At 33.8% G+C, this 57,671-nt stretch carries 51 protein-coding genes and 1 tRNA gene (1 of these 52 running past the window's edge); 41 read left to right on the forward strand and 11 right to left on the reverse strand.

Annotated elements, in window-relative coordinates; translation table 11 throughout:
• Positions 1-228 precede the first annotated feature (228 nt).
• Positions 229-612 carry an HU family DNA-binding protein gene (locus PSU83_RS00455; protein WP_300585502.1) on the reverse strand — a complete coding sequence of 128 codons (384 nt, stop codon included), beginning with the start codon at positions 610-612 and terminating at the stop codon, positions 229-231.
• Positions 613-923: 311 nt separating this feature from the next.
• Between PSU83_RS00455 and PSU83_RS00460 the strand changes: the two genes are divergently transcribed.
• From PSU83_RS00460 to PSU83_RS00510, 11 genes are all read left to right on the forward strand, one after another.
• The gene (locus PSU83_RS00460; RefSeq protein WP_300585504.1) at positions 924-2,009 is read left to right on the forward strand and encodes a hypothetical protein; all 1,086 of its coding nucleotides are present in this window, start codon (positions 924-926) and stop codon (positions 2,007-2,009) included.
• Between the two features lie 90 nt (positions 2,010-2,099).
• Positions 2,100-3,146 (forward strand): hypothetical protein, encoded by a 1,047-nt coding sequence (locus tag PSU83_RS00465; RefSeq protein WP_300585506.1) that lies wholly within the window; start codon positions 2,100-2,102, stop codon positions 3,144-3,146.
• Between the two features lie 82 nt (positions 3,147-3,228).
• On the forward strand, positions 3,229-3,627 hold the full coding sequence (locus PSU83_RS00470; protein ID WP_300585508.1) for a hypothetical protein: 399 nt from the start codon (positions 3,229-3,231) through the stop codon (positions 3,625-3,627).
• A 63-nt stretch (positions 3,628-3,690) separates the two neighbouring features.
• Positions 3,691-3,960, forward strand: coding sequence for a hypothetical protein (locus tag PSU83_RS00475; protein WP_300585510.1), 270 nt, complete (start codon positions 3,691-3,693; stop codon positions 3,958-3,960).
• A 7-nt stretch (positions 3,961-3,967) separates the two neighbouring features.
• Entirely contained in the window at positions 3,968-4,597 is a 630-nt protein-coding gene (locus PSU83_RS00480) for a hypothetical protein (RefSeq protein ID WP_300585512.1), read from the forward strand.
• Positions 4,598-4,651: 54 nt separating this feature from the next.
• Positions 4,652-6,421: a P-loop NTPase fold protein gene (locus PSU83_RS00485; protein WP_300585514.1), complete on the forward strand. Its 1,770-nt coding sequence runs from the start codon at positions 4,652-4,654 to the stop codon at positions 6,419-6,421.
• A gap of 2 nt (positions 6,422-6,423) precedes the next feature.
• Entirely contained in the window at positions 6,424-6,591 is a 168-nt protein-coding gene (locus PSU83_RS00490; protein ID WP_300585516.1) for a hypothetical protein, read from the forward strand.
• Between the two features lie 20 nt (positions 6,592-6,611).
• Positions 6,612-7,370: a DUF481 domain-containing protein gene (locus tag PSU83_RS00495; RefSeq protein ID WP_300585519.1), complete on the forward strand. Its 759-nt coding sequence runs from the start codon at positions 6,612-6,614 to the stop codon at positions 7,368-7,370.
• A gap of 337 nt (positions 7,371-7,707) precedes the next feature.
• Positions 7,708-7,902, forward strand: a complete 195-nt coding sequence (locus PSU83_RS00500; protein ID WP_300585522.1) for a hypothetical protein — start codon at positions 7,708-7,710, stop codon at positions 7,900-7,902.
• Between the two features lie 4 nt (positions 7,903-7,906).
• The gene (locus PSU83_RS00505) at positions 7,907-8,725 is read left to right on the forward strand and encodes a uracil-DNA glycosylase family protein (protein ID WP_300585524.1); all 819 of its coding nucleotides are present in this window, start codon (positions 7,907-7,909) and stop codon (positions 8,723-8,725) included.
• 309 nt (positions 8,726-9,034) lie between these two features.
• Positions 9,035-9,481, forward strand: coding sequence for a hypothetical protein (locus tag PSU83_RS00510; protein WP_300585526.1), 447 nt, complete (start codon positions 9,035-9,037; stop codon positions 9,479-9,481).
• A gap of 56 nt (positions 9,482-9,537) precedes the next feature.
• On the opposite strand, the gene PSU83_RS00515 is transcribed toward PSU83_RS00510, so the two are convergent.
• Positions 9,538-10,494: a GSCFA domain-containing protein gene (locus tag PSU83_RS00515; protein WP_300585528.1), complete on the reverse strand. Its 957-nt coding sequence runs from the start codon at positions 10,492-10,494 to the stop codon at positions 9,538-9,540.
• A 138-nt stretch (positions 10,495-10,632) separates the two neighbouring features.
• Between PSU83_RS00515 and PSU83_RS00520 the strand changes: the two genes are divergently transcribed.
• On the forward strand, positions 10,633-12,384 hold the full coding sequence (locus PSU83_RS00520; RefSeq protein WP_300585530.1) for an ABC transporter ATP-binding protein: 1,752 nt from the start codon (positions 10,633-10,635) through the stop codon (positions 12,382-12,384).
• Positions 12,385-12,446: 62 nt separating this feature from the next.
• On the opposite strand, the gene PSU83_RS00525 is transcribed toward PSU83_RS00520, so the two are convergent.
• Complete coding sequence (locus PSU83_RS00525; RefSeq protein ID WP_300585532.1) at positions 12,447-13,205, reverse strand: hypothetical protein; 759 nt, start codon at positions 13,203-13,205, stop codon at positions 12,447-12,449.
• Between the two features lie 58 nt (positions 13,206-13,263).
• The gene (gene alaS / locus PSU83_RS00530) at positions 13,264-15,900 is read right to left on the reverse strand and encodes an alanine--tRNA ligase (RefSeq protein ID WP_300585534.1); all 2,637 of its coding nucleotides are present in this window, start codon (positions 15,898-15,900) and stop codon (positions 13,264-13,266) included.
• Positions 15,901-16,171: 271 nt separating this feature from the next.
• Between alaS and PSU83_RS00535 the strand changes: the two genes are divergently transcribed.
• The 5 genes from PSU83_RS00535 to PSU83_RS00555 all read left to right on the forward strand — a co-directional run bounded on the left by PSU83_RS00535 (position 16,172) and on the right by PSU83_RS00555 (position 19,590).
• Positions 16,172-17,152 (forward strand): M23 family metallopeptidase, encoded by a 981-nt coding sequence (locus PSU83_RS00535; RefSeq protein ID WP_300585536.1) that lies wholly within the window; start codon positions 16,172-16,174, stop codon positions 17,150-17,152.
• An 80-nt stretch (positions 17,153-17,232) separates the two neighbouring features.
• The gene (locus tag PSU83_RS00540) at positions 17,233-17,565 is read left to right on the forward strand and encodes a MerR family transcriptional regulator (protein ID WP_300585538.1); all 333 of its coding nucleotides are present in this window, start codon (positions 17,233-17,235) and stop codon (positions 17,563-17,565) included.
• Between the two features lie 93 nt (positions 17,566-17,658).
• Positions 17,659-18,243 (forward strand): LemA family protein, encoded by a 585-nt coding sequence (locus PSU83_RS00545; RefSeq protein ID WP_300585540.1) that lies wholly within the window; start codon positions 17,659-17,661, stop codon positions 18,241-18,243.
• 37 nt (positions 18,244-18,280) lie between these two features.
• The gene (locus tag PSU83_RS00550) at positions 18,281-18,718 is read left to right on the forward strand and encodes a TPM domain-containing protein (protein WP_300585542.1); all 438 of its coding nucleotides are present in this window, start codon (positions 18,281-18,283) and stop codon (positions 18,716-18,718) included.
• A 2-nt stretch (positions 18,719-18,720) separates the two neighbouring features.
• Complete coding sequence (locus PSU83_RS00555; protein ID WP_300585545.1) at positions 18,721-19,590, forward strand: TPM domain-containing protein; 870 nt, start codon at positions 18,721-18,723, stop codon at positions 19,588-19,590.
• Positions 19,591-19,836: 246 nt separating this feature from the next.
• Here the strand turns inward: PSU83_RS00555 and PSU83_RS00560 are convergent, their stop codons facing one another.
• On the reverse strand, positions 19,837-22,620 hold the full coding sequence (locus PSU83_RS00560) for an outer membrane beta-barrel protein (protein ID WP_300585547.1): 2,784 nt from the start codon (positions 22,618-22,620) through the stop codon (positions 19,837-19,839).
• Between the two features lie 313 nt (positions 22,621-22,933).
• Here PSU83_RS00560 and PSU83_RS00565 point away from each other — a divergent pair, with 313 nt between their 5' ends.
• Genes PSU83_RS00565 through PSU83_RS00575 form a run of 3 tightly spaced genes read left to right on the forward strand, consistent with a single transcriptional unit; the run spans position 22,934 to position 25,711 of the window.
• Positions 22,934-24,403, forward strand: coding sequence for a hypothetical protein (locus PSU83_RS00565; RefSeq protein ID WP_300585549.1), 1,470 nt, complete (start codon positions 22,934-22,936; stop codon positions 24,401-24,403).
• 11 nt (positions 24,404-24,414) lie between these two features.
• The gene (locus PSU83_RS00570; RefSeq protein WP_300585551.1) at positions 24,415-25,011 is read left to right on the forward strand and encodes a DUF6705 family protein; all 597 of its coding nucleotides are present in this window, start codon (positions 24,415-24,417) and stop codon (positions 25,009-25,011) included.
• 46 nt (positions 25,012-25,057) lie between these two features.
• Positions 25,058-25,711, forward strand: coding sequence for a DUF6705 family protein (locus PSU83_RS00575; RefSeq protein ID WP_300585553.1), 654 nt, complete (start codon positions 25,058-25,060; stop codon positions 25,709-25,711).
• 40 nt (positions 25,712-25,751) lie between these two features.
• Here the strand turns inward: PSU83_RS00575 and der are convergent, their stop codons facing one another.
• On the reverse strand, positions 25,752-27,062 hold the full coding sequence (der, locus tag PSU83_RS00580; RefSeq protein WP_300585555.1) for a ribosome biogenesis GTPase Der: 1,311 nt from the start codon (positions 27,060-27,062) through the stop codon (positions 25,752-25,754).
• 93 nt (positions 27,063-27,155) lie between these two features.
• Between der and PSU83_RS00585 the strand changes: the two genes are divergently transcribed.
• Complete coding sequence (locus tag PSU83_RS00585) at positions 27,156-27,659, forward strand: hypothetical protein (RefSeq protein WP_300585557.1); 504 nt, start codon at positions 27,156-27,158, stop codon at positions 27,657-27,659.
• Here PSU83_RS00585 and era read toward each other — a convergent pair whose 3' ends face one another.
• Positions 27,660-28,544 carry a GTPase Era gene (era, locus tag PSU83_RS00590; RefSeq protein ID WP_300585559.1) on the reverse strand — a complete coding sequence of 295 codons (885 nt, stop codon included), beginning with the start codon at positions 28,542-28,544 and terminating at the stop codon, positions 27,660-27,662.
• Positions 28,545-28,902: 358 nt separating this feature from the next.
• Complete coding sequence (locus PSU83_RS00595) at positions 28,903-29,778, reverse strand: hypothetical protein (protein ID WP_300585561.1); 876 nt, start codon at positions 29,776-29,778, stop codon at positions 28,903-28,905.
• A gap of 332 nt (positions 29,779-30,110) precedes the next feature.
• Between PSU83_RS00595 and PSU83_RS00600 the strand changes: the two genes are divergently transcribed.
• The 16 genes from PSU83_RS00600 (at position 30,111) to PSU83_RS00675 (ending at position 52,553) form a co-directional block, all read left to right on the forward strand.
• Positions 30,111-30,296 carry a hypothetical protein gene (locus PSU83_RS00600; protein WP_300585564.1) on the forward strand — a complete coding sequence of 62 codons (186 nt, stop codon included), beginning with the start codon at positions 30,111-30,113 and terminating at the stop codon, positions 30,294-30,296.
• 291 nt (positions 30,297-30,587) lie between these two features.
• A complete protein-coding gene (locus PSU83_RS00605; protein WP_300585566.1) occupies positions 30,588-32,003 on the forward strand; it encodes a tetratricopeptide repeat-containing sensor histidine kinase in 1,416 nt (471 codons plus the stop codon).
• Between the two features lie 7 nt (positions 32,004-32,010).
• A complete protein-coding gene (locus PSU83_RS00610) occupies positions 32,011-32,679 on the forward strand; it encodes a response regulator (RefSeq protein ID WP_300585569.1) in 669 nt (222 codons plus the stop codon).
• A 158-nt stretch (positions 32,680-32,837) separates the two neighbouring features.
• A complete protein-coding gene (locus tag PSU83_RS00615) occupies positions 32,838-33,044 on the forward strand; it encodes a hypothetical protein (protein ID WP_300585572.1) in 207 nt (68 codons plus the stop codon).
• A gap of 184 nt (positions 33,045-33,228) precedes the next feature.
• A complete protein-coding gene (locus PSU83_RS00620; protein ID WP_300585574.1) occupies positions 33,229-33,420 on the forward strand; it encodes an HTH domain-containing protein in 192 nt (63 codons plus the stop codon).
• A 96-nt stretch (positions 33,421-33,516) separates the two neighbouring features.
• Complete coding sequence (locus PSU83_RS00625; RefSeq protein WP_300585576.1) at positions 33,517-34,824, forward strand: hypothetical protein; 1,308 nt, start codon at positions 33,517-33,519, stop codon at positions 34,822-34,824.
• 57 nt (positions 34,825-34,881) lie between these two features.
• The gene (locus PSU83_RS00630) at positions 34,882-35,406 is read left to right on the forward strand and encodes a hypothetical protein (RefSeq protein ID WP_300585578.1); all 525 of its coding nucleotides are present in this window, start codon (positions 34,882-34,884) and stop codon (positions 35,404-35,406) included.
• 496 nt (positions 35,407-35,902) lie between these two features.
• Positions 35,903-36,871 (forward strand): DUF6175 family protein, encoded by a 969-nt coding sequence (locus PSU83_RS00635; protein ID WP_300585580.1) that lies wholly within the window; start codon positions 35,903-35,905, stop codon positions 36,869-36,871.
• Between the two features lie 20 nt (positions 36,872-36,891).
• Positions 36,892-37,848: a hypothetical protein gene (locus tag PSU83_RS00640; RefSeq protein WP_300585582.1), complete on the forward strand. Its 957-nt coding sequence runs from the start codon at positions 36,892-36,894 to the stop codon at positions 37,846-37,848.
• A gap of 252 nt (positions 37,849-38,100) precedes the next feature.
• Positions 38,101-46,689 (forward strand): PKD domain-containing protein, encoded by an 8,589-nt coding sequence (locus PSU83_RS00645; protein WP_300585584.1) that lies wholly within the window; start codon positions 38,101-38,103, stop codon positions 46,687-46,689.
• A 13-nt stretch (positions 46,690-46,702) separates the two neighbouring features.
• Complete coding sequence (locus PSU83_RS00650; RefSeq protein WP_300585586.1) at positions 46,703-47,731, forward strand: PorP/SprF family type IX secretion system membrane protein; 1,029 nt, start codon at positions 46,703-46,705, stop codon at positions 47,729-47,731.
• Positions 47,721-48,107, forward strand: coding sequence for a hypothetical protein (locus PSU83_RS00655; protein WP_300585588.1), 387 nt, complete (start codon positions 47,721-47,723; stop codon positions 48,105-48,107). The genes PSU83_RS00650 and PSU83_RS00655 overlap by 11 nt, the downstream gene beginning before the upstream one ends.
• Positions 48,108-48,344: 237 nt before the next feature.
• Complete coding sequence (locus PSU83_RS00660; RefSeq protein ID WP_300585590.1) at positions 48,345-48,983, forward strand: heavy metal-binding domain-containing protein; 639 nt, start codon at positions 48,345-48,347, stop codon at positions 48,981-48,983.
• A 33-nt stretch (positions 48,984-49,016) separates the two neighbouring features.
• Positions 49,017-49,742: a hypothetical protein gene (locus PSU83_RS00665; protein WP_300585592.1), complete on the forward strand. Its 726-nt coding sequence runs from the start codon at positions 49,017-49,019 to the stop codon at positions 49,740-49,742.
• 419 nt (positions 49,743-50,161) lie between these two features.
• Positions 50,162-51,649, forward strand: coding sequence for a reverse transcriptase domain-containing protein (locus PSU83_RS00670; RefSeq protein ID WP_300585594.1), 1,488 nt, complete (start codon positions 50,162-50,164; stop codon positions 51,647-51,649).
• 100 nt (positions 51,650-51,749) lie between these two features.
• Positions 51,750-52,553, forward strand: a complete 804-nt coding sequence (locus PSU83_RS00675) for an endonuclease/exonuclease/phosphatase family protein (RefSeq protein WP_300585596.1) — start codon at positions 51,750-51,752, stop codon at positions 52,551-52,553.
• 138 nt (positions 52,554-52,691) lie between these two features.
• On the opposite strand, the gene PSU83_RS00680 is transcribed toward PSU83_RS00675, so the two are convergent.
• Positions 52,692-52,764, reverse strand: a tRNA-Met gene (locus PSU83_RS00680).
• A 150-nt stretch (positions 52,765-52,914) separates the two neighbouring features.
• On the opposite strand from PSU83_RS00680, the gene PSU83_RS00685 reads away from it, so the two are divergent.
• The gene (locus PSU83_RS00685; RefSeq protein WP_300585598.1) at positions 52,915-53,367 is read left to right on the forward strand and encodes a KTSC domain-containing protein; all 453 of its coding nucleotides are present in this window, start codon (positions 52,915-52,917) and stop codon (positions 53,365-53,367) included.
• A 97-nt stretch (positions 53,368-53,464) separates the two neighbouring features.
• Here PSU83_RS00685 and PSU83_RS00690 read toward each other — a convergent pair whose 3' ends face one another.
• Positions 53,465-54,319 (reverse strand): Two component regulator three Y domain protein, encoded by an 855-nt coding sequence (locus PSU83_RS00690; RefSeq protein WP_300585600.1) that lies wholly within the window; start codon positions 54,317-54,319, stop codon positions 53,465-53,467.
• A gap of 195 nt (positions 54,320-54,514) precedes the next feature.
• On the opposite strand from PSU83_RS00690, the gene PSU83_RS00695 reads away from it, so the two are divergent.
• The gene (locus tag PSU83_RS00695; protein ID WP_363319833.1) at positions 54,515-55,006 is read left to right on the forward strand and encodes a DUF1761 domain-containing protein; all 492 of its coding nucleotides are present in this window, start codon (positions 54,515-54,517) and stop codon (positions 55,004-55,006) included.
• 59 nt (positions 55,007-55,065) lie between these two features.
• Positions 55,066-56,211 carry a peptidogalycan biosysnthesis protein gene (locus PSU83_RS00700; RefSeq protein WP_300585602.1) on the forward strand — a complete coding sequence of 382 codons (1,146 nt, stop codon included), beginning with the start codon at positions 55,066-55,068 and terminating at the stop codon, positions 56,209-56,211.
• A 4-nt stretch (positions 56,212-56,215) separates the two neighbouring features.
• Here PSU83_RS00700 and PSU83_RS00705 read toward each other — a convergent pair whose 3' ends face one another.
• The gene (locus tag PSU83_RS00705) at positions 56,216-57,091 is read right to left on the reverse strand and encodes a YegS/Rv2252/BmrU family lipid kinase (RefSeq protein WP_300585604.1); all 876 of its coding nucleotides are present in this window, start codon (positions 57,089-57,091) and stop codon (positions 56,216-56,218) included.
• A 59-nt stretch (positions 57,092-57,150) separates the two neighbouring features.
• On the opposite strand from PSU83_RS00705, the gene PSU83_RS00710 reads away from it, so the two are divergent.
• Positions 57,151-57,671 carry the 5' portion of an App1 family protein gene (locus PSU83_RS00710; RefSeq protein ID WP_300585606.1) on the forward strand. 445 nt of this gene lie beyond the right edge of the window, so the window shows 521 of its 966 coding nt (coding positions 1-521); its start codon is at positions 57,151-57,153; its stop codon lies off the right edge, out of view.

Raw genomic sequence — 57,671 nt, forward strand, 5'->3', positions numbered from 1 at the left:
TTCATTTAAAGAAGCCATCTTTTTGGCTTCTTTTTTATCGGACAACAATGAATTTTTTTATAGTTGATAAAGAGCTTGGCTGCCATAGTCAAGCTTTTTTTTGTTCGACAAAATAAATTTTTATCGGCTAGTACTATAAAAAACTAGGTAAATAATAAAATGTATTATTTGACTAAAACAACTTATAAGTGAATAGTTGGTATAATTTAAAAGTGATAATTTCAAAACCTAACGCATTCTTTTATAAGTGATTTTATTCACTTTACTTTTCAAATCTTTGGATGGCTTATAATTTATTTTAGCACCTTTGATATTCGATTTTCCTATAGCGTCTGCAGTTGCTGCAGGTGTACCTAATAAATTGAGCTGAAAAGTACCTAAACTTTCTAATCTAACAATTTTTCCATCAGATAATGCTTCACCAATAACCTGGCTCAATGCCATAATTACACCATAGCAATCGGGACGGCTAATAGTACATCTACTAGAAATAATCTTGGCCAAATTATCAAGGTTTACTTCGCCTTTACTAACAGCGCAGGGGTAATAATTAACTTCTGGAGGAGACACCAAACTGTTCTTCTTGGGAATCATTTTAAATTGTACAGACATATAAATAAGGTTGTAAGCGTTATATTTTTTAATAGTCATTACAAATATATAAAAAGATATACATCTTTTAAGTAAAAGAAGTACATGTTTATGTTAAAAGTCCTATATCTTTTTATAATAAGCAGTACATCTTTTATTAAAAAGTTCATTACAAATGTAAAAAAATATCAAGATGAATAAAAATTATTAAACTGATAAGTTGATTTTATGACACATACCTTTATTTTTTTTTACAAATTAAGATAAGCATCTAAAGAAAAGAATAGGATGTAAACTAAATTAATTAAATTTGAAAATTCAATCATAAGTTTATGTTCAATTCAAGGAATACTTTAAATGCTTTTACACTATCTGAATTAAAAAGTCAGATAGCTATAAAATTATGTTTTCCAATAAGAAGTAAATCTGATTGTGGAAAGTTAAGCGAAATCCTTGTAAAAGATGGCTATGGGAGTATATCTGTAACAACAATATATAGATTATTCGTAAATTTTAACGGTATTATTCCTTACCAAAACACATTAGACACATTAGCAAAATTCATTGGATTTCCTTGCTGGTCAGATTTTGTTGAAAACATAGAAATCAATAACCCTAAATATTCTATTAGTCCTCAAATTGAAATTTCTAATAGTTTGTTGTTTCATTGCATTGAAAACGAAGCAAATAAACCATTAAATGCATTTTTTGAAAGTATTGAAGATAGCGAATACAAATTCAAATCTAAAGTAGCTTTAGAAGTATATGATAGTTTATTGAAAGTTAAAAAACCTGAAGTATTCTTCTCAAATTTCCATACTAATAAATTTGTAAAACAATTTGTTTTAGAAGATGCTTTTGATCCTGGATTTAGAATTAAAAACTATGATTATGCCTATAAACTCTATTGTAAAAACACTACTGTTGACAATTCAATGGAGTATATTCAAGACTATGTATTTTCGCAATCCGTTTTGTTTAGACATTATTTTTTAAATGGAAATCACGAAGAAGCATTTACTATTGGAACTAAAATATACTCCCAAACTACAATAACTGACTCCGATTTAGATGCTATTTATATATTTCCAAATATTCGTTTTAGAGCTTACAAAATTTGGTATTATCAATTAATAGGAAAATCAAAAAAAAGTATTGAAAATTATGTGATAGAACTAATAGATTATTGTAATTATAGTTACAATTCTCTTGACAGTTATGAAAAAAAAATACTTTTTCACTGCATAGCAGAAGTATTTTGTTTTTCAAATATTAACAACAAGTATCATTTAATTCTTAAAACTATTTTTAATGAAGAATTTTCAACCCTTCCCAATTATCTTTTTGAAAAACCACTCAAAAAATCACTTACCTACTTTGAACCAAACGGCCTAGTTCATTACCGTCCTTTATATTAAAGTTGAACCAAGTTGAACCTTAATTGTACTATTAAATTTTGGATTTTTACTAAAATTTTTAATTAGTAATTTATTCAATCTTTCAAAATCATGAAAAGCACACCTGTTTTAGCACTTCTTCTATTTGTTATATTCCTTTCAAGCTGCGGGAAGGTTACTAATAATGACGAATTAAACTATGTTGCAAATATTAAATCAGAAGAAATTTCAGTATTAAATAAAATTATTATTAATGAAAAAATAACTGAATTTATACCTACAAACTTAAAAGATGATCAAGCGCTTTGTAATTATTTAATCAGTTCAGACGTATCCTTTGGCGAATTAAATTTAAAAATGTTTAAGTTATTAGATGATGTTGCCGCCTTTAAAAAAGAAGAAGATGAGGTTCATAAAACAGACAACTCTAATCCTTTATCTGTAGGTAAAGGTGCTCTAAATTTAGGGAAAATGCTTGCTAAAGGGGTATGGTCAGGCGGGAGGACATTGATGTCATCTGGTTTTCTGTTCGATTATAAAGAAGATTACAATAAATTTAAAGAAACATATAATAAATCTAAATTAGATAGTTTGAAATATGTAATGCATTATATATCAATTAAAAATATGTTTGAAGACGAATTTAACTTGAAGCAAACCGAATTGATAAAGACGGGCAATAGTGTATGGAGTATAAATCTTCTTCCAGAAAATATTACAGCTAAGGTTAATTTTGAAGAAAGCTTAGCACTTTATAAAAAACTAAAAACAGAAAGTAATCGAATAATTAAAGTGCTGCTTTTTAACAAAATGATTAAAAATGATTACACAGAACAACTTGATATTCAAGTAAAAGATTTAAAATATTTTTGGAATTCAGATCAAGAGATTTATGAAAACAACTTTACCTTATTTGAGCATTATTTTAAATTACTATCAGATTTAAAATCAAAAATTTTACAGTTAAAAAAAGATATTGAAAAATCTAAAAATCATTTTAATGATGAAATTTTATCAAATTTAAATAGGCAATTGGAAATTTATAATAAAGAGGTGATTCAAAACATTAATGATCTAAATATTAATGAAAGAATCCCATCCACTGAAAGAGAAATTAACAAAAAGATAAAAGAAAATAGCGTTATTTATTTTGAATAAAACATAAAAAAGTTGAACCAAGTTGAACCAAAATCCGAATATCCAAATTTATATTTTTTTTACAAATTAAATTTATAAAAGTATGTCAGATATCAAAATTAGCGGTAAAATTAAATTAAAAACCTTTCAATCAGAATTTTGCGAAAAATTCCCTTATTTAGTTCCTACTCTAGTAAATAAAGAAGGTACTAGACTAAACAATGACTATACCATTGCAAAATGTAATACTTTAGTTAATGGTGAATATTCTCCAATTAAAGTGGATGATTTATCTATTAATGGTAATTTACAAGTTGGCACTTTAGAAAAACGTTTTATGGAATGTTTTGGAATACCTTGTCAAGTTATTTACAGAAAAAATGGGAAAAATCTTCAAACGGGTGCAAAATATGATGGAATGACTATTACTGAAGCGAATAGAGTTTTAGAATCAGAAGACGCTGAAAAAGTAGTTTTATCAGAAATAACTTTTTATCTGTAAATCTTGAAATAATTCATTATCAGCATTTGCCTAAAGCAAATGCTTTTTTTATACACTATTATTATGGCATTAACTCAAAATGAAAAAGATCAAATAACTCGTTATAAAATTCAAATAGAAAGTTACAGAAAAGAGTTAGATAATTTAAAAAAAGTAAAAAAACAAAAATCAGAATATTGGTCAAATTTGGTTAAAAACACAAAAGACGCTAATGCTAAAAGGAGTCACAGACAATCAAAATTGAGCTGGATGAATTCTATGGATAAAAGCATTGAATCCAAAAAACAACAAATTGATAGAATCAAGGAAAATATTACGAAAATAAAAAAGTAATTTACCAATGAAATACAGCTCTTTTTTAAAACGCAATAAACAAGAAGTTCAAAAAGGAATTATATTAGTTACAGGAAAACACATGAACAGGACTGCTCTTGGAATTGTAGATGCACTCTTAACCTTATATCCTCAAGTGTCTTTTGAAGAACTTAAGGAAATGTTGCCAGATACAATAAATCCATCGGCGCCTAAAAATTACAAGTCATTATTTGCTCCTTACAATCCTAATAGAAAATATGGTGTTGTACAACCAGGAACTATCAAAGAAGAATGTATTCAGAATGGTTTAGATTGTAATGCCTCTCATTTTACAGCTGAAAATGAAACTTTTAAAACTAAAGATGGCATTGAAGTTTTAGTTAGCAAAAGCTGGGAAAGTAATGATACGTTGACTGGAGAAAACGACTTGCAAAATTTAATAAATCATGTAAAACAATACGGAATAGTGGTTAATTCTTTCGAACCAAAAACGGAACCGTTTAAAAAAGGAAGTTACCAAATACACATATTAAACAATGAATTATTTAATAAGATTACTGCACAAAAGTCAAAAAATAATAGTTGGTTAATTGTAGGTGCTGTTTTCATTATCTTAGTTTTAGGAGTTGTAATTTTTAAATTCTTAAATTCCTAATAAACATCAAATTTTTCAATAAGAATTAATTAAATCCTATTACATTTAAGTACAATGAATCTAAATAAAAAATCAAACATTATAGACAAACCACGTAAAGCCGGAGCAGACGATTTATTGGGTGTAGATGACTACATGAAAGCCTTAATACAGTTTATAGAAACTTGCAATATGCCCACAACTATAGCTGTTCAAGGAGAATGGGGAAGCGGAAAAACATCTATGCTCAATCAAATAAGATATCAACTATGTGAAACTGGTGTTACTAAAGAATTAGATAATGAATTGCCTTACTATGGGGTTTGGATCAATACTTGGCAGTATTCTATAATGAAAACTCGCGAAGAAACCTTACTATCTATTATTGGCGGTTTAACTAATGAAATTTCTAAAATTATAAAACGAAAACACGAAACCCAGTCTCAAGCAGTTTTGAGTAAAGTTTCTAGTCTTTTTGGTAAAATAGCCAAAGCTGGAGCTAAAGCAGCTGTATCACAAATAGGATTAGAAGGCGATTTTGTAGATTCAGTATTAAATGGTACCGATGAAACTGTTGATTTGTTAAGTTTTAAAAATTCATTGCAAGAGGCGATAAATAATTGTTTAGAATTAGACAGAGCGCAAGGCAATAATAATAGGGGTTTTATATTTTTTATTGATGATTTAGATAGAATTGACCCTCCAGTTGCAGTAGAAATACTAGAATTGATAAAAAACATTTTTGAAGTTGACAACTGTATTTTTGTATTAGCTATTGACTACGAGGTTGTAGTAAAAGGATTGATTCCAAAATTTGGTCCTTTAACAGATAAAAACGAAAGAGAATTTCGTTCGTTTTTTGATAAAATCATCCAATTGCCTTTCTCAATGCCTGTAGCAATGTATGATGTAAACCATTTTTTAATTCAGTCATTGGAAGATGTTGGTTATATCAATGATGCGTTTAAGGAAAATGAATCCATGCAAGATCGACTGGTTGACTTTGCAATGTTGTCTGTTGGCAACAATCCAAGATCGTTAAAAAGACTTATCAATACGCTCTCTTTGCTCAATATTATTGGTAATCAAAAAAACAGTGGCCACAAAGAAACGCATGAATTGGTCGTTAATTTTGGATTGGTTTGTATTCAAATTGCTTATCCTAAAATTTATCAAGCACTTCTTGAAGAACCCGACTATAAGTCGTGGAATGAAAAAACTGGTAAAAAAATGAATTTGAGTGAATTGTCTGAATCGCAATCACTAGCGCTTAAAGACACTTCTGAATTTGATGAAGAATGGGAAATAGTATTGTATAGAATTTGTCAAAAAGACCTTTACCTATCGATGCGCGCGTTCCAAGTATCGTTGTTATTGAATTATATGAGTGAGCTAATTCCCGAAAATTTAGACTTTGGAGATGAAATTGCTAAAATATTAGGTACTAGTTCGGTAACAAGTGTAAGTTTAGATTATATTCCTAAACAAACTAAAAAAGGCGAAAAAGTACGATTTGAAGGATGGCAAGGTTTTGAGCAAATTTTAAAAGACAACAATAACATAAAAGCATTTATTCCCGAATTAAAATCAATTCATGATTATTTTGAATCGGAATATAAAGACTTAGTTCAATTTAATTATACGCCAAATTTTTTAACAATAGCTTGTAAAAATCCTAAATCGAGATCAAGAACATTTGTTTTTATTCGATTAAAAAAAGACTCTGTTTTATTTGAATATTCTGGAAAATCAGAAAAAATAAGTTCGTTATTAGATTTCAGTTCTATTGTAAAAGATGAATTAAAAAACAGATTCAACGAATTATCAATTAAACAACTCAATTAATCATGTACGGATTCAAAGGAAAGTATGGCGTTTCATTTTCGTTAAATCGACTACTCGGTATTAGCGGTATTAAAAATAGTATTGCAAGAAAAACAGGGATACCTACTACAAGAGGAGGAATTGAGAGAAAAATTGGTAGAAAAATAATAGATACTATTTTTGGTAAATGAAAAGGAATCGAGTTTGGTTATTGGCTAGTTTATTTTTGTTATCGTTAACTTACTGTCCAATTATTAATGCTCAATTAGTTAATATTGAAAGTCAAAGAATACAAAAAGACAGTTTAAGATTTGTATTAATTGCAGATCTTACATATAATTCGCAAAAAAATAATGACGAAAGTTTAACTTTTTTTAGTATTGCTGCAACTACTCAATTGAAATCAAAGTCTTTAAAAAAATTATATCTCTTGTTAGTTAGTTCTGACTATGCAATTGCAAATGGTCAAAAACTAAGTAATTCTGGCTTGTTTCACTTTAGATATAACCACAGAATAAATAAATATTTAAAATTAGAAGCATTCACTCAAATGCAATATAACCAAATACAAGATTTAAAATCAAGAACTTTAATAGGTGCAGGACCGCGATTAAAAATTTTAGGGGAAAAGTCAGCAAAGCTATATTTTGGTTCATTATACATGTTCGAATACGAAAAAACATTAGACAACAGTATTACAAAATTTGATTTTCACAGAATTTCTTCCTATTTCTCAGTTTCATTGGATTTGCCAAAAAAAGTAGGTGAATTGGTATCTGTTACCTACTATCAACCAAGATTGGATTTGTTTACTGATTTTAGAATATCGAATCAATCTAGTCTGAATTTAAATTTAACTTCAAAAATTGTATTCAGTAATAATGTTAATTTAATGTATGATGCCGTTCCACCGAATGGTGTTACAAGGTTTAATATTAATTACTGCAGTGGAATTAAATTTATTTTTTAAATCTAAACTTCCTAATAAAAAAAATGAAGACAAAAGATAAAGATTACTCCATAAAGATTGCATTTTTATATTTAATATGCTCCTTTTTTTTGGGACTACTATTTAGCATTCTTGCTTTAAGAGCTAAGAAAAGAGGTAAAGTATATTTTTGGTGGCTTTTATTATCATTACTATCCATTAGTTTTTTTGGTTATATTTCTTGTCTTTTTTATGTTTATTCAAGTCCCATTTATGAAAAAGAATATTACTATTTGGGTTTAAGCACCATAATTTCTAATGTAATTGCTTTATTAATTTTAACAATCACGATACTCTTAAGAACAAATACCACTAAAACATGAAATCTATATTAACCAAAAATAGAATTAAAAGAACTGATGACAAAGAGAAAAATGATGCTCAAATACAGAGAGAATTAGACAATTACGGTGTAAAACTTATAAAAATAATTGGGGTTGTTGGTGTAGTAATTGGAGTAGCAATTCTTGCCTTTTTCTGGAGTTTTTTGATAAATAAACTTTTTAAACTTTAAAAAAATGAATTTATTAGGGCATCATAGGGATGCAATAACAGCACTATTAATAAACAATATTATTAATTTTAAAGAGAAAGAAGAGTTACTAAAATACTATGAGTTACTAGAAAATTACACTTCAGATGAAGACCATCAAAAAAAATGGCACACGGAAAAGATTAATTTAAAAGACATTTTTCTTAATTTGCATGTGGTTCAAAAAAGTAAAAATGCCGGTATTGATTTACCTGTTTTATTACAAAATAATAGCGCAACAAAAACCATAATGGTTTGTGGTATGGATCCCAGAAGTGATCAAGCAGAGGATACTAAAGTAGTTTTCTGGGCTCCATTCAGCATAATAAAAAAACCAGAGCAGTACATTAAAAGTGATAAGTCTAATTTAGCTTTTTTCGATGTTCTTACAAAAAGCTACAATTTATATGTTACCGATATTTATAAATTGTTTTTTAGGTATAATGGAAAAGTAAGTAATACAATTAGAGAATATACAGAACTAAAAGTTCATGCTGAGGTATTATTAGAAGAAATTAAAATAATTAAACCCGAATTTATTGTCACGCTAGGAAATGCCTCAAAGGATGCATTAAATACTATACTTTCTAAACACGATAACAGTATTTTAAACACAATAAATATTGATGGAGCTACGCTAATTAATTGTAATATAGAACATCATTTTAAGGTTATAAATCTTCCACATATTAGTGGATTAGCAATAGCCGCAAAGAAAAGATTACTTGATGGAAAAGAATTAATTGGAAAATCTTCCAATGAAAAGTTAGGGAATTTTGTTTGTAATATTGTATCTAAATTATAGTTTTTGTATTTTTAAATGAAAAAACTTCCCATTTTTTATTAAATACCGTAATGACAAAACAAGTGTATCATTTAGATGTTTATTCTTTAAGTGAATTAAAAGAACAATTAATAAAAAAAAGGTTTCAGAATTACTTCCAAGTCAGAATGTGCCAATCATGAATTCGTTAGAAAGCAGTTTTTCGAGCATTGTTTTGATCCATCATTTAGGATTCCACAGTATGCTCATGGTCTTGAATATTATTTAAATGAGGTTAAATTCGATTATGATATAAAATATTTAAAGGATTTTATTTTTGCAAAATCAGTCTTGTTTAGGCATTATTATTTAAAAAAAGACTTTGAAAAAGCTATTGCTCTTGGAAAAGAAATTTATGAGATAAAAACTATAAGTGAAAAGGATATCAGTAAAGTTCATCTCTTTCCTAGAATTAGATTCATTGCATACAAACTTTGGTATTTGAGTTTGTGTAACGGAAAAGATATGGCTCTTAACAATTATATTGAGGAAATCCTTTCTTATTCTTTAGCGATACATGATGCTTTGAATTTGAATGATAAGAGAATAGTATTCTATACTATTGGTGAAGTGTTTACCTCATTGGGAGTTTCTTCAAAATTTCAAAATCAGTTAAAGGAATTGTATTATAACGAGTTTACTTATTTGCCAGCTCAAGTTATTAGTAAACCGCTAAAATTAATGTTGCCTTATATAGAACCCAACGGTTTACTGCAACAAAGGCCTTTAGTGATTTAGTTTATTATACAATAAATTATATCTGATATTCAAACTTGAATTTTATTAACCCCTTACTATTTCAAAAATCGAATATGTGGAAATTGCTCTTTTAATCTGAAAATCTTAGTGTTAAGACTATTTAAAAACTTTTGATGCGCCTCAGAATTGGGATTAAACGGACGATGTGCCAACGCTTTTTGGATACTTGAAACTTCCTCTATTGTAGCATGATGCTCTTCCGAAATATAATTTTCAAGAAAACGCAACCAGATATAATCGATAGTCGTTTGGCTTGGATGCAACATATCATCTGCATAGAAACGATAATCACGGAGTTCGTCCATTAGGATTTCGTAGGAAGGAAAGTAATTGACAATTGACAATTGATAATTGATAATTTTATGCATTGCCGAAATTAAGTGCGCCTTGCTGTGCTGATTTTCTACAAAACCATCTTTAATGTGACGCACTGGTGAAATCGTGAAAATAAAAGCACAATTTGGATTTATTTTTTGGATTAAATCAATAGTATTTTGAATCGATTTTTCAATGGTTGCAACCGATAAAATCTCTTTTACAAATTGACTTTGCGGCACTTTATGACAATTGGCTACAATTTTTTGGGATGCCTTATTTCGATAAATCCAAGAAGTTCCGTAGGTAAGTATGAAGTGCGTGGATTCGGTAATTTGGTTATTTGTTGATTCGAGAAGTTCGTTAAGCGAATTCAAAAACGCTTCTTTATTTGGATTACTTAATTCTGAATGCACCTCGAAGCAATGCCACAAATCATTGTAAAAGAAGATGTCATTTTCGGTAAACATTTCTTGATTCACTACTCTAGCAATCAGCCTTTCGATTGAAACCGGATTGAAGAGTATCCCAAACGGATTCACCACATTCTGAAACTTGAAATAATCGAACTTTTCACCCATATTCTCAGCGAAACAAGAACCTAATGACACTATCTTAGATTGATAGCTTATTGGATGCTGCGATTTTTCGATTGTAATTTTGGTCGTAAAGTTCATTTTCAGATTTTAAAATTCAAAAGTACGGAAAATGATTTTGAAACGAATTTCGACTATCGAATTATAAACGAATACAATCCAAACCTTTCCCTGTTGGCTAATTATTTTCTACTTTTAGCATTCCAAAAAAAAAACTTCATGAAACTATTATATGCTTACCTCAAAAAACACAAAATGCTGTTGTTTTTTGCGCTCTTAATGGCGGCTGTAAACATTTGCTTCAGCTTGTCCGACTCTATAATTACCGGTAAATTACTGCAAGATTGTGGAGTTGGCATTGCAAAATACAAAGGAAACGAAATGGCGTTTATCAAATCGCTTTCGTTTTGGCTCGGATTATCATTGGGCGCTGCAATGATTTCTCGAATTACTAAAAACTTTCAGGATTATTTTACCAATATCGTTATCCAAAGAACCGGTGCCGAAATGTACACCGACGGGATCAAAAAATCATTGGATTTGCCTTATGAAGAATTTGAAGACCAACGCAGCGGTGAGACTTTAAGCAAATTAACCAAAGTGCGAATCGATTCGGAAAAGCTAATTACCCTTTCGATTTCGTTGATATTCCAAACCGTAATCGGGTTCATTTTTGTTATCGTTTACGTTTCGCGCATTGATTACAGAATCTCAATCATCTTCCTGCTTACAGCGCCAATTATTGCTGTGATTAGTTCCTATTTAGGTAAAAAGATTAAAGTTGTTTCCCGAAAAATTGTAACCCAAACCAATTCGTTAGCCGGTTCAACAACTGAAAGTTTGCGAAATATTGAATTGGTAAAAAGTTTAGGATTGACCTATCAAGAAGAAAAGCGTTTGAACTTAAATACCTTAAAAATCCTTCAACTCGAATTACAAAAAATCCGTTTCATCCGAAGTTTGAGTTTTATTCAAGGAACAACGGTTCACTTTTTACGAACTTCTGTTGTATTTACACTGTATTATTTCTTATTCGGTGACAAAATTATTGTTGGTGATTTACTGACTATGGTTTTCTTTACGTTCTTTATTTTCGGTCCATTACAAGAATTGGGTTCGTATATTATTGCCTTAAACGAAACAAAAGTTTCTATGGAAAACTTCCAAGAATTACTGAATGCCCCAAAAGAATACCGTCCGAAAAATGCCAAAAATGTGGGTGCTATTCAATCGTTACATTTTTCAGATGTGAGTTTCAAACACAAATCGGCCAAGCACAATGCGGTTGAAAATATTACGTTTAATATAAAACAAGGTGAAACCGTCGCGTTTGTTGGTCCATCCGGAGCGGGTAAAACGACTTTGGTGAAACTTTTGGTTGGATTGTATCCGCCAGCAAAAGGGCATGTGAAGTACAACGAAATTGATTCCACAGAAATTGATTTACTCGATTTAAGAAAACAACTCGGTTTCGTAACGCAAGATGCACAGCTGTTCTCAGGAACCATTCGGGAGAATTTATTATTTGTAAAACCATCTGCTACTGACGAGGAATTGATTGAAGTGTTGCACAAAGCCAGTTGCGATAGATTATTGGAACGTGCCGAGGACGGATTAAATTCAACCATTGGCGAAGGCGGAATCAAAGTTTCGGGTGGCGAAAAACAACGATTGTCCATTGCACGTGCGATTTTACGAAATCCGAACTTATTGATATTTGACGAAGCAACCTCAGCATTAGATTCGATTACGGAAGAAGAAATCAATGCGACCATCCGAAACATATCCGATAAAAACAGAATTACCGTTTTAATTGCCCACCGATTATCAACGGTAATGCACGCAGATAAGATTTTTGTTTTAGAACAAGGAAAGATTATCGAACAAGGCAGACACGAAGGGTTATTAGATGAAAAAGGTTTGTATTACGCGATGTGGCGTCAGCAGATTGGTGAACGCAAAAAAGAATAAAAACAAAAAAGCCTTTCAATACAAAATTTGAAAGGCTTTTTTTTAGGTAAGTTTAACAGTAACTATTCGTAAATATACTGAACTGTTTCCATTGTCATTCCTGATTGACTTATACTAGAGGTTAATGGAAAATCAGAAGTGTCATAAGTATACGAATAATTATCAGTATAAGTGAATCCGGTAGTTACCCGAGTTTCGGTTACGATATTGCGCAGCACACCTCTATTGCCTGCGTCGGCATAACCAGCTATTTTATCATATCCTAAAATGTTTTTATAAGGATTGTTTTTGGTGTCATAGGTATACGTGTAAGAAGAATTATCATCTCCTGTAGAAACTATTGATACTACTTCACCATCTAAAAGCGTTATTGTACGTGTAGTCACTAAGTCAGTTGGAGTAGCAGAAGCTGAATTCCCGTAATAGTAGGATGAAGAAATGGTTCCGTCGGAATTGTATGCAAACACTTCTCTTTCGGCTGTATCTTGTTCAAAATCCAAATAAATATAAGACGCTAATTTGTTATTCGAGTTATAAGTAAACGTTGATTGATCTATCAAAGCATCTGTGTCATCATATCCTTCTAACTTGGTAATCAAGTTCCCGGTATAAATAGCCTTGTAATAAGTGCCATCGGAGTCATTAACTCTAAGCAATTTATCACCAGTGTAGGTAAAGGTTTGCGTATCTGAATTTCCTGCATTATCCGTAGTAATCTCTTGACGTAATTTTTGGTTACTTGAAGAAGAATTACTATCGCTCGAAGAACAAGAAGATAGCATCAATAACAATGCACTACAGGCTAAAACTATTTTTTTCATTTTTAGATTTGTTAGTTAAATTCTTTGTAAACGTAAAGAAATTAAATCAATTATCACTTTATTTTATAAAATCCCTCACTTTTTCCAAGGCTTCTTTGATTCCGTTTCTATTTTTTCCCTTGCCTGAGGCGAAGAAAGGTTGCCCGCCACCGTTTCCGTCAATATATTTACCTAGTTCTCTAATTACAGTTCCGGCATTTAAGCCTTTACCTGCAACTAATTCTTTAGAAATATAACAATGAATGTTTGGCAAACCGTCTTCAATGGAAGCTAAGAACACAAACGAATTGGGTCTAGAAGTTCCGATGGCTTGCGCCAAATCTTTCGCCGATGCCATAGATAAATCTACTTGTTTGGATAGAAAATTAATTGCATTCACTTCTTGGAACTCGCTAACCAAATTATCTTTCAAGCCTTCTACTTTTTCTTTTAGTAATTGCTCAATCTGTTTTTTCAGTTTCGCATTGTCATCTTGTAATGAAACTACGGCTTTTAAAATATCTTGTGGATTTTTCAAGGTTTCTTTTATCGCATCCAAATCGGTTTCTTGTTGGCTAAAATAGTCTTTTACCGCATCACCCGTAATCGCTTCAATACGACGAATTCCGGCTGCAACCGCACCTTCTGATATGATTTTGAAATGCCAAATTTCAGCGGTATTTTTGACGTGAATTCCACCACATAATTCTTTGCTGTCTCCGAATTCAATCATTCGAACACTATCGCCATATTTTTCACCAAACAAAGCCATCGCGCCTTTTTCTAACGCTTCTTTAATCGGAATATTTCGGTGTTCTACCAAATTTAAGTGGTTTTGAACATTTGTATTTACAAAATCTTCAATTTTCTGCAATTGTTCTTCTGTAACTTTTGCGTAGTGAGAGAAGTCAAAACGAAGATGATAAGGCGATACTAGAGATCCTTTTTGTTCAACATGGTTACCTAAAATATCACGTAATCCTTTATGCAATAGGTGTGTCGCTGAGTGATTTTTAGCTGTATTGTCTCTTAAAGGCCAATTTACTCTTGCGTTAAAAATACCGTCTAACTTTGAAGGTAAATTTTTTGTGAAATGTAAAATCAGGTTATTTTCTTTCTTAGTGTCAATAATATCAATCGTTTCATTTGCTGAAAATAATTTTCCTTTATCACCAACTTGTCCTCCGCCTTCTGGATAGAATGGTGTATTATCTAAAACGATTTGGTATAAAATCCCATCTTTTTTAGAATCTACTTTACGGATTCGTGTAATTTTTACATCGTTTTCGGTTTGGTCGTAACCAACGAATGTTTCTACATTTCCTGGAATCAAAACGTTCCAATCTTCAGTAGAAACTTCGGAAGCCGCACGCGAACGGTCTTTTTGCGCCTTCATTGAAACATCAAATTCCGATTCGTTGAACGACATTCCTTTTTCTTTCAGAATCAAAGCGGTCAAATCTTTTGGAAAACCAAACGTATCATACAATTCGAATGCTTTTGCACCTGAAACTTCGTCGCCGTTAGTATTAGAAATTACATTGTCTAACAATTGCAACCCTTGATCTAACGTTCTCAAAAACGACGCTTCTTCTTCACGAATTACATTCGTAACCAATTGCTGCTGGGTTCTGATTTCTGGGAAAAAATCGCCCATTTGATGGGCCAAAACTTCAACTAATTTATTGATGAAAGGTTCTTTTGTTCCCAAAAATGTAAATCCGTAACGAATCGCACGACGCAAAATTCTTCGAATTACATAACCTGCACCCGTATTTGACGGAAGTTGTCCGTCAGCAATAGCAAAGGCTACGGCGCGAACGTGATCTACAATTACACGAATGGCAATGTTGGTTTTGTTTTGGTCCTCGCTTATATTTTTAACTTCGTTTGAAGTGTATTTTAATCCTGTAATTTGTTCCACTTTTTCGATAAGTGGCATGAACACATCAGTATCATAGTTTGATGTTTTTCCTTGTAATGCCATACACAAACGCTCAAATCCCATTCCCGTATCTACGTGACGCGCAGGTAATTTTTCTAAACTTCCGTCGGCTTTACGATTGAATTCCATGAATACATTATTCCAGATTTCAACAACCTGCGGATGATCGTTATTCACTAAACTTTTCCCTGAAACTGCAGCTTTCTCTTCATCTGTTCGTAAATCGACATGAATTTCAGAACACGGACCACACGGCCCTTGTTCGCCCATTTCCCAGAAGTTGTCTTTCTTGTTTCCAAGTATGATTCGGTCTTCGTTGATAAGTGTTTTCCAGATATCCCAAGCTTCTTGGTCAAACGGAACATTCTCTTCTTTGTTTCCTTCAAAAACAGAAACGTATAGATTTTCTTTTGGAATTTTATACACTTCGGTCAATAATTCCCATGCCCAATTGATGGCTTCTTTTTTGAAATAATCGCCAAAAGACCAATTTCCAAGCATTTCGAACATGGTGTGATGATAGGTGTCAAAACCTACATCTTCTAAGTCATTATGTTTTCCTGAAACACGAAGGCATTTTTGCGTATCGGCTATTCGATTGCTTTTAGGGGTAGCATTTCCTAAAAAATATTCTTTGAACTGTGCCATTCCCGAGTTGTTGAACATTAAAGTGGGATCGTCTTTTAAAACGATTGGCGCTGAAGGAACAATTAAGTGTTCTTTGGATTCGAAGAAGTGTAAAAACTGTTTACGAATGTCTTGTGATTTCATTTTAGATTATTAGACTGTTAGATCTTTAGATTATTAGATTTAAAAAAATGGTTCCTACTTAGCCCCGATTGCAGTGAAAATCCTTTTTGTAAAAAAAGATTGTAACGGAAAGCGGGAATATGGTTCATTAGAAAGCCAAACGTTGTGCTCCTAAGAATCTGAAACGAGTTCAGATTAAATAAAATTTAGGGTTTAACTGAAACATTTGCTAAATTTGTTCGTATAACCATTGTTTCTGTAAAACTTGCACAAAAATAGTATAAATTAAAAAATGGCGAAGAAAGTAAAGTATTATTTCGATACCGAAAGTTTAGCTTACCGCAAAATAAAAACAAAACTGTCCAAAAAACTAGGATATATAGGTTTGTTTTTATTGGCTTCTTCCCTATTTGGATTTTTATGTTTTGTGGCTTTATTGAATACTTCGTTTTTAGATACTCCAAAAGACCGATTGCAGGCACGTGAAATTGAAACAATGAAATTGCGGTATTCTATTTTAAATAGAAAAATGGATGAGATTGATGAAGTTTTGGCCGATGTTGCCGATAGAGATAATAATGTTTATCGTGCTTATTTCAATACATCACCAATTCCGATGGAACAACGAAAAGCAGGTTTTGGCGGTGTGAACCGATACAAAGAATTGGAAGGATTTAATAACTCGCAACTCGTTGTTAACACTTCTAAACGCGTAGACATCATATCGAAAGAGCTTGCTATTCAATCAAAATCTTTGGACGAGATATTGAAGTTGGCGAAAGAAAAAAATAAATTATTGGCTTCGATTCCAGCGATTCAGCCTGTTAAGAATGAAGCATTAAAGCATATTGCTTCGGGATTTGGTTATAGAAGTGATCCGTTTACCAAAGTGAGAAAGATGCATGAAGGAATGGATTTTACGGCAAAAACAGGAACACCCATTTTTGCGACAGGTGATGGCGTTGTGGCGAGTGCGGATAATTCGAAGTCAGGTTATGGAAATCATATTGAAATTAAACATGGTTTTGGGTATCTGACCTTGTACGGGCATTTAAGCAAGTACAACTGTCGTGCGGGACAACGAGTGAAACGTGGTGATGTAATTGGTTACGTAGGAAGTACCGGACGAAGTGAAGCACCGCATTTGCATTATGAAGTACATAAAGATGGGAAAGTGGTCAACCCAATTAATTTTTATTACGGAAATATATCGGCTGCAGAATATGTAGTAATATCAAAAATGGCTAATCAGGAAAATCAATCTCTCGACTAATGCGTGGAAAAAGTGTTCCGTGTTCACTTCATAGTGTTCCGTGTTCCAATTTTAGCGTATAGTTTAAAAAATAGTTTAAAATGCATATAGAACTAACAGAAGGCAAAAGATATTACAGCATTGGAGAAGTTTCCAAAGCTTTTAACGTGAACACATCCCTGATTCGCTTTTGGGATAAAGAATTCGACATCTTAAAACCAAAAAAAAATGCAAAAGGAAACAGGATGTTCACTCCTGAAGATGTAAAGAATTTACAACTTATATATCATTTGGTTAAAGAACGTGGCTTTACACTTGAAGGGGCGAAAACACATTTGAAGGAAGGTCAAAAGAAAACCTTGGACAAATTTGAAATCATTAGTAAGCTGGAGACCATCAAATCGCAATTAGTGAATATTAAAAATCAATTATAAAAATTACAAAAAATCACTGGCAATTGCAATTTCAAAAATCAATGCCGATGACTAAAATTAAAAACAAATACTTAACTTTAAATTAAACAAAAAATGGATTTTAAAAAATTTTTACCTTGGATTATTGGAATTGGACTTATTTTAATCATTGCCTTTTGGGTTATAGGAATTAAAAACACCGGATTAAGAAAAGATCAGGCCGTAAATAAAGAATGGGGAAATGTGGAAACATCGTATCAAAGAAGAAATGATTTAATTGGAAATTTAGTCAATACAGTGAAAGGGGCCGCCGATTTTGAGAAAAGTACTTTAACTGCAGTAATTGAAGCTCGTGCAAAAGCAACTGCAGTGACTATCGACCCAACCAATGTTACACCGGAACAATTGACTGCTTTTAATTCTGCTCAATCAGGAGTTTCGTCTTCTTTATCACGATTATTAGTATCTGTGGAGCGTTATCCTGAATTGAAAGCCAATGCTAACTTCTTGAAACTACAAGATGAATTAGCCAGTACTGAAAACCAAATTCTGACTGCAAGAACTAGATTTAATGAATCTGTTCAGGATTATAACGGTTATATTATGGCTATACCACAAAGTTGGTTTTTAAGCTACAAAGAAAAACCATATTTCAAATCGGTTGTTGGTGCTGAAAAACCTGTTGAAGTAAAATTCTAAAGCCCATAACCCCAAAGGGGAATTAAAAAATAAAAATATGTCTAAAGTAGAAGATTTTTTAACCATTGCTGAAGAACAAGAAATTGTTGCAGCTATTGGCTTAGCCGAGAAAAATACTTCTGGCGAAATCAGAGTACATATAGAAAAAGAAACTTCCGTTGCTGCTATTGATAGAGCGATGGAAGTCTTCCGTAATCTTACTATGGAAAATACTCAGGAACGAAATGGAGTAATCATTTATGTAGCGGTTAAAAGTCATCAGTTCGCTATTTATGGTGATAAAGGAATTAACGAAAAAGTAGCTGATACTTTTTGGGATTCTACAAAAGATGCTATGGCTAGCCAATTCAAAGATGGAAACTTTAAGCAAGGTTTGATTGATGGAATTTTAAAAGCCGGAGAGCAACTAAAGGCACATTTTCCTTATCAAAACGATGATACAAACGAACTTTCAAACGAAATATCAAAAGGATAACTATGAAAATTACGAATTACGAATTACGACCCGAGCAAGAAATGCAAATTGTTTGTAGCGGAGCGGAAAAAATTACGAATTTCAAAGGAGTTTTAAAAATCATATCTTTTGTTGTTGCCTTATTTTGTTACTTACCCACTTTTGCTCAATTCACTATTCCTGAAAAACCAAGCATTCAGACTTCGGTATATGATTATGCTAACGTATTAAGCGCTGAAGAAAAAACACAATTAGAAGAAAAGCTAATTCGTTATTCTGATTCGACCACGACTCAAATAGTAGTTATTACCATTGAAAGTTTGAAAGGCGAAGACATTGGAATTTTAACACCAAAATGGGGACAAACTTGGGGAATTGGCGGAACCGCTAAAAACGATAATGGTGTAATCGTACTTTTGGCTAAAGCCGAAAGAAAAATATGGATTTCTGCAGGCTACGGATTGGAAGACCGATTGACGGCCGGAATTGGCGGAGAAATTACAAGAAATATAATCATCCCAGAGTTCAAAGCAGGAAGTTATTACAGAGGTTTAGACAAAGGCGTGGATGCGCTTTTTGATGTCTTTAAAGGCAAATACAAGGGCGAGCGAAAAACTGGTAAAAAAGACGGGAGCATTCCAATTATTCCGATCATCTTCATTTTTGTAGTCCTGATGATTATTATTTTTAAAAACAGAAAAAATGGTGGCAATTCCGGAAATTCTGGAGGCGGAATGGGCTTGGCCGAAATTATACTGTTAAGCAGTCTCGGAAGAAGCGGCGGTAGTGGCTTCGGTGGCGGTGGCTTTGGAGGAAGTTCTGGCGGCGGCGGATTCGGTGGCGGATTTGGCGGTGGTGGATTCTCGGGAGGCGGCTCTGGCGGAAGCTGGTAGAAAAAGTGTTCCGTATTCCGTTGCAGTTGGAAGTTTGAATTACAACTATACTTTTAAAAACATTTTTTGATTACAAAGTAATGTCAATTAGAACCCAAATGTCAGTCTGAGCCTGTCGAAGACTTTTCAAAAGCACTTCGACAGGCTCAGTGTGACAAACGCAACACCATTAACTATAAAATAATAATTGCACCCAACGATTAAACTAATAAGAAACCCTCGTTCAATGAACGAGGGTTTCTTATTTTACCACATAAATCGATTTCCAGTAGGTTTCTTTTCTTTTCCTCCAAACTTCTCAATCTTATACGTTAGTGAGAACATCGCGTAACGCTTTAAAACTATATTTTCTTCGTCACGTATTGTTGTTGGTGTAATCGTTCGCGTAGCATTCTGATTTTGGTTTAAGATGTCATATACTTTGACTTTTGCCATCAGCTTTTTATTGAAAAAACTATACGATATACTCGTGTTCCATAAGAAGAAGTCTTTCTTGAAACCATCAGCAATATTCGAATTGTACGTATATCCAAAATCATTACCAAAAATCCAATTCTTTGGCCAATAATTCGTAACCTGCATATTGAACTTATGGACAAAACTCGATGCCGAACTTACTACATAGTTCGAATATTTAGTATCATTAACCGTATATCTGTAACTTGGATTTATCGACAACAATTCGCCATAATCATAGGTGAAATTAACTCTTGGCGTAATGTCAAAAACATTGGCTTCATACAATTCGCCATTAGTGTAGCCTTTATTCAAATCGTAACCTGCATTGAATCCTATACCAAATTTATAACTGTGCGCTTCTTTTTTGATCGTTTTATTCCAATTGAAACCCAGCCAAGTTTCATAAGTTCCTTTAATATTCTCAAAAGTAGTGGTTCGCTTTCTATTGGCATCAAATGTTGTTGAAGAAACCACTTGATTATCATAAGCACTTCCACCAGCATATATACTATAACCACTGCGAGTTGCATAATCAAAATCTCTAAAACTAAAATACATTCGGTGTGATGTGTTGGGATCAAGATTTGGATTTCCAATATAGGTATTCAATGGATTGGCTAAATTCTCAACCGGCAGAATCTGACTAGCTTCTGGATAATAAACCTCATAATTATAGTTAATCCAAATGGCCTTAGTCTTAGTAAAATTATAGCCTCCGTAAATATCTGCTATAGGCAAAATGTAGTTCTTATTCAAATCAACCACATTACCAAGATATAGCGAATGATTATCAAATTTGGTGATCGCCTGACCTAAATTCACATACAATCGATACGATTTCTTTTCGATAGCAAATCCTGATTTAGCCCAAATGGTATTTCTACTTGATGTTAAATAGTTGGACAATGCATCATTTTGGATCGAATACGTTCCCAAAGTCGAATCAAAATCGAATGTTTCTCTTCCTTCCAACTTTTTTTCTTGTTCAAAACTCACGCTTGCATTTACGCGTAAAGAATCCAAAACAGGCTCATTATATTCAACTCCTGCATTATATTTGTCTGAAATATTTCGGGAGAATTTTATTTGGTTCCGAACATCATCGGGATCCGCTCCTTGATAAAAAAGGGTACTCGAATTGGTCAGGTTGTTTATCTCCGTTTTGCTATTTTCATTATTAAGCCAACCGCTGATGTTTCTCCCTTTTCTTTTGAAGGATTTATTGAAATCAATATTATTCTCAAAACTAGTTCTATCGTTTTCATTGGTTACAAAAGAAGAACTTTCGTTTAGCAATTGATTTGCCTCATCGAGTGATTGCTCAGAAGAATTAGATACCGATTGACTGTTTGATTTGGCAAACTTTGGAACAATAACGAAAGATGCCGTGGAATCAATTTTATATTCTAATTCCATATTCATGTTGTGACTGTATTTATTTTCTTTTAGATCAGATTCTGAATTTGTTGTAAAAATCCCATCGGGCAAAAAGTTAATCTGATTGGTTCTATTTTTATTGTTGCTATCGGCACTGGCAAAAAAATAACTTGCGGAATTATTGAAATCCTTAAAGAGTTCATCTGAATAATTTATTCCAACCAAATTAGAATGAGTGATTCCTCTATTTCCTCCAAAACGCATTCCGTTGAGTCCAAAAGAACCGTCGGAACTCGTGTAAAAGGAATTGTTCCGGCTTCCGCTCATATTGTCATAAATCTCATCCATAGAAAAACCCGTGGCATTGATATTATTAGACGAAGCCAACACACTAATCTTCCTTTTATCCTTAAAATAATTGACGAGTGCACTGCTTTCATACCGTTTATCGGTTCCGCCACCCGCCATAAATTTCCCAAAGAAGCCTTTGTTTTTATCTTCGTCAATAGTCAGGTTGATACTGGCATTATTGGAACTTGCGGCTTGCCCTGTGATTTCTTCCTTTTTGGTTTTGGTATCCGTAACCTGAACTTTATTGATAATATCCGAAGGCAGATTCTGTAATGCTATTTTTCCATCTTTATCAAAAAATGGTTTTCCGTTTACGAGAATCTGATTTACTTCTTTTCCGTTAACGGTAATTTTTCCTTCGGCATCAATTTCAACACCCGGAAGTTGTTTTAGCAACGTTTCCACATTCGCATCGGGACGCAATTTAAATGAGGAAGCGTTGAATTCTAGAGTATCTTTTTTAATTCGGATGGGTGGCGCTTCACTTTTGATTACCACTTCATCCAAGTTATTCGAAGCTTCTTTCAATTCGATAGTACCAAAATCCTTGTCTTCATCCACCGAAGGCACTTTAGTTTTAGACTCTTGAAAACCTAAATAAGAAATTTTAAGGAAAACAGGTTGTGTGATTTTTCGAATCTTGAAATCAAAAGTTCCGAGTTTGTTAGTAATGGTGTAATCTATAACGGCAGAATCTTTTACAGAGGAGAGATAAACGGTTGCAGATTCGATGGGTAATTTAGTAGTTTCTTCAACAACTTTTCCTTTGAGGGCAATCGATTTTTGAGAGAATGAAAAAGTGCTTATAAAAATAAAACAAAGCAACAGGAGTGATTTTGGCATAAAAAAAAATTAGCGGTTGGTATTTAATAAAATAATAACGGCTAATTTCTGATTTTATTATCCAACGATAAAATTCTTACGGAAGTTTAACATATAAATTACTTCAGAATATACCTGTGGATAGCAAAATTCCCATTGATGGGGATTTTTAAATGAATTTTAAGTTGTTGATTTACAATATTATTAATCAATAATTAATTATCATATGAAAAAACGATTATGGCACTTGCTATTTAGTATGTTCAGTATTTTTCTTGTTATCATAACTTTTGGAAGTTGTGAAGCTGAAAAAGAATTTAGTAATAGTGAGAAAATGATAGTAAGGCGTTGTTCAATGAAAGATATAGATTTAAAATCGAACATTAAACTCAATGAAGCTGTAAATACCTTTAAAAGAATACAAAGCAACCTTGGTTCAAACAACAGAATAGTTTACAACGATCATTTTGATCTTTATTTTGACGATGAAAAAGGGATTTACATGGAAAAAGACGGAAAACAATCATATACTTTTCCCATAATTCAAAATGATAATAATGAAAACATAAAAAATATTACTTTCAATAAAAATAGTGATAATGACTATGACGTTTATATTTTGAAGTATGATTTTAATAAAGAAGATGTTCAAAACTATCCGAAAGAAGTTTTGACTCAACGTGAAGCCGAATACCAAGTTTTAGTAAAAAACGGTGTAGAGTATCCGATAGAAGAAATGCGAATGGTATGTGTTAGGACAGTAACCACTATAACAAATGTAGAATTTCATGAAAACGAAGGAGGTAATGGACTTTATTTTATTTGCGTTACAATAACTGAAACCGTAGACTGTAATTCAATAGGAGTTGGCGGTGGCGCTGGTGGTGGTGGAAGTGGTGGAAGTGGCGGATCAAGTTCTGGAGGAATAGGTGGTGCTGGTGGTGCTGGTGGTGCTGGTGGTGCTGGTGGTGCTGGTGGTGCTGGTGGTGGGAGCAACACTCCTATTCCAACGTCACCTGATCCTGTAACTCCACCTACTAATCCAAATCCTAATAGCCCTATTATAACAGGACCTGTAATTGATAGTGATTTTGAAGGGCAGGCTCCAGTAAAAACACCTTATGAACAGTTGAAAAATTTATTCAAAACAGATAGTATCAATGCCAATAATGCTCCGAATTGGAAGCCAAAAATAGAAGAGCTGATGGACTATGCAGCTGAGAATCTTGCTCATGAAGTAGCCTATAATTTTTCGAAAAACAATATTGGAGAATATTCAGTAAGTTCTCTTATATCTGACCCTACTTCTCAAAACTCAGCTCCAATTCGAATCGGGGGAGACTATTATGGAGGTGGACATACACATACTGTAATGTTATATCCTATATTTTCATGGTCTGATGTTTACACTCTTTTTAACTTATATAACAGAAGTTCTACTAATAACAAAGAAGACGTTACTTTTATATTAGCAGCAAAAGAATGTATAACTTGCGATGAAGTAAATGTTTTTGTAATAAAAGTGGAAGATTTTAATAATTTTAGAACAAAGATCAATATAGACATGAATAATTCTCGAACAGCTGGTTTCACACGTCAACAAATGATTGATTTTGCAGATGGTAATTTTGCAAAAAAATTTAATGCTGGTATGAATTTAGCTCAGTGCGAACAATTATTTCTGGAAAACTTTGCTAACCATAGTATCTCACTGTATAAGTTAAATAATAACTTAGACGGATGGAATAAATTATCGCTATCTTCAAATCCAATATCTCCTATTTTAGAAACACCGTGTAATTAAAAATGAAAAAAATGAAAAATATAACAATCATAATAATCACAATAATGATTTGCATATCATGTAAATCACAAACAATAAATATTAAAACCTGGGATGGCACCAAAACCAACGGAGCATATTACAAAGATGTTGATAATGAGTTAAATCAATTTGAAGGCACTTATAAGTATGTTAATGGTAACAATGAATTAACTATGGTTTTCAAAAAACATATTAATTTTTATATGTTTCCTTATTCAGAAGATTTATTAGCAGGTGAAATAAAATATAAAAAAGACGGTGTGACTTTATTTGACAATCTTAATAAGATAAATCAAAACCTAACTAATAAATATTTGCATGATATATGCGGCAATTCATTGATTACTAACACTGTACGTCCGATATGTGAAGATTGCTTACCCAATCAGTTCAGAGCCAGATTAATCTTTTTTGGAAGAAGCAATAACGATATAGGAGGAAGCGTTTTTCTGCAAAAATTTACAGAAGGAGGTCAGGAAAAAATGAAAGTTTTGATTTTGTACGGAGAAAGGTCGTACCAGGATGGAGAACCAATACTTTCTCCTTTGATTCCTTGGGGATATTATGTATTGACAAAAATACCTTAAATTTTAAATAACTACTCATAAACAAGTGAAGGGTTAATCTTTATAAATGAAAAAAATATTTCAAATAACACTTATACTGCTGTTTTCTATAAGCTGTAAAGCGCAAAATCCTATTTTACCGCTTTATGGAAACTCTTCAAATTATGGAAACACCGAAGGAGCTTATTACAAAGACATTGATGGGTTTCAAAATCAATTCCTTGGAACATGGTTGTACACCCATGGCAGTACCTCATTAAAAATGACATTTATTGCGAAGAATATGGTTCACTCAACTGTAGGTTCAAAAAATTATTACACAGACTATATTGTCGGTGAATATCAATATATTCAAAACGGTGTAGAAAAAGTCAACACTTTGGCCAATTTGAATGATAACTATGATGAACTGTATGACTACAATTTATGTAGTGTTTCACAAATAAGAGGGAGCGTTTTTCCAAAATGCGTTGAATGTCCTGCCGATGAAAAACGCATGAGCATGAAGTTTAACGACCCTGAGAGAAGAGATATTTGGGGAGGAATAGATTGCGCTTTTGCAATGAGACGTTACTTTGACGGTGGTGTTGAAAAATTAAAAATTTGGTTAAGATATGATGGTAATGGCTTAGAGAGGCTATATACTTTTGATGGACCACATACCGACATTTCTACTTTTAACTTACCCTACGGTGAATACGTTTTAGTTAAACAACCCTAAATAAACTAAAAACCTCGTTCAAATGAACGAGGTTTTTTTATTATTTCTCCCTAATATAAATATCTATCGGAACACCTGAGAAATCCCAGTTTTCACGGATTTTATTTTCTAAGAAACGTTTGTACGCTTCCTGAACGTATTGCGGTAAGTTGGCAAAAAACACGAACTGTGGCGTTGGCGTTGGCAACTGCATGCAATATTTAATCTTTACGTATTTCCCTTTTAATGCCGGTGGCGGATGCGATTCAATTAATTTCAACATAAAGTCGTTGAATTTTGAAGTTTGGATACGTTGCTTTCTGCTTTCAAAAACCTGAACTGTGGTTTCTAATGCTTTTAACAAACGCTGTTTTGTTAATGCGGATACGAACAAAATCGGCACATCGGTAAACGGCTTTAACTCCTCACGGATTTTAGCCTCGTAATCACGCGTTGACATCGTATCTTTTTCAATCAAATCCCATTTGTTCACTAAAATCACAACACCTTTTCTGTTCTTTTCGGCAAGCCAAAAAATACTTTGATCTTGTCCTTCAAAACCACGAGTTGCATCTATTAAAAGAATGATTACATCAGAATGTTCAATAGCACGAACCGAACGCATTACCGAATAAAATTCCAAATCTTCTTTAACTTTGGCTTTCCTACGAATTCCGGCAGTATCAACCAAGTTGAATTCAAAACCAAAACGGTTGTATTTGGTATCGATAGAATCACGCGTTGTTCCGGCAATGTCGGTAACTACAAATCGGTCTTCACCAATTAAAGCATTGATGAATGATGATTTTCCAGCATTGGGACGTCCCACCACACAAAATCTTGGTAAAGCTGCTTCTTCTTCAGATACTTCTGGTAATTCTGGTAAAACTTCAACCAGTTTATCCAAAAGTTCGCCTGTTCCGCTTCCGCTGATGCTGGCAATTGTGAAATATTCACCTAAACCTAAGTTGTAAAACTCAATGGCGTCTTTTTCACGCATTGCATTATCTACCTTGTTTACGGCTAATAAAATAGGTTTCGTAACTTTTCTCAATAATTTGGCGACCTCAGCATCCATTGGTGTAATCCCTTCTTCCACATCTACTACAAAAATAATAGCATCGGCTTCATCGATAGCCAATTCCACCTGACGACGGATTTCGCTTTCAAAAATATCGTCTGAACCTTTGATGTAACCACCTGTATCAATTACAGAAAACTCCTTTCCATTCCACTCACTTTTTCCGTAATTTCTGTCGCGGGTAACGCCACTAACCGAGTCAACAATAGCTTCTCTTCTTTTGATTAAACGATTAAAAAAAGTAGATTTCCCTACGTTTGGTCTTCCTACTATGGCTACAATATTGTTCATGCTATATTTAAATAAGGGTGCAAAGGTAGTATTAATGAGTGCAATATCAATTTTTTTATTACTTTAGTCTGTAATTTCAAACCGATTTCTTGCATGGAAACACACAATGACATACAATTAAGACCTCGATTTTATAAAGATGTCGATGAAAATATTGATATCGTGCGACAGAAGTTTGTGGAACATATCAAAACCGCTTCACCAGAATATCTAATAAAAATTAGAAACAATCATATACAGTTTACGATTCGAGGTGAAAAACAGAAATATTGGTCGCCGTATTTAACCATCGAATTGGAAGAGCAAGAAGGAAATGAAAAAAATTCGACACACATTCGAGGATTGTTCGGCCCGGCTCAAACTTTGTGGACGTTCTTTATGTTTTTACACTTTATTATAGCCGGAATATTTTTAGTTTTTTCAATGTTTGCCTATTCGCATTGGGCACTTCATCAACCGATAAAAACTGATTTAATAATTGTATCACTAATGGTTGTTTGTTGGGTATTGTTGTACTTCATAGGCCGACAAACCAGAGCCAATGGTTTTGGACAAATGGATGAATTACACGAGGAATTTAATAAAATTATAGGCTAATTATTTTTGGTTGTAACCAAATCTACGCAACTGAAAAGCATTACTTCTCCAATCTTTATTGACTTTTACATACAATTCGATATGGATTTGTTTTCCGAAGAATTTCTCTAAATCTTCACGCGCCATCATTCCGACTTTTTTTAAAGCACCCCCTTTGTGTCCGATGATGATTCCCTTTTGCGTATCGCGTTCGACCATTATTACCGAACGGATTCGGATGATTTTCTCGTCTTCAATAAACTCTTCGGTTTCTATTTCTACGGCGTATGGAATTTCCTTTTCGTAATTCAGAAGTATCTTTTCACGGATGGTTTCGTTAACAAAGAAACGTTCCGGTTTATCCGTTAAAGCATCTTTTGGATAATAGGCTGGCGAAACCGGAAGCAATTCAAGGATTCTAGCAAACACTTCTTTCACATTGAAATTCTCTAAAGCGGAAATTGGATAAATCTCTGCATTCGGAACTTTCTCTTTCCACAAAGCAATTTGTTCTTCTAACTGTTCTTGATTGGATTTGTCAATTTTGTTTAGCAACAGCAAAACGGGAATCTTAGCGTGAATGATTTTATTAAAAAAATCTTCGTCTTTCAATTCTTTTTCTCCAATTTCGACCATATAAAGCAGCACATCGGCATCCTCAAAAGCAGATTTTACAAAATCCATCATCGATTTCTGCATTTCATAAGCGGGTTTAATAATTCCGGGTGTGTCCGAAAGGATTACCTGAAAGTCATCTCCATTTACAATTCCGAGAATCCTGTGACGCGTAGTTTGTGCCTTAGAAGTAATGATTGACAATCGTTCTCCAACGAACGCGTTCATTAAAGTTGACTTCCCTACGTTGGGATTTCCAATGATGTTGACGAATCCTGCTTTATGTTCCATGATACATACTGTTTTTGCGGTGCAAAGATAGGTCTTATTTTCTTAGCGATAGCGTGTTCAAAACAGACAATCACTTCTATAAAATGTATTACTATTTTATTGTAAACTTTAAAGGCAAGACTAACTGTCACTAAAATATAAAAACAAGAGAAATTTTTGACTGACGTGTTGGATTGTACGCATCATATTTTCCGTTTTTCGTACGGCAGTAGCAAAGCACCGGATAAATTCGTGAAAATAACAAAAATATTTTATCTGAAAAAAATGAGATTAGCATAGTTAAATCAAACCTTGCAATCATTTTTAACGTTAGGATTGGTATAAAATCTTTTTAAATAAAGTAATTATGATTGATAGCTTATTTGTGAGGATAACTAGTTAAATTCTTGACATATTTATTTATAATATATTTGGTAACTGGTTTTAATGACTTACCAGTTACAGGATGAAAACCATCTCCTAAATTATTGAAAAATTCTGGAACATTGTCTTTTTTACAATACCAAACTATTGCTTTGTCACTTTTAAAAAAAGCTGTGGTATCACATACCTTAATTTTCTTCAATTCAAGTGCCTCTTTATTTATCGGAACAATTGGTGCATCAGCAAAAAAATTATTCCTTTCTGTTTTGCAATCAATCATTTCATAATGGTCAATTTGCCATTGCATACATTGATTTTCTGGAAAAATCACATTCTTGACTGTATAAATCCCAAGAACCAAAGTCATTGCTGCGAATCCAAAAACTATGTTTCTTTTTCTCTTAGCTTTAGAAACAATACTACTTTCATCGACCGAATCCACTCCTATTGCAGCTGTTTTAACAAAATCATTTTTAGTTACTATTTTCTCGACTACAATTTCATCTTTGAAATATTCCTTTCCAAACTTCAAAAAAGGTCTAGGTCTAAAATCTACCAATATAGCAGCTAATTCTAGTGTTGCTAAATCATTGGTATCTGAACTTTTTTTAAAAAAATTCTCAATAGGTCTAAATCGATCTGTTTCAGATTTTAACTTGTTTAAGTTCCCCTCACCAAATTCAAATCCAAAAAAAATCTTGAATGCATTCAGGTCATTTATCTGATTATTTCCCTTAAAACGTTCAACACATAATTGCCTCAATTTTGCCCTTGAATTTTGTATCAAATAACTAGAATATAAGCCATTCTTTTCCTTTTCAAATTGTTGTTGTATTGCCTTTTTATAGACATCAAGTAAATCTTCTCTCATACTTCAATGGGGATTTTTAGGAATAATAAGGAATTAATGGAATTCTAGGAATCCGTCTCAAACACCAGTCAAAAAACCACATTCCTTTGTATCAGAATTAGTTTTTGTTCTTTTCGCGATAAGAACAAATGTACAAAACTACTTCAAAAAGTGATGCTATGCAGAACTGAATATTTATTCGGAAAGTATAACTAAACGGATCTGCAAAAGCTCACTTCACTTTCCAAAAAGCATATTGAGTACTCAAAAAACCGCAGTGCTAAAATCATTGCAAAGGCTTCGGACAAAATCCGGACAGCAACAACTATGTCTAATTTTTAATATCAAATAGAATGAAAAAATTACTTTTTTTATCAATTCTTATAGCTTCATCAGCAATAATGACTTCCTGCACGGCAGATCCAATTACTGATTCTGCCCCAGCAGGGATAAATGCTGAAGACACAGGCGGTCAGGGTGGTCAACTGCCACCACCGCCACCGCCACCGCCAAAACCAGGTGTAGGCATCGGAGGATAATATTTTACAGAAAATAGTATCAGGATAAATAAAATTGAATAATTTCGGGAAATGATACTCAAAAGGTTAAGTTTCCCGATTTTACTAGTTATGCTGCTCTTCTATTCCTGCAATAAGGGTTCCAATACTCAAAATTCTATTAACAATAATAGTTACATAAAATACAAAAAAAGTACTGACCTTGCTTTTTACTACAAGGAAAAACAGCTATTTGACAGCGCTTTTTATTATTTTGATAAAGCAAAAAACACAAGCCAAAATGGGAATCAAAAGGCATACGTCTTACTTGAGATGGCATGGATACAAAAACTTTTTAGTGATTTTTCTGGAAGTGAATCTACGGCGACCGAAGCCTATAAAAATGCAGAAGGACCGTTATACCTTCCCTACATTTATAATGCTCTGGCTCTTGTTTATAAAGAACAGTATAATTATGACGAAGCCTTAAAATATTATAATAAGTCTTATAATAAGTCACTAAGTAATTCGGAAAAATGCACAATCAGAAATAATATAGCAGTAGTGTATCTCGCAAAAAAAGAGTTCAATACTGCAATTAAAATCTTATACAAGAACATCGAAAATGATTCCTTAAAGAAGGATAAAACTATATATGCCAAATCACTCGACAATCTTGGTTATGCACTTTTAAAAACGAAGAATTCTAAGGGATTTGATTGTCTGAAACAGTCAGAAAGGTTAAGAGATTCACTTAATAATGACTTCGAAAAAATACCATCGTACATTCATCTTTCAGAATTCTATCAGGAAAACAATCAGAAACTCGCCTTCGATTTTGCACAAAAGGCATATCAAGCAGCTACTCGAATCAATAGCCCTGATGATCGAATAGAAGCGCTTAAGTTTTGTATAATTAATGCTGAACCTATAAATATAAAAGCACTCGCAGTACATCAGATGCAGCTTTCAGATAGCATCAACAGAGTGCGTAGCTCTGCTAAAAATCAATTTGCCAAAATAAAATATGATTCCAGTAAGGCTATAAAAGAAAAAGAAAATACCGAAAAAGAAAAACAGCAAGTAAGCTTTTTATTTATTGGCATCATCTTAATTTTACTACTTATAATTTTTTTGGTTCGTTTTTTCAACAGACGGAAATTTAAAAACTCTGTATACACTACTGAAACACGAATTGCTAAAAAGATTCACGATGAATTGGCAAACGATGTTTTTAAGGCGATGAATTACGCGGAGAATCAAGATTTGCAAAATCCCGATAAGAAAGAAATTCTACTTCAAAATTTAGATGATTTGTATACGCGGACACGAAACATCTCTCAAACAAACAGTGAGATTGAAACCGGTGAAGAGTACAAAGACTTTCTAATTCAGTTGCTCAACAGCTTCAGCAATGAAAATGTAAACGTAATTATCAATAATAGCAGTAGTATCGATTGGTTGAAACTTAAAAAAGAAATCAAAATTGCTGTTTACAGAGTGTTGCAAGAATTAATGGTAAACATGAAGAAGCATAGTGAAAGTTCTGTTGTTATAATTAGCTTTGAACACGATACTAAATCCATCCAAATAAAATATTCCGACAACGGCAAAGGTATAGTTCAATTAGAAAATCACAAAAAAGGACTGCACAATGCGGAAAACCGTATTCATGCCATAAAAGGAACTATTACTTTTGAGACAGAATCTGGCAAAGGATTCAAAACAAAGATTATAATTCCAAAGTAAGCGCGATATGTACAAAAAAGTTTTAATTGCCGAAGACATAGACAGCATAAGCATTTCAGTTTCCCAAACACTAAACCAGCTTGGAATAACTAACATTGATACAGTAAAATATTGTGATGATGCTGTACTTAAGGTAAAAAAAGCCTTAGCTGATGGAATTCCGTACGATTTATTTATATCTGATTTATCATTTGAATCCGATCATAGAGCCGTAAAAATTAAAAACGGAGAGGAAGCAATCGGCACTATAAAATTGCTTCAACCCAATCTAAAAATCATTGTGTATTCTGTTGAAGATAAAAGCTTCCGCGTAAAAAGCCTTTTAGAAAGCGGAATTATAAATGGTTTTGTGCACAAAGGCCGAAACAGTATTGAACAACTTAAAATTGCTATTAACAAAACGCACGACGATGACAGTATATTCCTTTCGCCTGAAATGGAATATATTTTAAAAGACAAAAACACGCGCGAAATAGATGAAGTCGATATCCAAATCATCAAACAATTAGCTTTAGGAGTTTCACAGGATGAAATAGAATTCCGTTTCAAAGAACTTGGAATAACACCAAACAGCAAAAGCACCATCGAAAAAAGAATAGGAAAACTCAAAGACTATTTTAAAGCAAATAATTCGGTGCATCTAATAGCCATTGCCAAAGACTTAGGCATCGCGTAATAATTGATAATTGATAATTGACAATTAATAATTGATAATTGATAATTGATAATTGATAATTAATAATTGATAATTATTTAACCTCCTTTACGGTTTTCCGTAAGGAATGCATTTCTATTGGTTATAAGTTTGGGATATTATTTTAAATGCAAGGCCCAATGAAATTATACTATGTCAGCACCAACAAACACAGTAATGGTGATCATGAGGTTCATACTTCTGATTGCAGTCTGCTGCCCAATTTTGTAAACCGAAAATACCTCGGGCACTTCGCAAGCTGTAAAGAGGCCGTTTTAGAAGCAAAAGACTCTTATCCACAATCCAATGGGTGTAAAATTTGTACGGATGACTGTCATACTGCCTGATACTCATTAAGGTAGATTGCTTGCGCCAGATAGTAGAGTGTGGTGTCTACTATTCTGGTTGCAGGTAGCAACTAGTAATTCTATTATTTGTTAGTATAAATCGCATAAAGAAACTATTCTGCATTCTAGTTGCAGACCTATTTGTTAAAATTGTAAAGTTTTGGATATACGAGTTATAATAAAGATGCACGAACTAATAAAAGACAACAGAGCCGGGAATTCGGAAGAGCTTTCGATGCGACTTGGTATTTCGGTTCGTTCGGTATACAATTATATCACATATATGAAATCTGAGCTCAATGCTCCAATAACTTACGATTCGCAGAATAAGATTTACTGTTATGAAAGGGAATGCGAATTGAATTTTGGAGGATAACAGATCCAAATTCACAAAAGTGGAGTTCAGAAACCACTCAAATAAACGAGGAGTAACCTAACCAAATACAAAAAAAACAATTTTAAAACAAAGATTATGAAAAAATCAAATGTAGCCTTCATTTTAATAGGTTCAATTTTAGGATTTACAAACTTTGCACTTGCTCAATCTCAAAATGCAACAAATGAAATCAAATACCGCAGAAGCTCTTTGCATACCATGGTAATTGAATCCGATAAATTTCCAAAAAAAGACGTAGTACTAAATGCATTCAATAATGCACCCTTTCCTGAGAAGTACAACGATCATCAAATTGGTGCAAAATCTTTCAATCCAAACAATTACACATTATCCGCAGAAGAAAAGGCTACTATATATAAACCGTCAAAAGTGGGTAAATTCCTGACTGCTGCGGCTGAAATAAAAACAGATTCGGTATCAAAAGAACTTCCGATTAGAATTCAAAAATATTTAGACAAAGAGAAAATAGCGAATAAACTGGTAGCAAAATGGTTTGACAGAAAGGACGATGGAAGCTTTGATAGTCGTTTGATTGAAGATCGAGGTGTATTTAATGCTTCATTTCTTGAAACAAAGTCTGCTTTATCATCATCTGATGGAGAAGCATTATTAAAAACCGCTGGATTCGAATTAATAGACAACACTTTTGTGGTTATTAATAAATTTAATTTTGTTGCTAATGAACCTGTAGCTCGTGCAATAAGAGATGCGGCTAGAGAAGCGGCTAAAGACACACCTGCTCTACTTGCAGGTAAAGTAAATAAAGGTATTGATGCTGTATATGAAAAAACAAAAGAAGGATATTCTATTTGGGCAACTTCTTATTTATATAAATTAGTCTGGAATGAAGCAACTGCAAATACATTCTATACTGACCTTTATATGGATAAAAACGCTGTTAATCCTAAAAAGAAATTAGCCTTTGATAACTCTGATTTATTTAAGTTAGAGTTTGTAGGTGACGAAAGTGCTTCAGGTCTAATTACATTTTCATTATCACAAAAAAGAACTGAAGATCAAATTATAGAACTTTCTACAATTAGAATTATTGATAATGTATATGCTAAACTTCAAAAAAAGTATGATGTTTTCAAAACAAAAACACCTCTATATACTGGTGATCCTATTACTGCTAAAATTGGAAAGAAAGAAGGACTAGAGGGTGGTGAAAAATTTGATGTACTTGAACAAATTCAAGACCCAAAAACAGGCGTTGTAACCTATAAAAGTGTCGGCACTATTAAAGTTGAAAAAGATCAAATTTGGGATAACAACTTTGAAGACGGTGAGCAAACTGCCGATGCGAAACCTACAATTGACAGAACTACATTTTCGGGAGGTAAAAAGTTTGCCTCAGGGATGCTTATTAAACAAATTAAATAATTTATTACCCCCTTCAACTTTGAGATAAACTGAAGGGGGTTTTATTCAACTATAATTATGAAAAACATTTTAAAAAAAATAAACTTTTTACTCGTTATAATAGTAGCCTCAACTTCAACAATCTATGCTCAGAAAAACAGGAAAGCTAATAAAGATACTGAAGCATGGCGATATGAAATTGAAGCCGTACAAACCGGAACACAGGGAAGCTACTTAATTAAGGTTTGGTCCTATTCAAAAAAACCAGATGTAGCAATAGAGCAAGCTAAGAAAAATGCTGTACATGGAATTATTTTCCAAGGCTTTACAGGAACACAATCCGTTTCAGGCCAGAAACCCTTAACTACTAACGTAAATTTAGAAGAAGAAAAGTCAGATTTCTTCAAATCATTTTTTGCGGATGGCGGCAAGTATATGAAGTTTGTATCATTGTCAAACGACGGCGCTGTCGCGGCAGGAGACAGAATGAAAGTAGGTAAAGAATATAAAATTGGAGTAATAGTTTCAATTAATGTCGCTGCATTGAGAAGAGACTTAGAAGAAGCAGGAATTATTAAATCACTAGGTGCTGGGTTTAACTAATCTGTAATTATGAAAATAAATATAACACTCATTTGCGGTCTATTATTCGGATTACTAACACTTTCAAGTTGTGGCAACCAAAAAAAAACAATGGGTAATTATACATTTAAAACAGCATGTTTAAGAACCAACTTAGATGGCTCACAATCTTTAATAGCTTGGGGAAATGGCTAAAATAAAGAGAATGCCGTTGAGAATGCTAAAAGAAAAGCAATACGAGATGTGCTCTTTCAAGGAATTATTGAAGGAAAACAAGATTGCAATTTACCTCCACTAATCTTAGAAGTAAATGCACAGAATAAACATGAAGCTTACTGTAACCATTTTTTTGCAGATAACAATGAGTTTAAAGATTTCATTTCCGTAACAAAGGAATTAAAATCTTTTAAAGCGAGTGGAGATCAGAGTATAATTTATGGATTAGAAGTTCGAGTTTCACTACCTGAACTAAAGAAAAAAATGATATCAGACGGAATTCTTAAAAATTAACAATAAAATGACAAACAAATATTTTAAAAATAATGCCATCACATTAATGTTATTATTATCATCAACATTAATATTTTCACAAGCAGTAAATAAACCATCAATAATGGTTTTTCCTTCCGATGATTGGATGGAAAACAATAACTATATGGACACTGTAGATAATCAAGGAACACAAACTAAAGTTCCAAATTATGCAAGAGCTTTATTAAACGATGATTTAACTCAAGTAATTAGTACCATAGAAGGATTAATGAAAGAAAGAAATTATCCTTTAACAAATCTGTCTTCAACTTTAAAAGATATTACAGATAGAAACGCGTTGGCAAATGCTGAAACCAGTGAAGATGGCGCAAGTACAAGTGAAGGCCCAAAGGACAAACTATTAAGCACCGCGCGACCAGATATCGTATTATATGTATTTTGGAAAATCAACTCAATTGGTCCAAAAAAATCGATAACATTTAGACTTTCAGGTATAGATGCCGGAACAAATAAGCCTCAAGCAACTGCCGATGGTACCGGTAATGAATTAATTGGAGCCACTTTACCAGTAATGTTAAAAACATCAGTTTTGTCACATATTGACAATTTTAACTCACAGTTGATGACCTTTTTTGAGGAAATGCAAGTTAAGGGAAGGGAAGTTTCTGTAGAAATACAAGTCTTTGATGGAGCTCCTAAAAACCTGAACTCTGAAATTAACGAAGATGGCGATGAACTTTCAGATGATCTTAAAAGATGGATGAAATCTAATACGGTAAACGGTGCTTTTACCCTTCAAACTAAAACTGCTACCAAAATGCAACTTGTTTCTGTTCGGATTCCTCTCAGAGGTGAAGATGGAGCTGCTTACACAACGGATGATTTCGGTACTGCACTAAGAAAATATCTTAAAAAAACATATAAATTCCCAAGTTCTAATTACAGTATTGGAACCGGTAAAGCAGTTATAGTAATTGGAGGGAAAAGTCAGTAATAATCAATAAAATAAAAAACATGAAGAAAATTATCTTGTTAGGCATTTTCACAATGTGCTATAATTTCACTTTGGCTCAAAACGAAAAAGGAAGCACAAATGATGCTGCCAGAATAACTTTAGCAACTTATGTGCCGCAACAAATTGATATGATGCCCGATGCGGCCCGTAGTATTTTAGCAAACAAATTAAGTCAAATTGTAACCCAAAACGGAATGGGCGGATCAGCAAATAGCGAAAGATTTATTATTACCGCTAATATAAATGTGATTAGCAAAGATTTGACTCCTACAGCACCATCAATGACAGCCTTTGTATTGGAAGTTACCCTGCACATTGGAGATGGTATAGAAGGGACTAAATTTTCAAGCACATCAATTACTGTAAAAGGTGTCGGTGAAAACGAAACCAAAGCCTATATCTCTGCTTTGAAAGGTATTAATCCTAAAAATGCAACTATTCAAAGCTTTGTAGAAAACGGCAAATCAAAAATCATAGAATATTATACTAGCAAATGTGATTTTATAATAAAAGAAGCTCAAACTCTTGTAAGCCAAAATAAGTATGAAGAAGCAATTTATAAATTAACTAGTGTACCAACAGTTTGTAAAAGTTGTTATGATAAATGTATGGATGCAGTAGCGCCAATTTATAAAAAGAAAATAGACAGAGAATGTAAACTAAAATTAGCAGAAGCAACTAATTACTGGTCAGCAAATCAATCCGTTGATGTTGCAAATCAGGTCGGAGAACTACTTACTACAATAGATCCTTCAGCAGCTTGTTTTGGAGATGTAAAAACACTATCCAATAAAATAGCAGCAAGAGTTAAAGAACTAGATGCAAGAGAATGGAAATATATATTAAAAGACCAAGCACAAGAAAGTGAAAGAATAAAAGCTATTAGAGATATTGGAGTAGCTTATGGAAACGGTCAGCCAAAAACTGTTACTTACAATGTTAGAGGTTGGTGGTAGGATAAAATTAGTTTGGTTAAACATTTACCTTCTTAAATCTGAACAATTTCCCCATTGTTATAATGCTCAAAATAAGAATTATTTTATGTAAGAGAGTGTGAGTTACCTTTTGGCGGATAGTTTTTTATCAAAAATAGGATACGAACAAAATTTAACTATTTTTGTCTGATAAGTTAGGTTAAAAATAATCTAAATAGTTTAGTTAGCCCCAAATTAAATAAAATAGAACCATGATTTTCAAAAGATTAAACAATGAAACATATTTACATCGCTATTTTACTAGTTTTGGGGCAACACCTTGCCGCAGCTAATGAAAATAAGACTTTACTCGCTCCGTCCGCGACTATTTCGGGAGGAACTTCTGTATGCCAAAATTCGGCTAACCCGGTAATAACTTTTACAGGAAGCGGAGGAACTGCTCCGTATACATTTACGTATACACTAAATGGAATTTCACAAACACCAATTGTAAGTTCAGGAAATGTTGGAACTCTAACTGCAAATACTGCAATTACAGGAACATTTACTTATAATTTAGTTAGTGTTCAAGATTCGTCTGGCACTCAAAATCTGAATTTGACTCCTGTTGTTATAACTGTAAATGCTCCTCCAACAATTAATTTTACCTTTACTAATGACAATACTTGTTCAGGGACAGTGGTTCAATTTACCTCAACAGTATCGGGAGCAGGGACAAACAATTACTCTTGGGATTTTGGAGATGGATCACCGCTCTCAACTCAGCAAAATCCAATGCATTCATTTACTTCTTTAGGATGTGGGACTACTACATTTTCTGTAGTTTTAACTGTTACACGAGGTGGTTGTACAGTAACAAGAACTCAGAACGTTACAGTAAAGCAGAAACCGGATATTAGTTTTAATGATCCAAATGCAACAAGTTCAGCAAATCAATTTAGTAATTGCACAGTCGCTTCACTTACAAATACAAGTTATTCAATAACTGTTGATAACACATCAGCTTCACTTGGTTGCATAACATCATACTCAATAAATTGGGGTGATACTACTCCATCTCAAAACAACATTAACTTTCCCATATCTCATACTTATACCCAATTAAGTGTATACAATATGGTTATAACCGCCATAGGAAATTTTAACTGTAGTAATTCTGTAAGTTATGAAGTTAAAAATATTTCCAATCCTTCTGCAGGAGTACTAAATCCTGGCGGCACGGTTGATATGTGTATACCGTCACCGGTTATTCAATATACAATTGGTAATTGGGCACAAAATTCACCAGGCACAACTTATGCAATTAACTATGGTGATAATTCTCCTATTGTAAATATAAGTCAGGCGACAATGGTGGCTTCACCATATTATAATGCCATAAATCCATTACTTTCTACAAACTATCCTATTCCATACTCCTACAATACTAATAGTTGCCTTAATGGTGGGGGTGATTTTATCATAACTTTAGTTGTTACAAACGCTTGTAGGACTACTACGGGAACAGTTGTGGGAGGAAACACCAGGTCAAAACCTGTAGCAGATTTTACATCCCTCCCAATTGAATGTATTACTTCAAATGTTTTATTTTCCAATACAACAATCTTAGGATATGACAGCGGGTGCGTAAGGGATACAAGATTTACTTGGAATTTTGGCGACCCTGCTAGTGGAGCAAATAATATAATTACCACAGGATGGGTAACAAATGCTACAAATGCTAATCATATATTTTCGGCAGCAGGTCTATATACCATTACACTTACGGCCCAAAATGGATGTGGCACAACTACAAAAACTCAACAAATCTGCATAGAATCTCCGTTAGTGCCGCTGTTTACATTAAGTCCAAACACAGGATGTACGCCTTTAGCTGTTAATACTACAAACAATACTAATCTAGCAAACCAATGTTCTCCACCAATTTATTTGTGGAATGTAACTTATGCTAGTGGTAATTGCGGTTCTTTATCAGCTTTCACTTATACAGGTGGAACATCAGCAACATCAGCAAATCCATCTTTTAATTTTACAGAGGCTGGGACGTATTCTATTAGCGTTACAATTAGAAATTCGTGTGGTCCAGTAACATCTGCTATACAAACGGTAGTTGTTAAAAAACCGCCAAGTATAACCTTGATAAATGGAATATTACCTAATTACTGCGGTTCAGCAAATGTAAACCCAATAGCAACAGTAAACAGTTGTGCGCCAGCTAGTAGCACATTAACCTATTCCTGGAGTTTTCCTGGAGGCACGCCATCTACCTCTAATTTCGCAAATCCAGTAAATATTAATTATCCAACTACAGGAAATTATACTATTTCTTTAGTAGTTTCAAATGAATGTGGACCTTCCAATACTGCAACACAATCCTTTGTAGTAAATCCAACGCCAGTAATTACAAACAGCAGTTTAAGTCAAACTATTTGTTCAGGTTCAGCAACTACCTTAGTTACTTTAACGGCAATTCCAGTCGGCACCACTTTTTCCTGGACAGCTTCGGCAACAGCTGGGATAAGTGGATTTACTTCTTCCGGGACTACTAATACTATCCCCTCACAAATCATCAATACGACTAATACTAACCCAGGCACAATTACTTACTTAATTACTCCAACTGTTGGAGGTTGTATCGGTGCTCCAGTAAATTATGTTGTTACAGTCAATCCTGCTCCATCCATAACAACTCCACTCCAACCAAGTTCTGTTTGTTTAGGAGGAACTCCAACACCTTTGACAATAGTATTAAATAGTTCAGCAGTCGTTCCTACATACCAGTGGTATTCAAATACCAGTAGTTCGACAACAGGAGGCACATTAATCAGTGGAGCCACTAATGCTACTTTTAACCCTCTAGCTTCAACTGTAGGAACCTTGTATTATTATTGTGTTATCTCATTATCTTCTGGAGGTTGTTCTAGTATAACCTCAAATATTGTAACGGTAACTGTTAATCCATTACCCACAATAACAGTTCACCCTACACCAACACAAAGTATATGTGTTGGAGGTGTTATTCCGACACTGAATGTATCCTATGCAGGAGGATTAGGAACACCAACTTATCAATGGTATAGTAATACAACTAGCACTTCGTCAGGAGGAACATCAGTTGGCACAAATTCTTCAAGCTATACACCACCTGTTTTTAATACTGCAGGCACATTCTATTATTATGCTGTAGTTAGTTTAAGTGGTAATGGTTGTGGTACAGTTTCCAGTAATTCATCTGAAATTATTGTTGTTGCCGATCCAACTTTGACAATACAGCCTTTGACTACTCAAACAGTCTGTCAAAATTCAGCGGCTACAGCATTAACAGTCGTTGCCTCAGGAGGGGTTGGTTCTTATACTTACCAATGGTATACCAATCCAAATAGCACAACACCTTCAGGGACATTAATTTCTGGGGCAACTAATGCTTCTTATTCTCCACCAACAAATATAGTTGGAACACAATATTACTATTGCATCATTACTCAAACCGATTTAGGTTGTTCAGTAACTAGTGCAATAGCTACAGTTATTGTGGTCAATGCTCCCCAAATTATTACGCAACCACAATCAGCCTCTATTTGTGAAGGTGCACCTCAGACACCATTAAATGTTGCTTATAACAACGGAACTGGAACCGCAAGTTACCAATGGTATGATTCAACTGGTTTGATTTCAGGTGCAACCTCAGCTTCTTATACTCCAACAAATACTGTAACCACAAATTATTATTGCATTATAACTTTCTCATCAGGGGGATGTACAAGCATAACTTCAGCTACAGCTACTGTAACTATCAATACTTTACCAACAATTGCATTGCAACCTACGCCAACACAAAGTATTTGTATTGGAGGTGTTATTCCAATACTGACTGTATCCTATATAGGAGGAGTAGGAACGCCAACTTATCAATGGTATAGTAATACAACTAGCACTACGTCAGGAGGAACATCAGTTGGCACAAATTCTTCAAGCTATACACCACCTGTCTTTAACACAGCAGGCACATTCTATTATTATGTTACAGTTAGTTTAAGTGGTAATGGTTGCGGAACGGCAATTAGTAATGTTGCGCAGGTTATAGTAATAGCTGACCCTATCATTAATACTCAGCCTTTAGTTACTCAGACGCAATGTCAAAATTCTACTGCAACACCGTTAACAGTTGTTTCATCTGGTGGGATAGGAATTTTTAATTATCAATGGTATAATACATTAACTCCTGTAAATACCGGAGGAACTCCTATAGGAACCAATACATCAAGTTTTACTCCGCCTACATCAACTGTAGGAACATTTTATTATTATTGTTTGGTATCACAATCTGGTTTAGGTTGTTCAGTAGCTAGTACAATTGCAACAGTTATTGTGGTCAATGCTCCTCAAATAATTACACAGCCACAATCAGTATCTATTTGTGAAGGTGCGCCTCAAACACCATTAACGGTTACGTATAGTAACGGAACCGGAACCGCAAGTTACCAATGGTATGATTCAACTGCATTGATTTCTGGTGCGACTTCAGCTACCTATACACCAACAAATACTGTAACAACAGATTATTATTGTATTATCACATTCTCATCTGGGGGATGCACGAGTATAACTTCGGCAACAGCTACTATAACTGTAAATCCATTACCAGCAATTTCATTACAACCTACGCCAACACAAAGTATCTGTGCAGGAGGTTCTATTTCGGCACTTACTGTATCATACTCTGGAGGATTAGGAACACCAACTTATCAATGGTATAGTAATACAACCAGCTCAACATCAGGAGGAACACCAGTAGGCACTAATTCTTCAAGCTATACACCACCTGTTTTTAATACTGCTGGGACATTCTATTACTATGTAGTGATTAGTTTAAATGGAAGTGGCTGTGGAAATATTACGAGCCAGATAGCCCAGATTGATGTAGTACCAGACCCATCTATTACAACTCAGCCTTTAGTGACTCAAACACAGTGTCAAAGCTCAGCAGCTACACCTTTAGTTGTTGTTTCAAGTGGTGGAATAGGAACTTTTAATTATCAATGGTATTCAAATACATCTCCATCAAACTCGGGCGGTACTGCGATACCCGGTGCAACTACTGATATCTATATCCCACTAACAGATGTAGTAGGCACTAAATATTATTATTGTGTAATTACACAATCAGGAGTTGGTTGTAATGTAACAAGTGCTGTTGCTACTGTTATTGTAGTGACCGCTCCAATAATAACAATACAACCCCAATCTGATACTGTTTGTTTCGGTTCAGTTTTGACACCGCTGACTATAGCTTACATTAATGGTACAGGAACAGCAAGCTATCAATGGTATGATGATAATGGTATTATTGTTGGAGCTATTAACGACACTTATACGCCTACAAATACAATTACAACAAGTTTTTATTGCATCATAACCTTTGCTTCTGGAGGTTGTACAAGTATTACATCAAATACAGCGACTGTAACTATAAATCCTATTCCTACTGTAGATCAACAACCAATACTATTGCAAAGTGTTTGTGTTGGTATTGATATAACGCCACTAACGGTAAGCTATATTGGTGGATTTGGAACCGTTACTTATCAATGGTATAGTAATACAAATAATTCAACAATAGGTGGTACACCTGTTGGTACTAATTCTGCATCTTATACACCACAAGTTTATACAATAGCAAATTCATATTACTATTATGTAACGCTTAGCTTTAGTGGAAGCGGGTGTGGGACAATCACCAGTAGTGTTGCTCAAGTAGATGTAGTTAATGATCAAACGGTTACAGTTCAACCATTGGTTACTCAAACAGTTTGTCAAAACTCTCTACCAACTGTTTTGGGTGTTACCGTATCAGGCGGTTTAGGAACTGTATATAACTATCAATGGTATAGTTCAAGTACTAATAACACTACTTCAGGAACAGTTATAACAGGGGAAACAAATAATACGTTTATACCACCAACAATAACGGCTGGTACAGTATATTATTATTGTCTAATAACGCAGGCCGTTGGTTCAGGATGTAATGCAACAACGAATACCGCTGAGGTAATTGTAAATGTAGCTCCGGCATTGGCAAACCAACCCATTTCAAGCACTGTCTGTGTAAACGAAACGCCAACGCTCTTATCATTAACTTATACCAACGGTATAGGGATCCCAACCTATCAATGGTTTTCAAATACTATAAATTCTAATATTGGTGGAAATACAATTGCAAGTGCAACAAATGCAACATATTCTGCACTAACAGTTACATCCGGAACTACATACTATTACTGTGTGATAACATTTCCGACTATATCTGGAGGATGCTCAGTTATAACTACAGATCCTGCAACGGTTATAGTTAATGACAATCCAGTAATAGCTCCATTAACTTCAACTATTTGCAGCGCGACAACATTTACAGTTACACCAGCTAATAGTGGAGGTAATATTGTTCCAATTGGCACAACCTATTCATGGTCTACACCAATAATAAGCCCAGTAGGAACAATAACTGGTGCTTCAGCACAACCCACACCACAAATAGATATTAGCCAAACATTAGTTAACACATCTACAAATCCATCTACTGTTACTTATACAGTAACGCCTATTTCAGGGGTTTGTACAGGTGCAAATTTTACGGTTACTATCACGGTAAATCCGGCAATCAATCCTAATATAGTTTTGAATGATAATTTATGCTTCGGCGTAAATATAGCATCCATCACAACCAACATTACGGGTGGAATTCCTTTTTCATCAGGCACTCCTTATACTATTTCTTGGACAGGTCCAAACGGATTTACGTCTACGGCTACCAGTATTTCAAATTTAGCACCTGGCAATTATGATGTTACCATTGCAGATGCTGGCGGTTGTCCTTTTTCTAACACCTATACCATCACCGAACCTGCAGCTATTGCCATTACAGTCGACAGCGAAAATGACATTACGTGTTTCAATGCGACTAATGGAAGTATAACTATATCCGTAACTGGTGGCACTGGAGCTTATGTTTACACATGGACCAAAGACACCAGTCCTTATGCGGATGTTACGCAGGATATTGCAAACCTAGCTCCGGGAGTATATATAGTATCCGTTACCGATGCTAATAATTGCGGACCAACAACAGCAACTTTCACAATTACACAACCACCACTTTTAGTAGTGAGTCTTGTTAGTCAGACCAATGTGCTGTGTTTTGGAGCCGCTACAGGTGAAATCTTTGTAAATGTAGTGGGCGGAACTGTCGGAAGTGGTTATACATTTTCATGGACAGGACCCAATAGTTTTACCAGCAGCAATCAGAATCTAAACGCTATTGTTGCCGGAATGTATGATCTTACGGTAACGGATGCCAATGGATGCCAAAAGAATCTTTCGGTTACTATAACCCAATCAACAGACATCGTTATCGCTTACACTACAACGCCAATTACCTGTTACGGAGCTGACAATGCCTCTATATCCGTTACGCTTTCGGGCGGAAATCCTCCGTATCAATACCAATGGAGCAATCTGGCAACAACCTTAAACCAAACCAATCTCTCTGCCGGAAATTACACCATCACAGTAACCGATGCTGTAGGCTGTCCAAAAGTAGAGACTATCAATATTCCACAAGCGCCTGTTTTTACGATTAACCCCATAGTAGCAAACATTTCTTGTTTTGGTGCTCAAAACGGTAGTATAAATCTAAACCTAACAGGCGGAATAACTCCAGTAGCTTTAACTTGGAGCGATGGAAGCACTTCAGGATTAATTAGAAACAACCTCGGTCCCGGAACCTACACTGCCACAATTTCAGATGGAACTCCCTGTTTCATAGTAAGAACATTTACTATTGTCGAACCGCAACCACTCATTCTTTCAGCCAACATTACAAACGCTTTTAATTGTACCAATGCCAGTTCGGGTGCTATTGATTTGATTGTCGCAGGCGGAACTCCCCCATTCGGCTATTCATGGTCTAACGGAAGTTCAACAGAAGATTTATCCAGCATTACATCCGGAAACTATTTAGTTACAGTAACCGATGCCAATGGTTGTATTAAAACAGAACAATTTCCAATCACAAGACCTGATCCAATTGTCCTGAATGTTACCACTCAAACCACTTTTGATTGTGCTGCCCACACGGTCGACCAAAATTTTGTCGCTCAAGCATCAGGGGGAATTCCTGCTTATCAATTCCAATGGTCGAGCGGAACTATTAGTGGAGCCAATAACGAAATAATGCAATCTCCTGTCAACGGAACAGTCTTATTAACCGTAACCGATAGTTATGGCTGCACAGCAACACAAACCGTTGTAGTGGATACTCCCACATTAGGCTATCCTTCATTTGATACCACTTCCATCGGATATGCCACTTATGGAATATATGCTATTGGTGATCCAATCACATTTCAAAGTACTATTACTGGCGATTACCTTTCCGTTTCATGGGACTTCGGTGACGGAACTTTCTCAACCGATCTAAATCCAACTCACATTTACGCCATCCCAAAAGATTATGTAGTAACGCAAACTGTTACCTATCCTTTCGGATGCGTCTATGTTCAAACCATAACTTTAATTGTAGAAAAAGGATACCTCTTAGTAGTCCCAACAGCATTTACTCCAAATGGCGATACTATTAACGATACCTTCAGACCCGTCACAAAAAGGTTGAAAAATGTTCGCTTAGATGTTTACGACACTTGGGGCTCCATCATCTATTCAGAAACCGGAGACGTCTTGGTCGGATGGGATGCCAAAATAAAAGGCTTCAATGCCGAAAACGGAAACTATTACGCCAAAGTAACGGCAGAAACGTTTTACGGAACGGTCATCAACGAAAATCAAACCTTTGTTTTAATCAAATAAGCACCACATAATTATGAAACGAAAGCTACTTTTGATTATAGCGGTACTCACAATTTCAACTCAAGTAAAAGCGCAAGATCCTGTATTTACAGAGTTCTTTTTAGTACCCGAAACCTTAAATCCCGGCTTCACTGGTTTTGAAACAGCATGGCACGGAGGTTTGCTGCACAGAAGACAATGGCCCGACGGCAACAGAAAAATTGAAACTCAGTTTGCTTTTTTAAACAATATGGTGACCGACAGAGCTGCTATCGGAGGGACTATTTTAAGGCACCACGAAGTTTTTACCAACTACAATTACCTTCAAGTTAATGCAGCCTACTCCTATTCCGTAGCGCTTAATGACGAATGGGGATTTTGTCCCGGTTTAGAAGTCGGCTGGGGAAACAAAAACCTAAACTTTAGAAATCTAGTCCTCGAAGATCAGATTGACATCAACACAGGAGCAATCAACGGAGGAAGTGTAGATCCCGGATTTCTGCGCAATAACGACAAAATAGATTTCCTTGATGTCTCAGCCGGCTTCGTAATTAATACTGAAAACACCTGGATTGGAGCAGCAGTAAAACACCTAAACAGACCCAACATCTCTTTTACAGAAGAAGGAAATGTTCAACTAGACATGTTTTTAACGGTTCATGGCGGACATTACTTTGAACTTGATAATTCCCCATCCTCAATATTTCCTGAAGATTGCCGGGTTATGGTCACCGCAAATTACATGAGGCAATCCCAATACAATCGACTTGATATCGGAGCCATGTTTGAGGCCGGATATTTTACCATTGGCGCATTGGCGGCGATGAACCCTGAACGCAGAAGTTCGACGGGTCATTTACTAACCTCTATAAATCCGGTAGCTACATTTAAACTGAGTGAATTCACTTTCGGCTATTCTTATGACTTAAACACCTCAAAGCTCGGGCAAACCCAAGGCGTTCACGAACTATCCCTCACCTGGACTTCAAGTCGCGTCTGCAACTCCTGCGATAATTACAAAGTAAAACTAAAAAGAAACGGAGACTCAGGCTATGTGCGCTAAAACCATAAAAACAGCACTACTACTATTGTGTTGCTTCCTCATTTCCTGCGGTTCAAAAACCACTACTGAAACCGAAGATAACACTGCCAACGAAGACAATGTTCCAACATCATTCGTAACCACAGAAACTTCAGAATGCAACTTTGAAGACGGAACCTACCCTGCAACCGTTGACTACAACAATTCACAAACAGGACATTCAGCAACCTACACCCTCGATGTTGAAGTTGAAAACTGCCAGATAATTCAAATCAATTTCCCAAATGGCGGCTATGTAGATGAAGACCACATCACCGCAGCGGATATAGACGAAAACGGAAATACTTCTGTTGAAGGTGAAGATGGGAAGCGTTATGAAGTGAGGATTGATAATTAAAATGTTCTCCATTGTGGAAAACCGTAAAGATTTGATTTTTATTGTTTTTAAGTTTGAATAATAACTAGATAGAATACTATGAAAAAAAATATCTTATTGATTTTATTTCCTGCTCTTATCATTTACTGCACAGATAATCGAGATATTAATAGTTCACTTCGCATCACATTTTACTTCATTGCAAATTAATAAGTAGAAAATAATGTTTAAATATCTAAAGATAAATACAATAAAATTATGAATTTGGAAAAATGCCCCCATTGTAATAAGACCTTGAAAGGTTTATTTAGCGCAGTACTCATTCCCCAATCAAAATCTGAGTTCATAAATAAACATTTAGAATTTAATTTTGATGCTTACTGTACAAGTTGTTCAGGAGAATTATTAAATAAAATTGCTAGAAATTACCAACAGCAAAAAGCAGAAATCGAAAATAGACTAAAACAAATTATTACATACATACCAATCATCTCCAGTGAGGCACCTGTAAAATGGGAGTATGACATTGTGGCTATGGTAACTGCACAAACTACATCCGGAACCGGGTTTGCAACCGAATTATCTAGATCTTTTAATGATTTTTTTGGTACCACGTCAAATACTACAAATCTGAAAATAGAAAAGGCTACTCAATTATGCATGTCTGATTTAAGGATTAAATGTCTAAGGCTAGGAGGAAATGCAGTAATTTCAACAGACATTGATTTTAATGAGATAGGTAGTGGAAGTACAAATATGTTAATGGTTTGTATGGCGGGTACCGCTATACGGGTAAGAGATATTACTAACTTCAATGAAAAAAGTAGGGATTATATTGTTGAGGTAATTGAGTTAACAGAAAAGTTGGAAGCAATCGCTGAGATGAACAAAAACTAAAAATCATATTTACATAATTAACAAATAACAATCATGGTAAATAGTTTTGAAGTAGGTAATTTAGTGACTTTTAAATCGCATCCGTTACTTCAAGGATACGAAATAAAAGGTGATGGAAAATATGTTCCTCCGATAATGATCATAAAAGAGGTTCATTTTGAAGACAAAAAAAAGAAAACACACGATGATGTTTCAGGATTTGAAATTGCGGAAAGAATCAAATATATATGTGTTTATTTTGACGATAATAAAAGTGAATTTATTGAAGTACATATTTATCAAAATATGTTAAAGAGTATTCACGATTTGAAAATAGGACGATTAGATGATCCTGATAAATTTCATAAAGGTCATCAGAATCTTGTCGATGAAATACTAGATCTTCCCTTAAAACCATCTTATCAGTACGCTGGAATTTTTTACTTTAAGACTAAAAAATTAGAAGTTTTAAAAAAAAGATCCTCGATAAGAAAAACTTCTGAAATAAATGAAGATGGGACACCCACAGAGATTAAAAGAAAAAGAATGATTCAATATGTTGTTAATTATACAACCCCAGATTTTATTGTTTGTGGATATAAAAATGAGACTTATACTGATTTGTTTTATAACAATGGTGATAAAAAAAGATTAGCGTCTATGGAGTTTGTAAAAGTAAAATGGTACAGCCCGTTTCAACAGAAATTTAGTGAACAATATTTACCGATTGAGTTTTTTACAGATATTAACCCTTTTCCGATTAATAGTAACAATGAATAAATTATATTTACATTTAGTAATTAAGCTCCTTAGTTAAAGAGATAAAACATTTGTTGAACTGTTGTAAACTTAATAGTTTCACTTAATTCAGACCGTAAGGATAATAAAATATGTGAATTAGGAAAGGTGTAATTGCAGTCATTTCCTGCAAGTATATCGATATAAATGCAGGATATGACAGCAACGTCAGTATTCTACAGAAAGATTTATATACTTTAGGTATTAGACGACTAAAGTCTGTGATTGTTACAATCATGGTTGAGGCGTTTAGGATTATATTAAACATCAGTGAGAGCCCATTGGGCAAAGATAACGTACAAAGTCAGCGGGAGTCGAGAACTCGGCTAACGGTTCAGTCTCTTAGGGGATGTAGGTTCTATCTCATTATAAAAACCGCGCGGGAGCTTTTTTACTTATTTATGAAACGAAAGGATTGGTTTAAGGACAGAGGATATCCACATTTTTCAAACAAGACGCCTATAGATGTTCGTCAGCAAGTTGAGAACTATATAGCTAATCCAAATAATATTGAAAAGCATTCATTTTATCCCTTAATTTTTAAGGAAATATCTCAACGACGATATAAGCGTTCTGATTTCAAAGGTATTGAAAGGCATTCTCATAAAACAATGAAGGATGGTAAAGTAATCTCTAATAGAAAAATTAGAGAGATACTATATGCTAGCCATGTCGATTCTCATATATATTCTTATTATTCTCAAAATATTATCTCTAAAGAATATGAAAAATATTTAGAAAATAGTATTGTTTCAGTATCTATTTCGGCCTACAGACAAATACCTGCAGCATGTAAGACTAAATTCAAAAACAATACTCACTTTGCAAAAGATGTTTTTGACGAAATTGTAAAGAGACAGGATTGTGTTGCTTTGGCTTTCGATATAGAAAATTTTTTTCCTAGCCTTAATCATAAGTTACTGAAATTGAGTTGGGCCAAAATATTAGGACGTAAATCGTTGCCAAAGGATCATTATAATCTATTTAAGGCAATTACCAAATTTTCGTATGTAAAACTTAATGATCTGAAATTTAAGAAAGGCCATTTTAATGAAAAGGCACTTGCCAAATTACGAATGGAAGGCAAAAGCACTTTTTTTAATAGTTTAAGTGATTTAATAGATTCGGACATAATTATACATAAGAATCAGAAACATAAAGATGGAAAACTAATAGGGATTCCACAAGGCTTGCCAATTAGTGCGTTATTAGCAAATATTTACATGTTGCCCTTTGACGAGGCAATAATTGAAAGGCTTACTGTTAAAAATGATATTTTTTACAGAAGGTATTCTGATGATATAGTAATTGTGTGTGAAGAAAAACAAATAGAATTTGTTGAAAAATTTATAAAAGAACAGATAGAGAAAATTAAACTTATTATTTCAATTCCAAAAACAGAAATTACAGTTTTTAAAATTGACGATAATAGGCTACAATCTTTTAGATTAAAAGATGGAATGCTCAAAAAGAATATTCCTTTGAATTATCTTGGATTCGAGTTTTATGGTTATCAAACTTTATTAAAATCCAAAAACTTAGCAACATTTTATAGAGAGATGAAGGATTCTATCAGAAGAAAACATAAAAGAGCAGAAAAAATAAAAGAAAAATATCTATTAGATTCCGCACCTATTTTTAAAAGAAAAATTTATCGATTATACAGTTATAAAGGAGAAAAAAAACGATATCTCCCTGCTAAAAATTCCAGCTTTGTTCAAGGAAAATTAGTTATATCAGAATTTGAACGTAAGTACCGTGGAAATTATTTACGGTATGTATATCGTTCATCGGAAGAAATGGAAGCGCCAGAAATCAAAATGCAAGTAAGAAATCATTGGAAAATTTTAAAATCAGCATTGGGTAAATATAATTTTAATAATGTATAATCCGATAGCGCGGATTTGCAATCCGTGCCCGCAACTATAATCCAGGCCTCACAGGTTTCCAAAAACTTTCAACTAAATTTAAACAGCAAACCAATGCCTAATGAAAAAATTCCTCTTCAAAATCCTCCTAATACTAACCACATCACTAAGCGCCCAAGTAAAACTCCTATCCTGGAATCTTGAAAACCTCGGAAAATCAAAATCGGATAGCACTATACTCTATATCGCCAATACAGTTAAAGAGTATGACATAATAGTCATACAAGAAGTAGTTGCTGGTCATGGCGGAGCACAAGCAGTCGCAAAATTAGCCGACGAACTCAATAGAAAAGGAAGTAAATGGGATTATGTCATTAGTGATCCAACATCCAGTAGCGCCTATAAAACCGAACGCTATGCCTTCATCTGGAAAACAGCAGTTGTAAAGAAAATTGGAAAAGCATGGCTGGAGAAAAAGTATAACATAGAAATAGACCGAGAACCTTATTATGCCACTTTTGAATATAAAAACAAACAATTTACTATTGCCAACTTCCACGCAATAACCAAAAGTAAACAACCAGAAACGGAAATTAAATATTTCAAATTCCTTCCTGAAGAATACCCTACTCTAAATATACTCTTCGTAGGCGACTTCAATTGTCCACAATCCCATACCGTATTTATCCCTTTAAGAAGAATGAATTACGAATCTGCTTTTTTCAAACAAAAGACGTCTTTAAAGAAAGAGTGTTTTAACAACAACTGTTTGGCTTCTGAATTTGACAACATTTGGTACAACAAAGAAAAAATAACCCTAAAAAACAGCAAAGCCATTCCTTTTTACACTGATTTCGAAAACTTAAAACGTGCCAAAAAAGTCTCAGATCATATTCCCATCACAACAGAAATCAGCATCAAGTAGATTACTACCGTTTATTTGGTAGGAGGTAATTCCGTAAAAGCCGTTAACGAGCTTTGTCACAAAAATGATTAATCCTTAAAAATCAAACAGTAACGCATAAAAAAACGACTTAGTTTTCACTAAATCGTTTTTTCTTTGTAGCGGGAACAGGACTCGAACCTGTGACCTTCGGGTTATGAGCCCGACGAGCTGCCTACTGCTCTATCCCGCGCTCTTCGGGTGCAAATATACAACGATAATCGACATGCGCAACATAAATAAAATAAAAAATGTACTATTTTTTAAATCAGGTTGTTATATCTAAATAAAACAGTATTTTTGCAAAAAATTTGAGAACTGAACTGTTTTTTATTACAAAAAAATGAATACAAAAAAAATTATTGAATACAGAACGTTACTTGGAGTAACTAAGACAGCTACTTTGAAAGAGCTAAAAACCATTTATAGAAATGCTATGAAAGATATCCATCCGGATACTATTCAAGATCCTGTAGAACGTTTGGCAGCAGAAGAAAAAAGCACCGAGATTATTGCAGCCTACCATTTCTTGGTGAGTATCGCTCCAGAGACTTTGGAAAAAGACAAAGCAGAATACACTAGAATCACATCAACTACTAACATCTCAGATTTTCATTATGAGAAAGGAGTACTTTATGTAACTTTCCTTGACGGAAGTTCATTTGAATATTTTGGTATTTTGAGACCTGTGTATGTCAAAATGGTAAATGCTGAATCGCCAAGTCGTTTTGCAAGAAGACACATTTACAACGAATACATCTACAGAAGCGCCGCTAAATTAGTAGCAGCTGAGTAACTAATTTCACAAATAGAATTAATAAAAAAAAGGTCTTGATATTCTCAAGACCTTTTTTACCTAACAAAATTTAATTCTAAAAAACTAAAACAAATCTTTATTCATCAGCAGCGAATGCTGAATTTTTATCGATATTTACTTTCAAAGTTGTCGCAACTCCTTGCTCGTTTACCATGGTCATGTTCAACGTATCTAATTTAGATAAGTTTTTAGAAACCAATCCGTTGAACATATTGTATGAAATATTCATTTCTTTTAACTTTCCTAATTTTTCTAAATCAAAAGGAACTTGTCCGTCCATTTTGTTTTCAAACAAACTCAACGTTTCTAACGAAGAAAGATTTGCAACTTCTTTATCTAATTTTCCAGAAAGTTTGTTACTGTTCAACAACAAGACTTTCAAAGATTTTAACTGATAGTAAGAAGCTGGAATTTGACCTTCAATTTCATTGTTAAACAAAGACAGCGTTTCTAAATTTGGTAAATTTCCGATAGCTACTGGCAAAACCCCAGTTAATCTATTCATGTGCATTTCGATAAATTTCAATTGGGATGCATTACCTAGACTTTCAGGAAGTTTTCCAGAAACTTGATTAAAGGCTACATTCAATTTCACAAGATTTTTCAAATTACCAATAGATTCTGGCAAAACACCAGTAATATTATTTCTGAATAAGTTCAGTACTTGTAATGAAGTTAAATTGGCTAATTCAGAAGGTAATTCTCCATTTAGATTGTTGTTCATTAATTTAATTGCGATAACTTTATCGTTTTGGATTTCGATACCATACCAAGTAGATACCGGAGATTTTAAATCCCATTTATTAATCCATTGAGAACCTTTGGTAGCTTTATTTAATTTGACCAAAGCATCTTTTTCAACTGATGAGATTTCAGCAAAGCTTGAAACCGAAATTAAAAGTAATGTTACGCAGGTAATAATTGTTTTCATATCATTTAAGGTTTGAGGTTATGACAGTCCAAACGTATATATATAATCGTTTAAACACAAAAATAATCGATGAAATGCATTTTTTAACAATATTTTTATTTATTTATCTTACAAATACTATTATTTTTAATACTAAATTTAACATTAAATTATTTTTTTTACATTTGATATACTAACCAATTAAAAATAAAGAAGATGGAGAATATGCCATTTAATTTTTACGCAATTATAGCTGCAACGTTTGTAACGTTAATAGTTGGATTTGTCTGGTACAGTCCAAAGGTATTCGGAACCATTTGGATGAAAGAAACCGGAATGACGGAAGAAAAAGCAAAACAGTCAAACATGTTCAAAGTATTCGTTTTGACAATTATCTACTCTTTTATGTTTGCATTCATCTTTCCTTCTTTAGTTATTCACCAAATGGGAGCTTTAGGAATGGTTGGTGGTGACCCAACGCTTGCAAAACCATCTTATATCGCATTCTTAAATGATTATGGTGATGCTTTCAGAACTTTTAAACATGGCGCTTTACATGGTTTTATTTCTGGATTATTTATTGCTTTACCAATTACTGCGATAAATGGATTGTTCGAACAAAAATCATGGAAATACATCTTGATTAATGCCGGATATTGGATAATTTCCATGATAATAATGGGCGCTATCATCTGTGGATGGAAATAAATTAACATTTAATTATAATCGAATCGCTCTACATTTGTAAAGCGATTTTTTTTATACTATTGGAACCAATTACCTACTCTATCTATACAACCGTTGCAAAGCTTCCGGATTCCTGGGATAAAGTTGCTCATGACAATGTTTTCTTGCAAACCCATTACTTGAAGGTTCTTCAAGAATCTGCCCCTACAAACATGCAGTGTTTCTACATCGGAATTTTTGAAAAAGAACTTCTTATCGGAGTAGCATTGGCGCAATATCTTGACTTAAACAAATTGGAATCCTTTGGAGAACGGGATAAGTGTTTTAAAACCTACATTCGGAATTTTGTCTTCAAAAACTTTGCTTCTCACGCTTTGTTTCTTGGCAATAATATGATTACAGGACAAAACGGCTATACTTTTAATAAAGAAATTGATTCGGATACGATTTCAAAAATATTGATTGATTGTGCCAATGAGATTACACTTTACTTCAAAAAGAAAAGCATAAAAATACATATTGTTTCGTTTAAAGATTTTTATAAAAAGTGTGCAAACGAATTTAAACAGTTCTCTTTTTCGGAAATGTATGAATTCAAAACACAACCCAATATGATTTTTGAATTGCATTCGGAATGGAAAACAAAGGAGGACTATATTGGAGCCTTATCCAAAAAATACCGTGACCAATACAAGCGTGCACAGAAAAAATCAGAAGGAATTACAAGTAGAGAATTACAGTTAGGCGATATACTACTGCAGGAAAAACGAATCTACGAATTATACCATAATGTAGCTAAAAATGCTCCTTTCAACACTTTTTTTCTGCCTAAAAACCATTTTTCTTCTTTCAAAAAAGAATGTGGCAATCGCTTTATTTTGGTTGGATATTATTTGGATGAAATTTTAGTTGGATTCCATACCTTATTATTGAACGGAAAAACTTTGGAAACTTATTTCCTAGGCTATGACGAACAAATTCAAAAAGAGAAAATGCTGTATTTGAATATGCTCTACAACATGACAAAATTTGGAATCGAAAACCAATTCCAGAAAATAATCTTTGGAAGAACCGCACTAGAAATTAAAAGCTCTATTGGTGCCGAACCTATAATAATGTCCGGATTTATCTATCATAACAACAATTTGATCAACAAATATTTCGATAAAATATTTCCAAAATTAGAACCAACGCTTTCGTGGAAGCAAAGACATCCGTTTAAATAAATTTCTACGGAACAGCAAACTTCATCTGCGCAGGTAAAATTTTAATATCAAGTTTAGTTTCTTGTCCAATATATTCGCCGTCAATTTGAAAAGGCACTGGCTTGTTTGTGGTAATAGTCGCTTTATCGGTGGAGATAATTTCAACATCCTCAGAGTTCAAAGGAATATTTCCGGTTAGTATCTTTCCGAAAACAAGCAAATCTAAATTTTTTAAGATTACAATCTCAAACCTACCATCATTCATCTTGCCTTCCGGATTAATGGTTACTCCCGTACCGTATTTTTGCGAATTGGCAATCACAATCATGCGTGCGGAACATTCAATCGTTTGATCCTCCGTTTTGATTTTAGCTAAAAATGGCTCTTCCAATTCCGTTAAGGTCGTAACAACTTGTAGCGCATAGCCTAGTTTACCTCGTGTGGAACTGTTCTCGTAATTGCGCACTAATTCAGCATTTAATCCCAAATCACTCAAGTGAATGCTTTTTTTACCATTGATTGAAATCATATCAATTTCCATAAAATGATTATGAAAGGCAACCGCGAGATTTTCTTCAATTGTAGCAGGCAAATTCAAATCAACCGAAAGTCCGTTTGTAGAACCTGCCGGAAGAATACCAATAATAACATCTTTATCTTCTAATGCTTCTGCTACCATTTTTATGGTTCCATCGCCGCCTGTAATTAAAATACGTTCCGGTTTGTGCAAATCATACAGTTTTTTTATAGCTTTTTCATCGCTTTTACCAGAAGTTTCATAAACAATAATCTCAATTTTATATTCTTCGGCTAAAGCTAACGTCTTTAGTAAAATCTCGCTCTTATCCATATCTCCCGAGATTGGATTCACGATCAAAACGTACTTCTTTTTAGTCGCCATAAGCTGAAATTGCTAAATAATTTGTAATTTGGAACAGAATATCAAAAGTATAAAATTAAATGAAGCCGATCCTCAAATTATACCGCGGTTATGCGAATGAACAGGAATTAATTGTAATGGGACACGTTTTTAAGCCGACTTCAAAAGAGGATTATGACTTTCAAAAGAAAAATTTTAAAAATGCTATTTCCGTTATCCGGATGTTTCGCATTAAAACTCAAGCCAATGCCGATGTCTATCTTCATTTAAACGGCAAAAAAATCCATACCAGAACGTTACACGATGGCTATTTTAAATTTTGCATTCCGTATTCAGAATTAGGAACGGGTTGGCTGGAATATAAAGTTAGTATTTTTTATGAAAATGAAGCAATTGAAGAAACCTCTAGTTTTATTAAACCCCATATTGGAAACTATGGTTTCATATCGGATATTGATGATACCTTTATAGTATCGCATACTAGAAATCCTTTTCGTAAACTATACATTCTATTATTTAGAAACGTATTCAACCGAAAGGTGTTTGAAGATGTCGCAGCGCACTATCAAGCCTTAAGCTCTGCGGGACGAAACAACAAAAT

The organism is Flavobacterium sp. (genome assembly GCF_029945805.1).
Taxonomy (GTDB): Bacteria; Bacteroidota; Bacteroidia; order Flavobacteriales; family Flavobacteriaceae; genus Flavobacterium.

Bases quoted from the DNA above. Each gene is read 5' to 3' on its own strand.
- PSU83_RS00640 (WP_300585582.1), top strand. From the start codon at position 36,892: ATGAAGAAAATTATCTTGTTAGGCATTTTCACAATGTGCTATAATTTC.
- PSU83_RS00595 (WP_300585561.1), bottom strand. From the start codon at position 29,778: ATGAGAGAAGATTTACTTGATGTCTATAAAAAGGCAATACAACAACAA.
- PSU83_RS00660 (WP_300585590.1), top strand. From the start codon at position 48,345: ATGAATTTGGAAAAATGCCCCCATTGTAATAAGACCTTGAAAGGTTTA.
- der (WP_300585555.1), bottom strand. From the start codon at position 27,062: ATGAACAATATTGTAGCCATAGTAGGAAGACCAAACGTAGGGAAATCT.
- PSU83_RS00475 (WP_300585510.1), top strand. From the start codon at position 3,691: ATGGCATTAACTCAAAATGAAAAAGATCAAATAACTCGTTATAAAATT.
- PSU83_RS00540 (WP_300585538.1), top strand. From the start codon at position 17,233: ATGCATATAGAACTAACAGAAGGCAAAAGATATTACAGCATTGGAGAA.
- era (WP_300585559.1), bottom strand. From the start codon at position 28,544: ATGGAACATAAAGCAGGATTCGTCAACATCATTGGAAATCCCAACGTA.
- PSU83_RS00645 (WP_300585584.1), top strand. From the start codon at position 38,101: ATGAAACATATTTACATCGCTATTTTACTAGTTTTGGGGCAACACCTT.
- PSU83_RS00570 (WP_300585551.1), top strand. From the start codon at position 24,415: ATGAAAAATATAACAATCATAATAATCACAATAATGATTTGCATATCA.
- PSU83_RS00560 (WP_300585547.1), bottom strand. From the start codon at position 22,620: ATGCCAAAATCACTCCTGTTGCTTTGTTTTATTTTTATAAGCACTTTT.
- PSU83_RS00615 (WP_300585572.1), top strand. From the start codon at position 32,838: ATGAAATTATACTATGTCAGCACCAACAAACACAGTAATGGTGATCAT.
- PSU83_RS00565 (WP_300585549.1), top strand. From the start codon at position 22,934: ATGATAGTAAGGCGTTGTTCAATGAAAGATATAGATTTAAAATCGAAC.
- PSU83_RS00655 (WP_300585588.1), top strand. From the start codon at position 47,721: ATGTGCGCTAAAACCATAAAAACAGCACTACTACTATTGTGTTGCTTC.
- PSU83_RS00650 (WP_300585586.1), top strand. From the start codon at position 46,703: ATGAAACGAAAGCTACTTTTGATTATAGCGGTACTCACAATTTCAACT.
- PSU83_RS00485 (WP_300585514.1), top strand. From the start codon at position 4,652: ATGAATCTAAATAAAAAATCAAACATTATAGACAAACCACGTAAAGCC.
- PSU83_RS00670 (WP_300585594.1), top strand. From the start codon at position 50,162: ATGAAACGAAAGGATTGGTTTAAGGACAGAGGATATCCACATTTTTCA.
- PSU83_RS00520 (WP_300585530.1), top strand. From the start codon at position 10,633: ATGAAACTATTATATGCTTACCTCAAAAAACACAAAATGCTGTTGTTT.
- PSU83_RS00625 (WP_300585576.1), top strand. From the start codon at position 33,517: ATGAAAAAATCAAATGTAGCCTTCATTTTAATAGGTTCAATTTTAGGA.
- PSU83_RS00455 (WP_300585502.1), bottom strand. From the start codon at position 612: ATGTCTGTACAATTTAAAATGATTCCCAAGAAGAACAGTTTGGTGTCT.
- PSU83_RS00610 (WP_300585569.1), top strand. From the start codon at position 32,011: ATGTACAAAAAAGTTTTAATTGCCGAAGACATAGACAGCATAAGCATT.
- PSU83_RS00705 (WP_300585604.1), bottom strand. From the start codon at position 57,091: ATGGCGACTAAAAAGAAGTACGTTTTGATCGTGAATCCAATCTCGGGA.
- alaS (WP_300585534.1), bottom strand. From the start codon at position 15,900: ATGAAATCACAAGACATTCGTAAACAGTTTTTACACTTCTTCGAATCC.
- PSU83_RS00665 (WP_300585592.1), top strand. From the start codon at position 49,017: ATGGTAAATAGTTTTGAAGTAGGTAATTTAGTGACTTTTAAATCGCAT.
- PSU83_RS00585 (WP_300585557.1), top strand. From the start codon at position 27,156: ATGGAAACACACAATGACATACAATTAAGACCTCGATTTTATAAAGAT.
- PSU83_RS00675 (WP_300585596.1), top strand. From the start codon at position 51,750: ATGAAAAAATTCCTCTTCAAAATCCTCCTAATACTAACCACATCACTA.
- PSU83_RS00515 (WP_300585528.1), bottom strand. From the start codon at position 10,494: ATGAACTTTACGACCAAAATTACAATCGAAAAATCGCAGCATCCAATA.
- PSU83_RS00525 (WP_300585532.1), bottom strand. From the start codon at position 13,205: ATGAAAAAAATAGTTTTAGCCTGTAGTGCATTGTTATTGATGCTATCT.
- PSU83_RS00505 (WP_300585524.1), top strand. From the start codon at position 7,907: ATGAATTTATTAGGGCATCATAGGGATGCAATAACAGCACTATTAATA.
- PSU83_RS00470 (WP_300585508.1), top strand. From the start codon at position 3,229: ATGTCAGATATCAAAATTAGCGGTAAAATTAAATTAAAAACCTTTCAA.
- PSU83_RS00500 (WP_300585522.1), top strand. From the start codon at position 7,708: ATGAAATCTATATTAACCAAAAATAGAATTAAAAGAACTGATGACAAA.
- PSU83_RS00635 (WP_300585580.1), top strand. From the start codon at position 35,903: ATGACAAACAAATATTTTAAAAATAATGCCATCACATTAATGTTATTA.
- PSU83_RS00480 (WP_300585512.1), top strand. From the start codon at position 3,968: ATGAAATACAGCTCTTTTTTAAAACGCAATAAACAAGAAGTTCAAAAA.
- PSU83_RS00575 (WP_300585553.1), top strand. From the start codon at position 25,058: ATGAAAAAAATATTTCAAATAACACTTATACTGCTGTTTTCTATAAGC.
- PSU83_RS00535 (WP_300585536.1), top strand. From the start codon at position 16,172: ATGGCGAAGAAAGTAAAGTATTATTTCGATACCGAAAGTTTAGCTTAC.
- PSU83_RS00695 (WP_363319833.1), top strand. From the start codon at position 54,515: ATGGAGAATATGCCATTTAATTTTTACGCAATTATAGCTGCAACGTTT.
- PSU83_RS00550 (WP_300585542.1), top strand. From the start codon at position 18,281: ATGTCTAAAGTAGAAGATTTTTTAACCATTGCTGAAGAACAAGAAATT.
- PSU83_RS00545 (WP_300585540.1), top strand. From the start codon at position 17,659: ATGGATTTTAAAAAATTTTTACCTTGGATTATTGGAATTGGACTTATT.
- PSU83_RS00620 (WP_300585574.1), top strand. From the start codon at position 33,229: ATGCACGAACTAATAAAAGACAACAGAGCCGGGAATTCGGAAGAGCTT.
- PSU83_RS00685 (WP_300585598.1), top strand. From the start codon at position 52,915: ATGAATACAAAAAAAATTATTGAATACAGAACGTTACTTGGAGTAACT.
- PSU83_RS00465 (WP_300585506.1), top strand. From the start codon at position 2,100: ATGAAAAGCACACCTGTTTTAGCACTTCTTCTATTTGTTATATTCCTT.
- PSU83_RS00690 (WP_300585600.1), bottom strand. From the start codon at position 54,319: ATGAAAACAATTATTACCTGCGTAACATTACTTTTAATTTCGGTTTCA.
- PSU83_RS00605 (WP_300585566.1), top strand. From the start codon at position 30,588: ATGGCATGGATACAAAAACTTTTTAGTGATTTTTCTGGAAGTGAATCT.
- PSU83_RS00600 (WP_300585564.1), top strand. From the start codon at position 30,111: ATGAAAAAATTACTTTTTTTATCAATTCTTATAGCTTCATCAGCAATA.
- PSU83_RS00630 (WP_300585578.1), top strand. From the start codon at position 34,882: ATGAAAAACATTTTAAAAAAAATAAACTTTTTACTCGTTATAATAGTA.
- PSU83_RS00490 (WP_300585516.1), top strand. From the start codon at position 6,424: ATGTACGGATTCAAAGGAAAGTATGGCGTTTCATTTTCGTTAAATCGA.
- PSU83_RS00460 (WP_300585504.1), top strand. From the start codon at position 924: ATGTTCAATTCAAGGAATACTTTAAATGCTTTTACACTATCTGAATTA.
- PSU83_RS00555 (WP_300585545.1), top strand. From the start codon at position 18,721: ATGAAAATTACGAATTACGAATTACGACCCGAGCAAGAAATGCAAATT.